Annotated in this window: 54 protein-coding genes and 1 pseudogene (1 of these 55 only partly in view); 22 read left to right on the top strand and 33 right to left on the bottom strand. The window is 67.6% G+C overall.

Annotation, left to right across the window (positions count from 1 at the left end; all coding sequences use genetic code 11):
* The 3 genes from VFY73_RS04695 to VFY73_RS04685 all read left to right on the top strand — a co-directional run.
* A protein-coding gene (locus VFY73_RS04695) for a CheR family methyltransferase (RefSeq protein WP_329716758.1) crosses the window boundary here: on the top strand, window positions 1-582 show its 3' portion. The gene continues 288 nt to the left of window position 1, outside the view; only the last 582 of its 870 coding nucleotides appear in the window; the start codon falls outside the window, past its left edge; the stop codon is at window positions 580-582.
* Window positions 583-645: 63 nt separating this feature from the next.
* Window positions 646-1350: a chemoreceptor glutamine deamidase CheD gene (cheD, locus tag VFY73_RS04690; RefSeq protein ID WP_329716757.1), complete on the top strand. Its 705-nt coding sequence runs from the start codon at window positions 646-648 to the stop codon at window positions 1348-1350.
* Window positions 1351-1380: 30 nt separating this feature from the next.
* Window positions 1381-2472 carry a chemotaxis response regulator protein-glutamate methylesterase gene (locus tag VFY73_RS04685; RefSeq protein ID WP_329716756.1) on the top strand — a complete coding sequence of 364 codons (1092 nt, stop codon included), beginning with the start codon at window positions 1381-1383 and terminating at the stop codon, window positions 2470-2472.
* Between the two features lie 111 nt (window positions 2473-2583).
* On the opposite strand, the gene VFY73_RS04680 is transcribed toward VFY73_RS04685, so the two are convergent.
* Window positions 2584-3510, bottom strand: coding sequence for a LysR family transcriptional regulator (locus VFY73_RS04680; RefSeq protein ID WP_329716755.1), 927 nt, complete (start codon window positions 3508-3510; stop codon window positions 2584-2586).
* Between the two features lie 95 nt (window positions 3511-3605).
* On the opposite strand from VFY73_RS04680, the gene metE reads away from it, so the two are divergent.
* Entirely contained in the window at window positions 3606-5957 is a 2352-nt protein-coding gene (metE, locus tag VFY73_RS04675; protein ID WP_329716754.1) for a 5-methyltetrahydropteroyltriglutamate--homocysteine S-methyltransferase, read from the top strand.
* A gap of 3 nt (window positions 5958-5960) precedes the next feature.
* Here the strand turns inward: metE and hemW are convergent, their stop codons facing one another.
* Genes hemW through VFY73_RS04650 form a run of 5 tightly spaced genes read right to left on the bottom strand, consistent with a single transcriptional unit; the run spans window position 5961 to window position 10482 of the window.
* A complete protein-coding gene (gene hemW, locus VFY73_RS04670) occupies window positions 5961-7175 on the bottom strand; it encodes a radical SAM family heme chaperone HemW (protein ID WP_329716753.1) in 1215 nt (404 codons plus the stop codon).
* Complete coding sequence (locus VFY73_RS04665) at window positions 7175-7804, bottom strand: non-canonical purine NTP pyrophosphatase (protein ID WP_329716752.1); 630 nt, start codon at window positions 7802-7804, stop codon at window positions 7175-7177. The genes hemW and VFY73_RS04665 overlap by 1 nt, the downstream gene beginning before the upstream one ends.
* Before the next feature lie 4 nt (window positions 7805-7808).
* Complete coding sequence (rph, locus tag VFY73_RS04660) at window positions 7809-8549, bottom strand: ribonuclease PH (RefSeq protein WP_329716751.1); 741 nt, start codon at window positions 8547-8549, stop codon at window positions 7809-7811.
* A gap of 59 nt (window positions 8550-8608) precedes the next feature.
* Window positions 8609-9520, bottom strand: coding sequence for a PP2C family serine/threonine-protein phosphatase (locus VFY73_RS04655; RefSeq protein ID WP_329716750.1), 912 nt, complete (start codon window positions 9518-9520; stop codon window positions 8609-8611).
* Complete coding sequence (locus VFY73_RS04650; RefSeq protein WP_329716749.1) at window positions 9517-10482, bottom strand: serine/threonine protein kinase; 966 nt, start codon at window positions 10480-10482, stop codon at window positions 9517-9519. The genes VFY73_RS04655 and VFY73_RS04650 overlap by 4 nt, the downstream gene beginning before the upstream one ends.
* A gap of 30 nt (window positions 10483-10512) precedes the next feature.
* Between VFY73_RS04650 and VFY73_RS04645 the strand changes: the two genes are divergently transcribed.
* From VFY73_RS04645 to VFY73_RS04630, 4 genes are all read left to right on the top strand, one after another.
* Window positions 10513-11424 carry a YicC/YloC family endoribonuclease gene (locus tag VFY73_RS04645; protein WP_329716748.1) on the top strand — a complete coding sequence of 304 codons (912 nt, stop codon included), beginning with the start codon at window positions 10513-10515 and terminating at the stop codon, window positions 11422-11424.
* 9 nt (window positions 11425-11433) lie between these two features.
* Complete coding sequence (gene gmk, locus VFY73_RS04640; RefSeq protein WP_329716747.1) at window positions 11434-12054, top strand: guanylate kinase; 621 nt, start codon at window positions 11434-11436, stop codon at window positions 12052-12054.
* A gap of 31 nt (window positions 12055-12085) precedes the next feature.
* A complete protein-coding gene (rpoZ, locus tag VFY73_RS04635) occupies window positions 12086-12289 on the top strand; it encodes a DNA-directed RNA polymerase subunit omega (RefSeq protein ID WP_329716746.1) in 204 nt (67 codons plus the stop codon).
* Window positions 12290-12412: 123 nt separating this feature from the next.
* Entirely contained in the window at window positions 12413-14689 is a 2277-nt protein-coding gene (locus tag VFY73_RS04630; RefSeq protein ID WP_329716745.1) for a bifunctional (p)ppGpp synthetase/guanosine-3',5'-bis(diphosphate) 3'-pyrophosphohydrolase, read from the top strand.
* Window positions 14690-14836: 147 nt separating this feature from the next.
* Here the strand turns inward: VFY73_RS04630 and greB are convergent, their stop codons facing one another.
* The 9 genes from greB to VFY73_RS04585 form a co-directional block, all read right to left on the bottom strand.
* Window positions 14837-15400 (bottom strand): transcription elongation factor GreB, encoded by a 564-nt coding sequence (gene greB / locus VFY73_RS04625; RefSeq protein WP_329716744.1) that lies wholly within the window; start codon window positions 15398-15400, stop codon window positions 14837-14839.
* A 61-nt stretch (window positions 15401-15461) separates the two neighbouring features.
* A complete protein-coding gene (locus VFY73_RS04620; protein WP_329716743.1) occupies window positions 15462-15920 on the bottom strand; it encodes a MarR family winged helix-turn-helix transcriptional regulator in 459 nt (152 codons plus the stop codon).
* A 44-nt stretch (window positions 15921-15964) separates the two neighbouring features.
* Window positions 15965-16693: an ABC transporter ATP-binding protein gene (locus VFY73_RS04615; protein WP_329716742.1), complete on the bottom strand. Its 729-nt coding sequence runs from the start codon at window positions 16691-16693 to the stop codon at window positions 15965-15967.
* Window positions 16694-16826: 133 nt separating this feature from the next.
* Window positions 16827-18593 (bottom strand): branched-chain amino acid ABC transporter ATP-binding protein/permease, encoded by a 1767-nt coding sequence (locus VFY73_RS04610; protein ID WP_329716741.1) that lies wholly within the window; start codon window positions 18591-18593, stop codon window positions 16827-16829.
* 2 nt (window positions 18594-18595) lie between these two features.
* The gene (locus VFY73_RS04605) at window positions 18596-19633 is read right to left on the bottom strand and encodes a branched-chain amino acid ABC transporter permease (RefSeq protein ID WP_329716740.1); all 1038 of its coding nucleotides are present in this window, start codon (window positions 19631-19633) and stop codon (window positions 18596-18598) included.
* A gap of 3 nt (window positions 19634-19636) precedes the next feature.
* On the bottom strand, window positions 19637-20791 hold the full coding sequence (locus tag VFY73_RS04600) for an ABC transporter substrate-binding protein (RefSeq protein ID WP_329716739.1): 1155 nt from the start codon (window positions 20789-20791) through the stop codon (window positions 19637-19639).
* A 91-nt stretch (window positions 20792-20882) separates the two neighbouring features.
* Window positions 20883-21647, bottom strand: a complete 765-nt coding sequence (locus tag VFY73_RS04595) for an SDR family NAD(P)-dependent oxidoreductase (protein WP_329716738.1) — start codon at window positions 21645-21647, stop codon at window positions 20883-20885.
* Window positions 21644-23521: a feruloyl-CoA synthase gene (locus VFY73_RS04590; RefSeq protein ID WP_329716737.1), complete on the bottom strand. Its 1878-nt coding sequence runs from the start codon at window positions 23519-23521 to the stop codon at window positions 21644-21646. Before VFY73_RS04590 ends, VFY73_RS04595 begins: the two co-directional genes overlap by 4 nt.
* Window positions 23518-24339: a crotonase/enoyl-CoA hydratase family protein gene (locus tag VFY73_RS04585; protein ID WP_329716736.1), complete on the bottom strand. Its 822-nt coding sequence runs from the start codon at window positions 24337-24339 to the stop codon at window positions 23518-23520. Before VFY73_RS04585 ends, VFY73_RS04590 begins: the two co-directional genes overlap by 4 nt.
* Before the next feature lie 161 nt (window positions 24340-24500).
* On the opposite strand from VFY73_RS04585, the gene VFY73_RS04580 reads away from it, so the two are divergent.
* The 5 genes from VFY73_RS04580 (at window position 24501) to VFY73_RS04560 (ending at window position 30440) form a co-directional block, all read left to right on the top strand.
* On the top strand, window positions 24501-25385 hold the full coding sequence (locus VFY73_RS04580) for an amidohydrolase family protein (RefSeq protein ID WP_329716735.1): 885 nt from the start codon (window positions 24501-24503) through the stop codon (window positions 25383-25385).
* 193 nt (window positions 25386-25578) lie between these two features.
* Window positions 25579-25797: a PAS domain-containing protein gene (locus tag VFY73_RS04575; RefSeq protein WP_329716734.1), complete on the top strand. Its 219-nt coding sequence runs from the start codon at window positions 25579-25581 to the stop codon at window positions 25795-25797.
* A 158-nt stretch (window positions 25798-25955) separates the two neighbouring features.
* Window positions 25956-27836 carry a TonB-dependent receptor plug domain-containing protein gene (locus tag VFY73_RS04570; protein ID WP_329716733.1) on the top strand — a complete coding sequence of 627 codons (1881 nt, stop codon included), beginning with the start codon at window positions 25956-25958 and terminating at the stop codon, window positions 27834-27836.
* Between the two features lie 13 nt (window positions 27837-27849).
* Window positions 27850-28434 (top strand): YfiR family protein, encoded by a 585-nt coding sequence (locus VFY73_RS04565; protein WP_329716732.1) that lies wholly within the window; start codon window positions 27850-27852, stop codon window positions 28432-28434.
* Entirely contained in the window at window positions 28431-30440 is a 2010-nt protein-coding gene (locus VFY73_RS04560; protein WP_329716731.1) for an ATP-binding protein, read from the top strand. The genes VFY73_RS04565 and VFY73_RS04560 overlap by 4 nt, the downstream gene beginning before the upstream one ends.
* Window positions 30441-30501: 61 nt before the next feature.
* On the opposite strand, the gene VFY73_RS04555 is transcribed toward VFY73_RS04560, so the two are convergent.
* Entirely contained in the window at window positions 30502-31497 is a 996-nt protein-coding gene (locus VFY73_RS04555) for a helix-turn-helix transcriptional regulator (RefSeq protein ID WP_329716730.1), read from the bottom strand.
* Window positions 31498-31664: 167 nt separating this feature from the next.
* Between VFY73_RS04555 and VFY73_RS04550 the strand changes: the two genes are divergently transcribed.
* The 4 genes from VFY73_RS04550 to VFY73_RS04535 all read left to right on the top strand — a co-directional run bounded on the left by VFY73_RS04550 (window position 31665) and on the right by VFY73_RS04535 (window position 34670).
* Window positions 31665-32846 carry a hypothetical protein gene (locus tag VFY73_RS04550; RefSeq protein WP_329716729.1) on the top strand — a complete coding sequence of 394 codons (1182 nt, stop codon included), beginning with the start codon at window positions 31665-31667 and terminating at the stop codon, window positions 32844-32846.
* 174 nt (window positions 32847-33020) lie between these two features.
* Window positions 33021-33854, top strand: a complete 834-nt coding sequence (locus VFY73_RS04545; RefSeq protein WP_329716728.1) for an FkbM family methyltransferase — start codon at window positions 33021-33023, stop codon at window positions 33852-33854.
* A gap of 56 nt (window positions 33855-33910) precedes the next feature.
* Entirely contained in the window at window positions 33911-34273 is a 363-nt protein-coding gene (locus VFY73_RS04540) for a hypothetical protein (RefSeq protein ID WP_329716727.1), read from the top strand.
* A gap of 10 nt (window positions 34274-34283) precedes the next feature.
* The gene (locus tag VFY73_RS04535; RefSeq protein ID WP_329716726.1) at window positions 34284-34670 is read left to right on the top strand and encodes a 2OG-Fe(II) oxygenase; all 387 of its coding nucleotides are present in this window, start codon (window positions 34284-34286) and stop codon (window positions 34668-34670) included.
* Window positions 34671-34777: 107 nt separating this feature from the next.
* Here VFY73_RS04535 and VFY73_RS04530 read toward each other — a convergent pair whose 3' ends face one another.
* From VFY73_RS04530 to VFY73_RS04515, 4 genes and pseudogenes are all read right to left on the bottom strand, one after another.
* Entirely contained in the window at window positions 34778-35446 is a 669-nt protein-coding gene (locus VFY73_RS04530) for a histidine phosphatase family protein (RefSeq protein ID WP_329716725.1), read from the bottom strand.
* Window positions 35447-35518: 72 nt separating this feature from the next.
* Complete coding sequence (locus tag VFY73_RS04525) at window positions 35519-36445, bottom strand: alpha/beta hydrolase family esterase (protein ID WP_329716724.1); 927 nt, start codon at window positions 36443-36445, stop codon at window positions 35519-35521.
* A 5-nt stretch (window positions 36446-36450) separates the two neighbouring features.
* Window positions 36451-36987, bottom strand: a complete 537-nt coding sequence (locus VFY73_RS04520; RefSeq protein WP_329716723.1) for a histidine phosphatase family protein — start codon at window positions 36985-36987, stop codon at window positions 36451-36453.
* Window positions 36988-37075: 88 nt separating this feature from the next.
* A pseudogene (locus tag VFY73_RS04515) lies at window positions 37076-37192 on the bottom strand (short-chain dehydrogenase/reductase); the annotation flags it as partial.
* A 324-nt stretch (window positions 37193-37516) separates the two neighbouring features.
* Here VFY73_RS04515 and VFY73_RS04510 point away from each other — a divergent pair.
* From VFY73_RS04510 to VFY73_RS04500, 3 genes are all read left to right on the top strand, one after another.
* Complete coding sequence (locus tag VFY73_RS04510; protein WP_329716722.1) at window positions 37517-38248, top strand: alpha/beta fold hydrolase; 732 nt, start codon at window positions 37517-37519, stop codon at window positions 38246-38248.
* 11 nt (window positions 38249-38259) lie between these two features.
* Window positions 38260-39162, top strand: coding sequence for a YihY/virulence factor BrkB family protein (locus VFY73_RS04505; protein WP_329716721.1), 903 nt, complete (start codon window positions 38260-38262; stop codon window positions 39160-39162).
* A 157-nt stretch (window positions 39163-39319) separates the two neighbouring features.
* Window positions 39320-39877 (top strand): hypothetical protein, encoded by a 558-nt coding sequence (locus VFY73_RS04500; protein WP_329716720.1) that lies wholly within the window; start codon window positions 39320-39322, stop codon window positions 39875-39877.
* Window positions 39878-39985: 108 nt separating this feature from the next.
* Here VFY73_RS04500 and VFY73_RS04495 read toward each other — a convergent pair whose 3' ends face one another.
* The 7 genes from VFY73_RS04495 to hpaH form a co-directional block, all read right to left on the bottom strand.
* A complete protein-coding gene (locus VFY73_RS04495; RefSeq protein WP_329716719.1) occupies window positions 39986-40189 on the bottom strand; it encodes a hypothetical protein in 204 nt (67 codons plus the stop codon).
* Window positions 40190-40268: 79 nt separating this feature from the next.
* A complete protein-coding gene (locus VFY73_RS04490; RefSeq protein WP_329716718.1) occupies window positions 40269-41255 on the bottom strand; it encodes a 2-dehydropantoate 2-reductase in 987 nt (328 codons plus the stop codon).
* Entirely contained in the window at window positions 41252-42199 is a 948-nt protein-coding gene (locus tag VFY73_RS04485; protein WP_329716717.1) for a fumarylacetoacetate hydrolase family protein, read from the bottom strand. The genes VFY73_RS04490 and VFY73_RS04485 overlap by 4 nt, the downstream gene beginning before the upstream one ends.
* Window positions 42200-42612: 413 nt before the next feature.
* The gene (locus VFY73_RS04480) at window positions 42613-43476 is read right to left on the bottom strand and encodes an extradiol ring-cleavage dioxygenase (protein WP_329716716.1); all 864 of its coding nucleotides are present in this window, start codon (window positions 43474-43476) and stop codon (window positions 42613-42615) included.
* A gap of 16 nt (window positions 43477-43492) precedes the next feature.
* Window positions 43493-44968 carry an aldehyde dehydrogenase family protein gene (locus VFY73_RS04475; protein WP_329716715.1) on the bottom strand — a complete coding sequence of 492 codons (1476 nt, stop codon included), beginning with the start codon at window positions 44966-44968 and terminating at the stop codon, window positions 43493-43495.
* Window positions 44965-46374, bottom strand: a complete 1410-nt coding sequence (locus VFY73_RS04470) for an FAD-binding oxidoreductase (RefSeq protein WP_329716714.1) — start codon at window positions 46372-46374, stop codon at window positions 44965-44967. Before VFY73_RS04470 ends, VFY73_RS04475 begins: the two co-directional genes overlap by 4 nt.
* On the bottom strand, window positions 46374-47177 hold the full coding sequence (hpaH, locus tag VFY73_RS04465) for a 2-oxo-hept-4-ene-1,7-dioate hydratase (protein WP_329716713.1): 804 nt from the start codon (window positions 47175-47177) through the stop codon (window positions 46374-46376). Before hpaH ends, VFY73_RS04470 begins: the two co-directional genes overlap by 1 nt.
* Before the next feature lie 85 nt (window positions 47178-47262).
* Here hpaH and VFY73_RS04460 point away from each other — a divergent pair, with 85 nt between their 5' ends.
* Window positions 47263-48225, top strand: coding sequence for a LysR family transcriptional regulator (locus tag VFY73_RS04460; RefSeq protein ID WP_329716712.1), 963 nt, complete (start codon window positions 47263-47265; stop codon window positions 48223-48225).
* On the opposite strand, the gene VFY73_RS04455 is transcribed toward VFY73_RS04460, so the two are convergent.
* Both VFY73_RS04455 and VFY73_RS04450 read right to left on the bottom strand, forming a co-directional pair.
* The gene (locus VFY73_RS04455; protein WP_329716711.1) at window positions 48206-49330 is read right to left on the bottom strand and encodes a hypothetical protein; all 1125 of its coding nucleotides are present in this window, start codon (window positions 49328-49330) and stop codon (window positions 48206-48208) included. The two genes, VFY73_RS04460 and VFY73_RS04455, sit on opposite strands and share 20 nt — an antisense overlap.
* Before the next feature lie 47 nt (window positions 49331-49377).
* A complete protein-coding gene (locus VFY73_RS04450) occupies window positions 49378-50016 on the bottom strand; it encodes an NAD(P)-dependent oxidoreductase (protein WP_329716710.1) in 639 nt (212 codons plus the stop codon).
* 115 nt (window positions 50017-50131) lie between these two features.
* On the opposite strand from VFY73_RS04450, the gene VFY73_RS04445 reads away from it, so the two are divergent.
* Window positions 50132-51034 (top strand): LysR family transcriptional regulator, encoded by a 903-nt coding sequence (locus VFY73_RS04445; protein ID WP_329716709.1) that lies wholly within the window; start codon window positions 50132-50134, stop codon window positions 51032-51034.
* Between the two features lie 189 nt (window positions 51035-51223).
* Here the strand turns inward: VFY73_RS04445 and VFY73_RS04440 are convergent, their stop codons facing one another.
* The 4 genes from VFY73_RS04440 to VFY73_RS04425 form a co-directional block, all read right to left on the bottom strand.
* The gene (locus VFY73_RS04440; protein WP_329716708.1) at window positions 51224-52378 is read right to left on the bottom strand and encodes a Gfo/Idh/MocA family oxidoreductase; all 1155 of its coding nucleotides are present in this window, start codon (window positions 52376-52378) and stop codon (window positions 51224-51226) included.
* Window positions 52378-53403, bottom strand: a complete 1026-nt coding sequence (locus VFY73_RS04435; RefSeq protein ID WP_329716707.1) for a sugar phosphate isomerase/epimerase — start codon at window positions 53401-53403, stop codon at window positions 52378-52380. The genes VFY73_RS04440 and VFY73_RS04435 overlap by 1 nt, the downstream gene beginning before the upstream one ends.
* Before the next feature lie 14 nt (window positions 53404-53417).
* Window positions 53418-54389: a substrate-binding domain-containing protein gene (locus VFY73_RS04430; protein ID WP_329716706.1), complete on the bottom strand. Its 972-nt coding sequence runs from the start codon at window positions 54387-54389 to the stop codon at window positions 53418-53420.
* A 70-nt stretch (window positions 54390-54459) separates the two neighbouring features.
* Window positions 54460-55458, bottom strand: a complete 999-nt coding sequence (locus VFY73_RS04425; protein WP_329716705.1) for an ABC transporter permease — start codon at window positions 55456-55458, stop codon at window positions 54460-54462.
* Window positions 55459-55740 lie beyond the last annotated feature (282 nt).

Below are 55740 nucleotides of genomic sequence, written 5' to 3'. Positions count from 1 at the left end.
CTGACTTCGTTCTTCCGCGAGGAACACCATTTCCACGCCTTTGCCGACGCGCTGCGCGGCCTGAATGCGACCGTGCGCAACCCGCGCATCTGGTGCAACGCCGCCTCGACCGGCGAAGAGCCCTATTCGATCGCGATGGTGCTCAATGAGGTGCTGGGCGCCGGCACCGGTGCGCGCCTGCTGGCCACCGACATCGACACCAAGGTGCTGGCCACCGGTCAGCGCGGCGTCTATTCGGCCGATTCGCGCGGCCTGTCGCCGGAGCGGCTGAAGAAGCATTTCATGCGCGGCACCGGCGCCAACGCCGGGTTCATCCGCGTCAAGCCCGAGCTGACCAAGCTGATCGACTTCAAGCCGTTCAACCTGATGAGCACGCACTGGTCGATGGGTGAGCCTTTCGACATGGTGTTCTGCCGCAACGTGATGATCTATTTCGACCATGGCACCCAGCGCAAGGTGCTGGAGCGCATCCATGGCGCCATGAAACCGGGCGGCCTGCTGTTCGTGGGTCATTCCGAGAACTTCACCGACTCGCGCGACCTGTTCCATCTGCAGGGCAAGACGATCTACAAGCGGGTGTAGTGCCACCGCAGGCCACGACCGCTTCTCCCGACTCCGAATATCCACGCGAACCAGGTTTCATCCATGGCCATCTTGCCCAATGCTTCTTCATCCGGCGCCGCCCGCGCCGCAGCACCGCCCGCTGTTGCAGCGGGCGGTAGCGGCATCGTCGGCCGCACGCCGCGGCTGGACAAGCTGAAGGCCCAGCCTCGCAAGCCGGGTGAGGCGTCCTTCTTCTTCTACGACGCGCACTTCAAGAACGAAGCGGTCAAGGTGCTGCCCGGCGAGTTCTACTGCGACTCGGAAGACCTGCTGGTGATGACCACGCTGGGCTCGTGCATCGCCGCCTGCCTGTGGGACCGCCAGGCCCGCATCGGCGGCATGAACCACTTCATGCTGCCCGACGGTGCCGGAGACTCGGGTCGCTACGGCTCGTACGCGATGGAACTGCTGATCAACGAGATGATGAAGCGCGGCGCCTCGCGCCTGACGATGGAGGCCAAGGTCTTCGGCGGCGGAGCGGTGATCAGCGGCATGAACTCGATCAACGTCGGCGAACGCAACACGCAATTCGTGCTCGACTTCCTGTCGACCGAGCGCATCCCCGTCGTCTCGAAGGACGTGCTGGACATCTACCCGCGCAAGGTCTGCTTCCTGCCGTTCAGCGGCAAGGCGATGGTCAAGCGCCTGGCGCCGACCAACGCCGAAGCGCTGGTGGCCCAGGACCGCGCAGCCGCCCAGAAGGCGGCACCGGCCAACACCGGCGGCGGCTCGATCGACCTCTTCTGACCATCCATCAAGGCAAACCAAGGAAGAACCATGGCGAAGACGCGTGTGGTGGTGGTGGACGATTCGGCGCTCGTGCGCAGCCTGCTCGCCGAGATCATCAACCGGCAGCCCGACATGGAGTGCATCGGCACCGCAGCGGACCCGTTCGCTGCGCGCGAAATGATCCGCACCCTTAACCCGGACGTGATCACGCTGGATGTCGAAATGCCGCGCATGGACGGCATCGACTTCCTGTCCAAGCTGATGCGCCTGCGGCCGATGCCGGTGCTGATGGTGTCGACGCTGACCGAGCGCGGCGCCGACGTGACGATGCGCGCGCTGGAGCTGGGTGCGCTGGACTTCGTCGCCAAGCCGAAGATCGGCGTGGCCGATGGCCTGAAGCAGTTGGCCGAAGAGATCACCGAGAAGATTCGCATCGCGTCAAAGGCACACGTCAAGCGTGCGCCGGCGGCCCCGCCAGCACCGGCCCCCGGCGCCGCGGCGGCGCCGGCCAAGGCCGCGCCCAGCCCGCTGGGCCGGCTGTCGACTGAAAAACTGATCTTCATCGGTGCCTCCACCGGCGGCACCGAGGCCACCAAGGAAGTGCTGATGAACCTGCCGGCCGATGCGCCCGCGGTCGTCATCACCCAGCACATGCCGCCAGGTTTCACCCGCTCGTACGCGGCGCGGCTGGACACGCTGTGCAAGATCCGGGTCAAGGAAGCGGTCGACGGCGAACGGATCCTGCCCGGCCACGCCTACATCGCACCGGGTGGCCTGCACCTGAGCGTCGAACGCTCGGGCGCCAACTACGTGGCTCGCGTGCGCGACGGCGAGCCGGTGAACCGCCACAAGCCATCGGTCGAGGTGCTGTTCGAGTCAGCGGCCCGCGTGGTCGGCCAGAACGCCTTCGGCATCATGTTGACCGGCATGGGTGCCGATGGTGCCAAGGCCATGAAGACGATGCGCGACGCTGGCAGCTACAACTACGCGCAGAACGAATCGACCTGCGTGGTCTTCGGCATGCCGCGCGAGGCGATCCAGCATGGCGCCGCGAACGAAGTGCTGCCGCTGCAGGACATTGCGACGCACTTGATGGAAAAACTGCGCTCGATGCACGGCGCGCTGCTGCATCGAGTCTGATTTCGGCGCTCCGCAGGAGCCGCCGTCCTCAAGTGGCGTGCGCGGATCCGGCTTTGCCGGTCCGCTGCGCGAGCCCCCTCGGGGGGCAGCCCCCGGAAGGGGGCGTGGGGGCTACAACAATTTCACACCCGGCAAGCCCAGCAGCGAGGTCTCGCGCATGATGCGCACGAACTCCGCCAGGTAGGGACGGTCGGCCAGGCGCTCGGGCGTCGCCGCATACAGCCGCCCCGTCAGCCCTTCGCGGCCGATGCGTTGGTGGGCGACATAGCCGCGGTCCAGGTAGTTCTTCACCGCCCACACCGGCAGCGCTGCCAACCCGCGGCCGCTGGCCACCAGTTGCAGCATCGCCACCGTCAGCTCGCTCGTTCGGCGCGGCGGCGTGATGCCGGCTGGGCGCAGCACGCGACGCACCAGGTCCAGCATGTCGTCGGGCACCGGATAGGTGATCAACGTGTGCTCGGCGAAGTCTTCCGCCTCGAGCCAGGGTTTGGCCAGCAGCACATGGCCCTGCGGCAGCAACGCGACGATCTCGAAGCTGAACAGCGGGCTGTAGACCACGCCGGTCTCGTCGTCCGACAGCTCGGAGACGATGGCCAGTTCGGCGCGGTCCTGGTGCAGCAGGCCGACCGGGTCGGCGTGAAAACCCGAGACGATGTCCAGCTCGACCTCGGGCCAGCGGGCGCGCAGCGCGTCCATCGCCGGCATCAGCCAGTCGAAGCAGGTGTGGCATTCGACCGCGATGCGCAGCGTGCCGGCGGCGCCATCGATCAGGCGCGCCACGTCGCGTTCGGCTTCGCTGACCTGCGGCAGCACCGCGTCAGCCAGACGCAGCAGGCGCTGGCCAGCGGCCGAAAACGCCACCGGGCTGGACTTGCGCTCGAACAGCACCGTGCCGTAGGCCTCTTCCAGCCCCTTCATCTGGTGCGACAGCGCGGACTGCGTCAGGTTCAGCAACTGCGCCGCACGCGACAGGTTGCCCGCCTCACGCAAAGCCAGCAACGTCTTCAGGTGGCGAAGCTCCAGCGGTGACTGAGTCATGAGCCCGATTCAAGTTAGTTCAAGAAAATTTTCGCTTGAATCATAGTGAGGTGATGTCGATCATGCCAAGTGATTCATTCAAATATCGCTCAATCATGATTCAAACTCATATCCTTGGCTTTCCTCGCATCGGTGCGCAGCGCGAACTGAAGTTCGCCCTCGAGCGGCATTGGCGCGGCGAGGTCAGCGCCGACGAGCTCGAAGCGACCGGCCGAACGCTGCGGCGCCGCCATTGGGAGTTGCAGCGGGACGCCGGCCTCGGCTTCCTGACCGTCGGCGACTTCGCGTACTACGACCAAGTCGCCAACCACATCCAGCTCTTTGGCTGTGAGCCGGCCCGCTTCGGATTCAGTGGCGACGAGCCGGCGCTGGCGCGCTACTTCACGATGGCGCGCGGTGTCGCGCACGTGCATGGCGACGGTTGCGGCTGCGGTGCCCAAGCAGCCAGCGGCACGCAGGCGCTGGAGATGACCAAATGGTTCGACACCAACTACCACTACCTCGTGCCCGAGTTCGCCAACGACACCGCCTTCGCGCTGGCGCCGCAGCGGCTGCTGGCAGAGTTGGCCGAAGCGCAGGCGCTGGGCCTGCCGGTCAAGCCGGTGCTGCTGGGCCCGCTGAGCTTCCTGTGGCTCGGCAAGGCCAAGGCAGAGGGTTTCGACCGCCTAGGCCTGCTCGACACCCTGCTGCCGTTGTATGTCGACCTGCTGACCCGCCTGGCCGCTGCTGGCGTGCAATGGGTGCAACTCGACGAGCCGATCCTCGGGCTTGACCTGCCGAGCGCGTGGACGCAGGCTTTCGAGCACGCCTACCAGCGTCTGGCAAAGATCGACGTGTCGGTGCTGCTGGCGACCTACTTCTCGCCGCTGCAAGCCAACCTGCCGCTGGCCTGCCGACTGCCCGTGGCCGGGCTGCATGTCGACGCGGTCCGCGCGCTGGACGAACTGCCCGAGGTGCTGGACGCGCTGCCGCTGGACCGCGAATTGTCGATCGGCATCCTCGACGGCCGCAACATCTGGCGCGCCGACCTGGACACGGCGTTGGTCCACCTGCGCCCAACCCTGGAACGCCGCGGTGGGCGGCTGTGGCTGGCGCCCTCATGCTCGCTGCTGCACGTGCCGCTGAGCTTGGCCGACGACGCGACGCTGGATGCCGAACTGCGCCGGTGGGTGGCCGGTGCGACCGAAAAGCTGGCCGAGCTGCAATTGCTCAAGCGCGCACTGCTGAAGGGGGACGACGCCGTGGCCGGCGACCTGGACGCTGCACGCGCCGTGATCGACGAAAGGCGCCACAGCCCGCGGGTGAAGAACCCGGCTGTCGCCCAGCGTCTGCAGCAACTGCCGGCCAACATCGACCGCCGGATCAGTGCTTTCACGCGCCGCCAGCGCCTGCAGCGCGAACGGCTAAACCTGCCGCCGTTGCCGACGACGACCATTGGCTCGTTCCCGCAGACACCCACCATCCGCGCGGTGCGGGCCGCCCACAAACGCGGCGAGCTGCCGGCCGAGGCCTACCGCGAAGCCATGCAGCACGAGATCGCGCAGGCGGTCGCCTCCCAAGAAGCACTGGGACTCGATGTGCTGGTGCACGGCGAGGCCGAGCGCAACGACATGGTCGAGTACTTCGCCGAGCTGCTGCAAGGCTACGCCTTCAGCGCCAACGGCTGGGTCCAGTCCTACGGCTCGCGCTGCGTGAAGCCGCCGCTGCTGTTCGGCGATGTGTCGCGCCCTGCGCCGATGACGGTCGAATGGGCCCGCCACGCACAGAGCCTGACCAGGCGGCCAATGAAAGGCATGCTGACCGGTCCGATCACGATGCTGCAGTGGTCGTTCGTGCGCGACGACCAGCCACGGGCCGACACGGCGATGCAACTGGCACTCGCGGTGCGCGACGAAGTGCAAGACCTGGAAGCCGCCGGCATCGCGATCATCCAGGTCGACGAACCGGCACTGCGTGAAGGGCTGCCGCTGCGCCGCGCACAGTGGCCAGGCTACCTGGCATGGGCAACGCGCGCGTTCCGCGTTGCGGCCAGCGGCGTGCGCGACGACACGCAGGTTCATACGCACATGTGCTACGCCGAGTTCAACGACATCCTGCCCGAGATCGCCGCGCTGGACGCCGACGTGATCACGATCGAGACCAGCCGCTCGGACATGGAACTGCTGCGGGGCTTCGGCGCCTTCCGCTACCCCAACGAGATCGGCCCCGGCGTCTACGACATCCACTCGCCCCGCGTGCCGACTGCGGCCGAGATGATCCGCCTGCTGCGCAAGGCCGCCGAGGTCGTGCCGGCCGACCGGTTGTGGGTCAACCCGGACTGCGGGTTGAAGACCCGCGGCTGGCCCGAGACGACCGCGGCGCTGCAGCAGATGGTGCTGGCGGCGCAGCAGTTGCGCGAGGAACTGGCGCGTGGCTCGAAAAAATCGGCCGAGACGGCGGAGGCCTGAGGTCTACAGGAAGATCGCCTGCAGGTCGCTCAGGAAATCGAAACCACGCGCGGTGGGCCGCACCACGCGGCCCGTAGGGCCGATGATGGTTTCGAGCAGGCCTTGCGCCTGTGCCATCTTCAGCCCGTCGGCGATCGCCGAGGGCGGCAAGCCGGTGCGATCGGTGAACAAGGCCTCTTCGAAGCCATCGCGCAGGCGCAGCGTGTTGAGCATGAACTCGAAAGGCAGCGACTTGCGCGCCACCTCGTCTTCGTTCGAGCTCGCCTTGCCAGCCAGCGCCTCGGCCATGTAGCGCGCCGGCTCGCGCCACTTCACGGTGCGCAGCACGCGATGCGGAAAGCTCAGTTTGCCGTGCGCGCCGGCGCCCAGGCCCAGGTAGTCACCGAACTGCCAGTAGTTCAGGTTGTGGGCGCAGCGGTGGCCCGGCCGTGCATAGGCCGAAACCTCGTAGCGATCCAGGCCAGCCTCGCCGGTCAGCTCGACCAGCCGGTCCATCATCTGCGCGCTGGTGTCATCGTCGGGCAGCACCGGGGGCTTCACTGCGAATGCGGTGTTCGGCTCCAGCGTCAGGTGGTACAGGCTCAGGTGCGGCGGGTTGAAGCCGAGCGCGGTGCGCACGTCGATTTCCAGCTCGGCCAGCGTCTGGCCGGGCAACGCGTACATCAGGTCGAGGTTGAAGGTATCGAAGGTCGACGCCGCTTCCTCGATCGCGGCGATGGCTTGCGCACGGTCGTGCACGCGGCCCAGCGCCTTCAGCTTGCTGTCGTCGAAGCTCTGCACGCCGATCGACAAGCGCGTGACGCCGGCCGCGTGGAAGGCACGGAAGCGCTCGCGCTCGAAGGTGCCGGGGTTGGCCTCCAGCGTGATCTCGCAACCCGGCGCCAGCGGCAACAGCAGGCGCAGGTCCGACAGCAGGCGCTCGATGCCGGCCGGCGAGAACAGGCTCGGCGTGCCACCGCCGATGAACACCGTCTGCACCGTGCGACCCCAGACCAGCGGCAGGCTGGCTTCGAGGTCGGCGCGCAGCGCGTCCAGGTACTGGGTTTCGGGGAGCTCACGGCCGTTGTTCTTGCTCGCGCCCAGTTCGTGGCTGTTGAAGTCACAGTACGGGCACTTCTTCAGGCACCAAGGCAGGTGCACGTAGACCGACAGCGGCGGCGGCGCGCCGAGCTGCAGAGTGCCCGGGCGCAGGAAGCGGTCGGCGGCGGTCGCATCCATCACAGGTGCCAAGCGTCGCGCATCAGCGTGATCATCTGCGCCGCCGCGATCGCCCGGTGGCTGTGGGCGTTCTTCAGCGCGGTGGGCAATGTGGCCACGGTCTGGCCCAGCGCGGGGATGAACATCAGCGGGTCGTAGCCAAACCCGCCCTCGCCTTGCGGCGCGGTCAGGATCTCGCCGCCCCAGCGGCCGAAGGCGATCAGCGGCTCGGGGTCGTTGGCGCTGCGCAGCGCGATCAGCGAGCAGACGAAGCTGGCGCGCCGGTCGGTAGCGCCATCCAGGCGGTCCAGCAGCAGATGATTGTTGGCAGCGTCTTGCGCGCGACGCTGAGCCTCGCGGTCCATGCCCGGCGCGGGCGAGAACGGCGCGAACACCGCCGACTGCACGCCAGGCTCGCCGCCCAGCGCGTCGACACACAGGCCCGAGTCGTCGGCAATCGCCGGCAACCCGGTCACCGCAGCGGCGTGGCGCGCTTTCGCCAGCCCGTTTTCGACGAAGGTGTGGTGCGGCTCCTCGGCTTCACTGACCCCCAGAGAGCCCTGGGTCACCAGCTCGATGCCCAGCGGCGCGAACAGCTGGCCCAGTTCGGCCAGCTTCTTTGCATTGTTCGAGGCCAGCACCAGTTTCACGCGCTCAGCCTTTGTTCAGCGGGCGGGCCAGTGCAGCGCGCTGCGCCTCGGCCAGCTCCTGGATGCCCTTGCTGGCCAGCGCCAGCAGTGCGTCCATCTCGGCGCGGCTGAAGGCCGCACCTTCTGCGGTGCCCTGCACTTCGACGAAGCCGCCGCTGGCCGTCATCACGACGTTCATGTCGGTGTCGCAGGCCGCGTCTTCGATGTACTCCAGGTCCAGCAGCGCCGTGCCTTCGATCAGGCCGACCGACACCGCGGCCACCGCGTCACGCACCGGCGAGACGGCGATCTTGCCGCTGGCCAGCAACACCGACACGGCGTCTTGTGCGGCGACGAAAGCCCCGGTGATCGCCGCGGTGCGGGTACCGCCATCGGCTTGCAGCACGTCACAGTCGAGCGTGATCGTGCGTTCGCCGAGCAGCTTCAGGTCGAACACCGCGCGCAGCGAGCGACCGATCAGGCGCTGGATCTCCTGCGTGCGGCCGCTTTGCTTGCCACGGGCGGCTTCGCGGTCGCTGCGGGTGTGCGTCGAGCGCGGCAGCATGCCGTATTCGGCGGTCAGCCAGCCTTCGCCGCTGCCCTTCTTGTGCGGCGGCACCCGCTCTTCGACCGAGGCGGTGCACAGCACGCGGGTCTCGCCGAACTCGATCAGCACCGAGCCTTCGGCGTGCTTGGTGAAGCCACGGGTGATGCGCAGCGGGCGCAACGAATCGGGCTTGCGGCCTTGGGAACGTTGGAAGCTCATGGGGTCTTTCTAAAGCGGAAACGGCGCCCTGAAGGCGCCGGTGCGGGGACGGGATGATTTCAGGGCCGCTTCTTGGACGAGCGCTGGATCGCCTCGTTGATCTCGCGGATCGAACGCTCGATCTCGGCTTCGTCCAGGTCGCCCGGCGCGGTGTCGGCCAGGCTGGCCTGGATGGTCGACGCGAACACGTCTTCGCCCAGGCTGCGGGTGGACACGCCGGCGATCGAATCGCTCTCCTCGACGGCCTCCCATTCGACCGCCAGCACGGTGACGTTGTCGCCGTGGGTGCCGCCATTGCGCAGCGCACGTTCGACCATCTCGGGCACGCCGTCGGACAGCGAGCGCGTCGACAGCAGTTCGACGATCTCTTCGTCGTTCAGCTGGCTCCACAGGCCGTCCGAGCAGACGATCAGCCGGTCGCCGGTTTGCAGCGTGACCGGGCCGACCGTGTCGACCACCGGCTTGCCGGGGCTGCCCAGGCAGGTAAACAGCACCGAACGGTTGAACTTGGCGTCGATCGGGACGACCTGCGACAGCGTGTTCTGCAGCTCGGTGTACGAGTGGTCGCGGGTGCGGGCGATCAGGTTGCCGCCGCGCACCAGATACAGGCGCGAATCGCCGCAGTGGGCCCAGAAGGCTGCACGGCCCTGCAGAACGCAGGCGACGACCGTCGTGCGGGGCGTGTCGACCAGGCCCTTTTCGGTGGCATAGCGCAGCAGCTGGTGATGGCCGGCGAGGATCGAGTCTTGCAGGAAGCGCAGCGGGCTCTTCAGGCTGGACTTGGCTTCACGCTGGAACGCGGCGGCCAGGGTTTGCAGTGCGAGCTGAGAAGCCACTTCACCCTCAGGGTGGCCACCCATGCCGTCGGCGAGCGCGAACAAACCCGAATCCCGCGTGTAGCAGTAGCCCATGCGGTCTTCGTTCTTTTCGCGGCCGCCTTTCCGGCTGACCTGGTAGACGGAAAATTTCATCGTGCCCCGGTCTTCAGGTTCTCGATCTGCAGTTTGAGGCGCTCAGTGAAACTGAGCGAGGTATAGCGCCGTTCGGTCTCGCGTGACAACTCTTTTTGCAATGCGAACACACTTTGGGGCCGCGACAGCGGGTCCAGCGACATGCACCACTCGGTGACCTCGATCAGGTTGTCCGAGTAGGTGTTACGCATGCGCGACATCGACAGGGTCAAGCGGTCTTTGTCGATGCGCTGCGGCGCGTCGGTCGGGGGGTAACCCTGCATGCAGGCGTAGATGCAGGCGCCGATCGCGTAGATGTCGGTCCACGGGCCCAGCGAGCCGTCGCGGCGGTACATCTCGGGCGCGGCAAAGCCGGGCGTGTACATCGGCCGGATGAAGTTGCCTTCCTTGCTCAGCACCTCACGGGCGGCGCCGAAATCGAGCAGCACGGCCTTGTTGTCATTGGTGATGAAGATGTTGGCCGGCTTGATGTCCAGGTGCAGCATCTTGTGCTGGTGGACGATGCGCAGGCCTTTCAGGATCTCGTCGAAGAGCGACCGGATGGTCGACTCGCGAAAGACCTTTTCCTGCTTCAGGTCGCGCGCCGTGACGATGAAATCCTGCAGCGTGTCGCCCTGCAGGTAGTTCATCACCATGTAGACGGTCTCGTTCTCGCGGAAGAAGTTCAGCACCGAGACGACACTGGGGTGCGAGATCTGTGCGAGCGAGCGACCTTCTTCGAAGAAGCTCTTGAGGCCCAGCCGGTACAGCGGCTGCTTCTCGGGTTTGACGCGGGGCACCAGCTCACCGACGGAGCGCTCTGCCAGCGAGGCCGGCAGGTATTCTTTCAGGGCAACCAGGTGGCGTTCTTCGTCTTCAGCGAGGTACACCACGCCAAAGCCGCCGGCCGCCAGTTTCTTGATGATCTGGTAGCCACCGACCACGGTGCCCGCGGGCAACGGGGCGGGTTTGGGCTTTGACATAATTGGGTTTTTGCTTGGTGCAAAAGCTTCATGCCAGTTTACAGCATGACCGGGTTCGCGAGCGCCAGCGCCGCCCCGGTGGCCGAGGGTGAAGCCCACCCTGCCGGTGTGACCGTGGAAATGCGCACGGTCAACAGTCGCTTCCTCGATATCGCGTTCCGCTTGCCTGACGAGCTGCGTCAGGTCGAGCCCGCGTTGCGGGAGCTTTTGACCGCCGGCCTGCGCCGGGGCAAGGTCGAGGTGCGTGCTCTGTTGGGCCGCAGCGCCGACGAAGGGCTGCCACAACCCAGCACCGAACAGCTGAACCGCATGGCGCGGATCGAGAGCACGGTGCAGGGCTGGTTGCCCAGCGCGGTCGGGCTGTCGGTGCACGAGGCGTTGCAGTGGTGCCGCGGTGGCGGCAGCAGCAATGCCAACGCCGGGCTCGACGAGTTGGCGGTGCAGGCCGCACGCAACGCGATCGAGGCGCTGAGGGAAGCCCGGGCCCGTGAGGGCGAACGCCTGAAGCAGATCCTGACCGAGCGCCTGACCACCTTGCGTCAGTTGGCCGAACAGGCCGCGCCGCTGGTGCCGGCCGTCGTGCAGAAGCAGCAGCAACGCTTCATGGAGCGCTGGACCGAAGCGCTGGCCTCGGCCGGCGCAGCCGGCGCGGTGTCGGCTGAAGCCGCGCGCGACCGGGCGTTGAACGAAGCGGCGGCCTACGCGATCCGCATCGACGTGGCCGAAGAGCTGTCCCGCCTGCAGTCGCACCTGGACGAGATCGAGCGCCTGCTGGCCAAGGGTGGCGAGGTCGGCAAACGGCTGGACTTCCTGATCCAGGAACTGCACCGAGAGGCCAACACGCTGGGCTCGAAGTCGTCGGCGCTGGAGCTGACCGGCATTTCGGTCGACATGAAGGTCGCGATCGAGCAGATGCGCGAACAGGTTCAAAACATCGAATAACGCGTTGGCATGGAAACTCCCGGCAACCTCTTCGTCGTCGCAGCCCCCAGCGGGGCCGGCAAGTCCAGCCTGGTCAAGGCCTTGCTGGAACTGGATTCGCACCTGTCGGTGTCGATTTCACACACCACCCGTCCGCCGCGCGGACAAGAGCAGCACGGCCGCGAGTACTGGTTCATCTCGCCGGACGAATTTGCCGGCATGGTCGAGCGCGGCGAGTTCTTCGAATGGGCGGAGGTGCACGGCAACCGCTACGGTACCTCGCGCCTGGGCATCGAGGCGCGGCTGATGGCCGGCGAAGACGTGGTGCTCGAAATCGACTGGCAAGGCGCGCTGCAGATCAAGCAGCTGTTTCCCTTCGCGGTGCTGATCTTCATCCTGCCGCCCAGCTGGAGCGAACTGGAGCAGCGGCTGCGCCGCCGCGGCGAGGACCAACCCGAGGTCATCACCACCCGGCTGGCGAACGCACGGGTCGAGGTGGCACAGGCTCGCCATTTCGACTACGTTATAATCAATAGCTTGTTCGAGACGGCGCTTTTCGATATGAAAACCGTCGTTCACTCGCAGCGGTTGAAATATGCGGCCCAGCGCCGCGCCAAATCAACCGTCTTCGCGGCACTCAACCTCGATTGACCTCCGCGCCTGCTTCCAACGAGAACCCATCATGGCCCGTATCACCGTCGAAGACTGCCTCGCCCGCATCCCCAACCGCTTCCAGCTGGTGCTGGCCGCGACGTACCGCGCCCGCATGCTGAGCCAGGGCCACGCGCCCAAAGTCGAATCGAAGAACAAGCCGGGCGTGACCGCGCTGCGCGAGATCGCTGCCGGCGAAGTCGGCATCGAGATGCTGCGCAAGGTTCCGACCTGATCCGCTGCTCGCTTCTTCTGCCAACAACGGGCGCCTTCATGGCGCCCGTTGTGCTTTTCTTGGTGCGTTATCCGCGAAAGCCCCGATCCGGGGCAGCCGGGTGACATAGGCTAAATTCCAAGGATGGGTATTCGCTCGTTTGCCGCCGAACTGCTGCCGACTGCGCTGCAGGGGCGGCCGCGTGCACCGGCCAACGTGTCGCCGCCCAGCGCCGAGGTCAGCACCTTCGCCGGCCTGTCGTCCAAGCTGGGCCATCTGCCCAAAGGCGAGCTGAAGTCGATCCGAGACGCCTACAAGTTCGCCGACGAAGCGCACCTGGGCCAGTACCGCGCCAGCGGCGAGCCCTACATCACCCACCCCATCGCAGTGGCCGGCCTGGTGGCCGACTGGAAGCTGGACGCGCAGGCCATCATGGCCGCGCTGATGCACGACGCGATGGAGGACTGCGGCATCACCAAGACCGAGCTGATCGAGCGCTTCGGCGCGACGACGGCCGAGCTGGTCGATGGCCTGACCAAGCTGGACAAGCTGAACTTCTCGACCCGGGAAGAAGGCCAGGCGGAATCGTTCCGCAAGATGCTGCTGGCGATGTCACGCGACGTGCGCGTGATCCTCGTCAAGCTGGCCGACCGGCTGCACAACATGCGCACGATGAGCGCGATGAAGCCGGACAAGCGCCAGCGCATCGCCCGCGAAACGCTGGACATCTATGCGCCGATCGCGCACCGGCTGGGCCTGAACCAGGTCTACCGCGAGCTGCAGGAGCTGTCGTTCACCTACCTCTTCCCCTGGCGCCATGGCGCATTGGAAAAGGCGGTGCAGCGCGCCCGCGGCTACCGGCGTGACATCGTCTCGCGGGTGCAGAAAGACGTCACCAAGGCTTTTGCCGAGGCGCGCCTGAAGGTCGAGGTCAACGGGCGCGAGAAGACCGTCTACTCGATCTACCGCAAGATGCGCGAGAAGCACGCCGGCTTCGCATCGGTCAACGACATCTTCGGCTTTCGCATCGTCGTCGCCACCTTGCCCGACTGTTACCTGGCGCTTGGCGTGCTGCACCAGCTGTACAAGCCGGTGCCCGGCCGTTTCAAGGACTACATCGCGATTCCCAAGGCCAACGGCTACCAGTCGTTGCACACCACGCTGGTCAGCCCGCTGGGCACCGCGGTGGAATTCCAGATCCGCACCGAAGCAATGCACGCCGTGGCCGAGGCCGGCATCGCGGCGCACTGGCTCTACAAGGTCGGCACCAAGGGCGGCAGCCCGTCCGATGTCGCGCAGCGCCTGGGCGCGCTGTGGTTGAAGTCGCTGATCGACATCCAGGACGAGACGCGCGACGCCGGCGAGTTCCTCGAGCACGTGAAGATCGACCTCGTCCCCGACGCGGTCTACGTCTTCACGCCGATGAGCAAGATCCTGGCACTGCCGCGCGGCGCGACACCGGTCGACTTCGCCTACGCGATCCACTCCGATGTCGGCGACCATTGCGTGGCGGTCAAGATCAACAGCGAGCCGGCCACGCTGCGCTCAGAGCTGCGCTCGGGCGATGTGGTCGAGGTGATCACCGCACCGAACGCCCGGCCCAACCCGGCCTGGCTGAACTTCGTGCGCACCGGGCGCGCGCGCTCGAAGATCCGCCACTACCTGAAGAACCTGGAACAGGAAGAATCCCAGGCGCTGGGCGAGAAGATGCTGTCGCAGGCACTGCGGCTCGAAGGCCTGACGCTGCCGCCGCTCGACCCGGCTGGCCCGGATACGCTTTGGCCCGGCGTGCTGCGCTGGAGCGGCAATCGCAGCCCGGCCGAGCTGATGACCGATATCGGCCTGGGCAAGAAGATCGCGACCATCGTCGCCAAGCGCATTGCGCAGGACCTGCACGAGCAGGGCCACAAGCCGGACGCGGTGACGCTGAGCCTGAACCGCTACAGCCACACCGACGGCGAAACCATGCAGGGCCTGGTCGTCATCGACGGTGCCGAAGGCGCCAGCGTGACGATGGCCCCCTGCTGCCGGCCGATCCCGGGTGACCAGATCGTCGGCTACCTGGGCCGCGGCGAAGGCCTGACCGTGCACACCTCCGACTGCCAGGTCGGCCAGCGCCTGTACGAACGTGACCGCGAACGCTGGATGCAGGTCGAATGGGCCGAGGAGCCGACACGGGCCTTCGAGACCCAGTTGCAGGTGCTGCTGCACAACGGCAAGGGCGCGCTGGCACAAGTGGCGCAGGCCGTGAGCCGCGCCGAGGCCGACATCACCCACATCGACATGGGCGACGAGCGCCCCGGCGAAACCGCCGACATGAAGCTGCTGGTGAGCGTGCGCGACCGGCTGCACCTGGCCGAGGTGCTGCGCACGTTGAAGCGCACGCCGGCGGTGCTGCGAGTGAACCGGGTCCGGCCTTAGCGAGCCGGGCCTTTCGACAGGCTCGAGGCGAGCGGACCATCAAGGCCCTTCGACAAGCTCAGGGCGAACGGTGAGGAGAGTTGCTGTTCCTCCCTCACGGCGCCCGCACCACCCGTTCGGGCTGAGCTTGTCGAAGCCCAGGCCACATCACTCCTCCACTTTCGGGTACTTCACCTCGATCACCTCCAGCGTCTCGACGCCGCCGGGCGTCATCAGCGAGACTTCATCGCCTTCGCGCGCCTTCAACAGCGCGCGGGCGATGGGCGAGACCCAGCTCACTTCACCGTGCAGGTGGTCGACCTCGTCGATGCCTTTGATCGTGATCGTGCGCTCTTCGCCCTTGGCGTTGGCGTAGGTCACGGTGGCGCCGAAGAAGATCTGGTCGCTGCCGTGGTGCAGCGACGGGTCGGCGACCTCGGCAATGTCCAAGCGTTTGGTCAGGAAGCGGATGCGGCGGTCGATCTCGCGCAGGCGCTTCTTGCCGTAGAGGTAGTCGCCGTTCTCCGACCGGTCGCCGTTCGACGCGGCCCAGTGCACCACCTCGACCACCTTGGGCCGCTCTTCGTCGATCAACTGCAGGAATTCGGCGCGCAGGCGCGCGTAGCCGGCCGGCGTGATGTAGTTCTTGCCGCCGGCGGGCAACGGCGGCAGGCTCGGGCCATCGTCGTCATCGTCGGCTGCGTCGGGTTCTTTGGTGAAGGCCTTGTTCATGGTGGGCGTGTGCAGGGCCTGAATTTTGGCAGGCTGACACACCCGACTCGGGCGCGCGGATTCAGCCGTGCCGGGGGCGCTGCTGCGCCACCCGCTGCAGCAACTCGATCAACAACGCCTTCTCGGCGGGCGACAGCACCTTCAGCGCATCGTTCTCCATGGTTTGCGCGATCTTGCGTGCGCGCGTCACCAGCGCCTGACCGGCGGGGGTCAGACGGATCAGTTGGGCCCGGCGGTCGCGCTCGCTGCGTTCGCGCCGGATCCAGCCCTGTTCGACCATGCGGTCCAGCGTCACTGCCAGGTTCGGCGGCGAAACGTCCAGCGCCAGGCCCAACTGCTTCTGGTTGACCTCGGCGTTGGTGTCGACCAGCACCAGCACCGAAAACTCCACCGCCTTCAGTTTCAACGGGCCCAGGTGGCGGCTGAAGCTCTTCTTCAGCTCGATCGACGCTCGCGATGCGGCGTAGCCCACCAGGTGCAGGAGCCCGCTCTGGTCGAGCACGTCGTCGCGACTGGCCACTGCGGCTGCTTCAGTTGATTTCGGCAACACTGGTTTCGCCACCGTCACGCCTTCTTCGCCCCGAGGTAGGTCTCGATCACGCGTGGGTCGACGGCCAGCGCCTGGGCTGGCCCTTCGAGCGCGATCGAGCCGGTTTCCAGCACGTAGCCGTGATCGGCCACTTCCAGCGCCGCGCGAGCGTTCTGCTCGATCAGCAGGATACTGACGCCGGTGGCCCGCAGCGCAGTGATGGTGCGGAAGATCTCCTTCACCACCAGCGGCGCAAGGCCCAGGCTGGGCTCGTCGAGCATCAACACCTTGGGCCGGCTCATCAGCGCCCGCCCGACTGCGAGCATCTGCCGCTCGCCGCCGGACAAGGTGCCGGCCAGCTGCAGCCGCCGTTCCTTCAGGCGTGGGAACAGCGTGTAGACCTCGTCCAGCGTCGAGCGCCAGTTGGCCACGCGCTGCTTCATCGGGCGGAAGCCGCCGAGCACCAGGTTGTCTTCGACCGGCATCGTGCCGAACAGCTCGCGCTTTTCAGGCACCAGCGCAATGCCCGCCATCACGCGCTCTTCGAGCGTGGCATGCGACACGTCGACACCGTCGAACACGATGCGCCCGCGCGCCGGCAGCACGCCCATCAACGCGTTCAGCGTGGTCGACTTGCCGGCACCATTGGGGCCGATCACCGTGACCACCGCACCGCGCGGCAACGTCAGGTTCAGGCCCGACAAGACCTCGGCCTTGCCGTAGCCAGCGTGCAGGTCCGTCACTTGAAGAATGGGTTGCGTCATTTCACTGACCATCCAGCGCAAACCGGCGCACGGGACTGACAGAGCCAAGCGGCTGCCGCGGAACCGGCTTTGCCGGGCCGCTGGCGGCGCCCCCTCGAGGGGGAGGCGCCGAAGGCGCTTCGGGGGTGGGCCATCAATGCTCCGTGCCAAGGTAAGCGGCGCGCACGACCGGGCTGGCCTGCACCTCGGCCGGTGTGCCGGCGATCAGCTTGGTGCCGAACTCCATCACGACGATGTGGTCGACCAGGCCCATCACGAAGTCCATGTCGTGCTCGACCAGCAGGATCGACAGTCCTTCGGCCTTCAGCTGGCGCAGCACGTCGGCCAACGCCTGTTTCTCTTTCAAGCGCAGGCCGGCGGCCGGCTCGTCCAGCAGCAGCAGCGACGGGTCGGTGCAGAGCGCGCGGGCAATCTCCATCAGGCGCTGTGGGCCAAGCGCCAGGTTGCCGGCCAACTCGTGCATCTGGCCCGCCATGCCGATGCGCGCCAGCTGCGCCTCGGCCTCGGCAAACAGGCGACGCTCTTCGTCGCGGTCCAGACGCAGCATTGCTTTGGTGACGCCCGCCGAGGTGCGCAGGTAGCCGCCGAGCGCGACGTTCTCCAGCACCGTCATCTCCGGAATCATCTTCACGTGCTGGAACGTGCGGCTCATGCCCAGCCGCGCGATCGCGCGCGACGGCAAGCCGGCCACATCGCGGCCGCGGAACACCACCCCGCCGGCCGTCAACGACAACACGCCCGACACCAGGTTGAAGGTGGTCGACTTGCCGGCGCCATTGGGCCCGATCAGGCCCATGATGTCGCCCGCGTGGATCGTGAAACTCACATCGTTGACGGCGACCAGCCCGCCGAACTGCTTGCGCACGGCTTTCACGTCCAGCAGCAGTTCGCCAGGCTTGGGCTTGTCGCGTGTCGGCAATGGGGCCGCGCCCTGCCAGTCCTTCACCCGCTGCGGTGCGGGCAACCAGCGCTGCACGAAGGTCCACAGCCCATCGGGCGCGTACTTCAGCACCAGGATCAGCACGAGGCCGAAAACGATGATCTCGAAGTTGCCGCTGGTGCCGATCAGTCTGGGCAGCAGCACCTGCAGCTCGTCTTCCACCAGCTTGACGACCGCGGCCCCGGTGAACGCGCCCCAGACATGGCCGACACCGCCCAGCACCGCCATGAACAGGAACTCGATGCCCTTGTTCAGCCCGAAAGGCGACGGATTCACCGTGCGCTGGAAGTGCGCGAACAGCCAGCCCGACACCGAGGCCAGCATCGCCGCCAGCACGAACGCGGTCAGCTTGTAGCGAAAGGTCGAGATGCCCATCGCCTCGGCCATCGTCGACCCGCTCTTCAGGGCGCGGATCGCGCGGCCGCTGCGTGAATCGAGCAGATGCGTCACGCCCAGCGCCGAGGCGAGCGCAATGACCCAGATCAGCCCGTAGATCGCCCGCCCGCTGGCGAGACTCTGGCCGAACAGCGTCAGCGCCGGCACGCCGAGGATGCCGTCGTACTTGCCGAGGAACTCCATGTTCGACATCGTGTAATACAGCGCCAGTCCCCAGCAGATGGTCGCCAGCGGCAGGTAGTGGCCCGACATGCGCAGCGTCAACGCCCCCAGCACCAGCGCAACGATCACCGCCAGCGCCAAGCCGACGAACAGCGTGATCCACGGCGACACGCCCAGGCTCACCGACAGGTAGGCCGAGGTGTAGGCCCCAACGCCGACGAACGCGGCCTGGCCGAACGACGTGAGCCCGGCGACACCGGTCAGCAGCACCAGCCCCAGCGAGACGATCGCGTACAGCCCGATGTAGTTGAGCTGGGTGATCCAGAACTCGGGCACCGGCAACAGCGGCACCACGAGCATCGCCACCGCGAAAAGTGGCAACCAGAACTTGCGAGGCAGCATGTTCAATGCTCCTCCGCATGCGGGTCGCGCAAGGACCGCCACAGCAACACCGGCAAGATGGCCGAGAAGACGATCACCTCCTTGAACGAGCTGGCCCAGAAAGAGCCGAAGCTTTCGAGCAGGCCGACACCCAAGGCACCGACAAGTGCCAGCGGGTAGCTCGCGAGACCAGCGAACACCGCGGCGACGAAGCCCTTCAGCCCTATCAGGAAGCCCGAGTCGTAGAACACCGTCGTCGTCGGCCCGATCAACAGACCAGACAGCGCGCCGATGAAGGCGGCCATCGTGAAGGACAGCCGACCTGCGCTGGTCGACGAGATGCCCATCAGCCGCGCACCAAGCCGGTTCACCGCGGTGGCGCGCAGCGCCTTGCCCCATAGCGTGCGTTCGAAGAACAGCCACAGCATCGTGATCAGCGCAATCGACACGGCAAAGACGATCAGCGTCTGGCCACTCAGGGTCAAGGGGCCAAGGCTGAAGCGTTCATCCCAGAAGCTCGGGTTGCGATACCCCTCGGCGCCGAAGAAGTACAGCCCCAGCCCGGTGAGCGCAAAGTGCACGCCGACCGAAACGATCAGCAGCACCAACACGCTCGCATCGGCCAGCGACTGGTAGGCCAACCGGTAGATCAAGCCGCCAAAAGGCGTGACCAGCGCCAGCGTCAATGCGGCTTGCACCAGCAGCGGAAACTGCCGCGGCGCCGCCCACATCGTCAACAACGCGATCGCCACCGGATAGGCCAAGGTGGCCAGCACCGCTTTGCCAAGCTGCGGGGCCGCACGCTTGGCGCGCAGCCCCTCACCCACCTCGGTCACCGCCGCCAGCCCCGCCAGCACCAGCAGGAACCAGACCGTGCCCGGCACCTGGCCCAGCTGCAGCGTGGCCAGCGTCAGCGCGCCGAAGGCGACGAACTCACCTTGCGGAATGAAGATGACGCGCGTGACGGCAAACAGCAGCACCGTGGCCAGGGCCAGCAAGGCGTAGACGGCGCCGTTGGTGACGCCATCCAACGCCAGGATGCTTGCAATCGTGAAGTCCATCGACTACTGCTCGATTTTCCAGTCGCCATTGACGACCTTCATGACCAGCCCGGTCTCGGTCGTGAAGCCCCAGTGGTTGGTCTTGGTGTAGTTCAGCACGCCATGCGAGACGACCGTGCGCCCCATCGTCTCTGCGGCGGTGCGGATCGCAGCGCGGAACTCCGGTGTGCCGGGCTTGCCGGCCTTCAGTGCCACCGGGATCACCTTCTCCAACACGATGACCGCGTCATAACCGTGGCCTGCGAACTGGTTGCGGTTGCCCGCACCGTAGGCCTTTTCGTACTTGTTGACGAAGTCCTGCGCCAGCGCCTTGGACGGGTGGTCCGCCGCGAGTTGCTCGGGAATCACCGCCGGCCCCGAGACGACGAAGGCACCCTCGACGTCCTTGCCGCCGATGCGCATCAGGTCGCGCGTGGCTGCGGCATGGGTCTGGTAGATCTTGCCCTTGTAGCCGCGCTCGACGATGGCCTTGTGCGGCATCGCCGCGCCGCTGCCCGAGGCCACGATCAGCATCGCATCCGGGTTGGCCGAGACCAGCTTCAGCGCCTGCGCGGTGACGCTCGTGTCGGCTCGCGCAAAACGTTCGGTCGCGACGACCTTCGGGCCGTTGAGCAACGACGCCTGGTCCTGGAAGTCCTTCAGCCAGCTCTCGCCGTACGCGTCGGTGTAGCCGAGGAAGCCGACCGTCTTCACGCCCTGCTTCTTCATGTGCTCGATCATCGCGTAGGCCATCACCGCGTTGCCCTGGGGCAGGCGGAACATCCAGCCATCGGTGCCGGCGGACACCACCGCGGGCGAGAACGTGAACTGCACCGTCTTCGCTTCGGCGATCACCGGCGCCATCGCGATCGCCACCGGCGTCGCCGCCGAGCCCATCACGATGTCGGCCCTGTCTTCGGTGACGAAACGGCGCGCATTGTTGACGCCCTTGGTCGGATCGGTCGCATCGTCGAGCACGATCACGTTGAGCTTTTCGCCGGCGATGCTGGTCGGCCAGAGCTTGATGTAGTTGGCCACCGGAATGCCCAGCCCCGACGCGGGGCCGGTCAACGGCAGGCTGATGCCGATGGTGACGTCGGCCCAGGCGGATGTGCCGGCCAACGCCGCCAACGTCGTTGCGAGCGCCATTTTCAAGAAGCCGTGCGTGCGTGCTTGCATGTTGTCTCCTGCAGTCGTCAGGGTGGTGAAACCATAGCAGCGCCCTTGGGTGGCTCACGCTGGCGTGAACCCGCAGGGGCTTCGAATATCTTCAGCGCGGCGCCATGCGCAAGGCTCCGTCGAGCCTGATCACTTCGCCGTTCAAATGCCCGTTGGTCACGATGTGCGCCGCGAGCGCCGCGAACTCCTCCGGCTGTCCGAGCCGCTTCGGGAACGGGATGCTGGCGGCCAACGAGGCCTGCACCTCTTCGGGCAGTTGCTGCATCAAGGGCGTGGCGAACAGCCCCGGCGCGATCGTGCAAACCCGTACGCCCCACTGCGCCAGGTCGCGCGCCAGCGGCAGGGTCATGCCGACGATGCCGCCCTTCGAGGCCGAGTACGCCTCTTGCCCGACCTGGCCGTCGAAAGCCGCGACCGACGCGGTGTTGACGATCACGCCGCGCTCGCCATCCGGCTGCGCATCAAGCTTGGCGATGCGCGCCGCTGCCAGGCGGATCACGTTGTAGGTGCCGATCAGGTTGATGCGCACGACGCGCTCGAAGTCTTCCAAAGGCGCCGGCGAGCCGTCTTTCTGCACCACCCGCCTGGCGGTGCCGATGCCGGCGATGTTCATCACGATGCGCGCCGGGCCGTGCGCGCTTTCGGCAGCGTCCAGCGCGGCGACGACCGACGCGGTGTCGGTGATGTCGCAGCGGCAAGCCAGGCCGCCCACTTCGGTGGCGACCCGCACGGCACCTTCGCCGTTCACGTCGAGCACCGCCACCTTCGCGCCCAGCCGCGCCAATTCACGCGCCACCGCTTCGCCCAGGCCCGACCCGCCACCCGTCACCAGCGCCGCCTGCCCCTCGATCTTCATGTCGCCGCCTCCTTGTTCGGAACGATCACCGGCAAGCCGGCGCTTTCGTACAGTGCCTCGACCAGTGCGGCGCGGTGCGCCAGCACCGCACGCTGGTTGATCGAGCCTTTGTCGGTCACCTCGCCGTGGTCGATCGCCGGCGGCTCGCTCAGCACATGCAGGCGCGCCGGGCGGCTGGCACTGCCGGTGCCTTCACGCCACAACCGGTCGGCCAGGGCCTGGAAGAACGCGACCACCGCCGGGTGCTGCAACGCATCGCGCAGCGGCGCGCTCTCTGGCAGGCCGGCCAGCTTGCGGCATTCATCCGCGCGAGGGAACAGCAGCAGGCCCAGCTCGTCGCGGTTCAGGCCGGTGGCCACGGCATCCTGCACGCAGGGGTGGCCAGCCGCGATGACCTTGGCGCGCAGCGGGCCAACGCTGACGAAAGTGCCTGTCGAGAGCTTGAAGTCTTCGGCGGTGCGGCCGTCGAACAACAGGCCGCGGTTCGGCCGCGCGGGGTCGATGAACTTGACGGCGTCGCCGGTGCGGTAGAAGCCTTCTTCGTCGAACGCCTCTTCGGTCTGCGCCGGAGCGCGCCAGTAGCCCGGCATCACGTTCGGTCCGCGGAAGCGGATCTCGGTCTTGTCCGTCGCCACGGGCACCAGCTTGACTTCGACCCCCGGCACCGGCAGCCCGATGTGGCCGGATCGCACATCCGTGCCAACCGCGAAAGTGCACGACGGCGCGGTCTCGGTCATGCCGAGGCCGGTGATGATGCGCACGCGCTCGCCGACGGCGGCTTCTGCATGGGCATCGAGCTTGTCCCACACCGCCTGGCTCAGGCCCGCCCCGGCGAACATGAAGGCCTTGCAGCGCGCGAACAACCGATCGCGCAGCGCTGGATCGTCGTCCATCGCACCGGCGATCTCTTCGAAGCCCTTGGGCACGTTGAAGTAGACGGTCGGCGAGATCTCGCGCAGGTTGCGCAGTGTCTCGGCAATGCCCTTGGCCGTGGGCTTGCCTTCGTCGATGTACAGGGTGCCACCGTTGTAGAGCACGATGCCGACGTTGTGGTTGCCGCCGAAGGTGTGGTTCCACGGCAGCCAGTCGACCAGCACCGGCGGCTCTTCCGCCAGGAAGGCCATGCACTGACGGATCATCTGCAGGTTGGCGCAGATCATCCGATGTGTGTTGACCACGCCCTTGGGTTGCTTGGTCGAGCCCGAGGTGAACAGGAACTTGGCGATCGTGTCGGGCTCGACCTTCGCATGCGCGGCCCGCACACCCTCGCCCGGCGGCGTCGCGAGCAAGGTGTCGAACCTGATGACCTCACGACCCTCGATCGTGCCTTCGCCCAGCACCAGCGCGGCATCGGCCGGCGCGGCCGCCTGGATGGCCTTTGCATAGGCCGGCGACGCGGCGAACACGAGCCCCGGCGTGGTGGTGGCCAGGATGTGGCGCAGCTTGCCGAAATCCTGCGAGACCAGCGAGTAGGCGGGGGAGACCGGCACGTAGGGCACGCCGGCCCACATCGCGCCGAGCGCCAGCGTCAGGTGCTCGATGTCGTTGTCCGACAGGATGGCCACCGGCCGCTCGGCCGACAGACCCAGGTCGACGAGCGCCTGGCCCACCGCCTGCACCCGATGCAGCATCTGCGCGTAGCTGATGCGGCGCCAATCGCCGCCGCGGTCGCGGTCGCGCTTGGCCACCAGCGTGCGATCGGGCGCTTCCGCGACCCATTGCTCCAGGCGATCCGTCAAGCGCTCTGGGTAGGCCCGCAGCGTCTCGGTCGAGCGCAGGATCTGCGTGCCGTCGTCCCGCTGTTCGAGCGTGGCCTCGACGCAGCCGCCGACGCTGGCCGCACGGTACTTCGGGCGCTCGACCGGCAGGCTCATGACTTGACGACCTTGCTGGCCCGGCCTTCGAGGAAAGCCCGCAGGCGCTCCTTCGCGTCGGGCGTGCTCTCGGCCACCGCGGCCATCAGGGCCTCGGTGAACAGGCCCTGCTCCTGCGATTGGTCGGCGATGCGCGGCAACGCGTGCATCACCGCAAAGTTGGACATCGGTGCGTTGCCGGCGATGCGGCGCGCCAGCGCCATCGCCTTGGCGAAGCCTTCGCCGTCGGCCACGGCGTACTGCGCCAGGCCTGCCTGCACCCCCTCGTCGCGGTCGTAGACACGGCCGGTGAGCATCAGGTCGGTCATGCGGGCCACGCCCATCAAACGCGGGATGCGCGCCGAACCGCCCCCGCCGACGAACAAGCCGCGCTGCCCTTCAGGCAGACCGAAGTAGGCCGAGGCCTCGGCCACGCGGACATGGCAAGCCGAAGCCAGCTCCAGGCCGCCGCCGACCACCGCGCCGTGCAGCACGACGATCACCGGCACGCGGCCGAACTGGATCTGGTCGAACGCCGCATGCCACATGCGCGAGTGCAGCACGCCCTCGCCGACGTCGCGCTCCATCAACTCGGCCAGGTCGAGCCCGGCGCAGAAGTGCTCACCCTCGCCGGTGACCACCACCGCGCGGGTCGTTTCGGGCAGGTTGACGAACGCGGTGTGCAACTGGCCGATCAGCGCGTCGCTCAACGCATTGCGCTTGGCGGGCCGGCTCAGCCGCACGTGGGTGACCGGGCCGGCATGTTCGATCCGAAGCAGGTCGAGCTGGGCCAGCAGGCCGCTGGACGGCTCGAATTCGGGGGGCCGAACATCGCTCATGGTCACTCCAAAATATTTATGCTATTTAACTAAATTGACGAACGAATCACCACTCGGTAATAACCCTTCCTTGCATTGCAGCATGACGAGCGGTGCCGACGCTGCTTGCGCCTTGGTCATTTATTTATGAAAATTAAATACATTCAGGCAGGAGGCACGCTTTGAACACCGCCGAGCTGATCGCGATCGACACCCACACCCACCTCGAGGTGTCGTGCCGCAACCCCTTCGACAACTACGGCGAGGAGTACGACCGCGCGGCCGACAAGTACTTCCGATCCAGCCGCCGGCCGACGATGCAGGAAACGATCGACTTCTATCGCGAGAAGAAGATCGGCTTCGTCAACTTCACGGTCGACGCCGAAACGCAACTCGGCCGCCGCCGCATCCCGAACGAAGAGATCGCCGAGGCCGCGCTGGCCAACCCCGACGTGATGATCGCGTTCGGCAGCATCGACCCGCACAAGGGCAAGATGGGTGCGCGCGAGGCCCGAAAGCTGGTCGAGCAATACGGCGTCAAGGGCTTCAAGTTCCACCCGACCGTGCAGGGCTTCGAGCCGGCCGACGAGATGGCCTGGCCGATCTACGAAGTGATCAACGAGCACAAGCTGCCGGCGGTCTTCCACTCGGGGCATTCGGGCATCGGCAGCGGCATGCGCTGCGGTGGGGGCCTGCGGCTGCAGAACTCGCGTCCGATGCTGCTCGAAGACGTGGCGATGGCGTTCCCGGACATGCAGATCGTGATCGCCCACCCGTCGTGGCCATGGCAGGACGAAGCCCTGTCGCTGGCGATGCACAAGCCCAACGTGTGGATCGACCTCTCCGGCTGGAGCCCGAAGTACTTTCCGCCCCAGCTGGTGCAGTACGCCAACACGCTGCTGAAGGACCGCATCCTGTTCGGCAGCGATTTCCCGCTGATCACGCCCGACCGCTGGCTGGCCGACTTCGAAGAAGCCGGCTTCAAGGACGCGGTGAAGCCGCTGATCCTCAAAGAGAACGCGATGCGGCTGCTGGGCCTGGGCGAAGCCGGCGGCGCCGGCCCATGAATCGCGCGGCGACGGGCGGTCACTGCCCGATGCCGGTGTCGCTGTTCGCGCTGGTCACCATCAAGCTGGCCAGCGTGCTGGCGCGGCTGCTGAGGCGCCGCGAAACCGAGTTGGCCACGTTGGTTGCTGTCCCAGTCCAAGCAGGGACGGGACCGCTTCGCGCGGCTGTTCCGTGGCACACCGGCGTGCCACGATGATCATGGCGGCGTCCGACCGACGAGTGATCGACGTCACCGAAGCCTTTTGCCGGCGCTACGGCGTCACGCGCGAGCAGGTGGTCGGCAAACCGCCGGGCGAAACGGGCATCGGGCCGACCGAGGAGTACCGGTGGCCCTTCTGGCAGCAGCTGATGCATCGGCGTCCCCTGAGCGGGGCCGGGCGTTCGCTTCGGCAGCCGCGGGGATGCGGCTAAGACACTTTCACACACAGGGTTGCAGGGCCCGCGTACGATCAATTCGGCACGACGCCATGGAGGGCAGGCTGCCCGACCCGTTGGGGCACCCTTGCAGCGTAACGACGTACTAACTTAGGGAACGGGGCATGCAACAACCGCGCCGAAGGTGCGCCTGGATGGCATTCGCGCTGTGCGGCGCAGTCGACGCCACGGCGCAGTCGGATCCGCGATTGGGTGAACTCAGCCTCGAGGATCTCGGCAATCTGCAGATCACCTCGGTATCGAAGCGGGCCGAGCGACTGGCTGACGCGCCAACATCGGTCTACGTCATCACCACCAACGACATCCGCCGCTCGGGCGCCACCAGCCTGCCCGAAGCGCTGCGGCTGGCGCCGAACCTGCAGGTGGCTCGTTCCAGCGCCAGCGAATACGTCGTCAGCGCCCGCGGCTTTGCCGGCAACTCGGCCAACAAGATGCTGGTGCTGGTCGATGGCCGATCGGTCTACACACCGCTGTATTCGGGCGTGTTCTGGGATGTGCAGGACCTGATGCTGGAAGACGTCGACCGCATCGAGGTCATCAGCGGCCCCGGCAGCACACTGTGGGGCACCAATGCCGTCAACGGCGTGATCAACATCATCACGCGCGACGCGTCGTCGACCCAAGGCAGCCTCGCCACGGCCAGCGCAGGCACCGATGGGTTCCGCGCCAACCTGCGCCACGGTGCCAGCACCGCTGGCGGCATGGCATGGCGGGTGTACGCGACGCATGCCGACCTGCGGAACACCGAAACCGCCGAGGGCACCCGCGTCGACGACTCCGGGCACCAGACCCAGATCGGCTTTCGGCTCGACGACCAGCGTGGTGCCGATCGCTTCATGCTGCGCGGCGCTGCCTACCAGGGCAGCCGCGAGCAGCCGGTCACCAGCGGGCGAATCGATCTGGGCTTGGTCCGTGTATCCGGGGCCCATGTGCTGGGTCGGTGGGAGCACCGGCTCGACGACGGCACCTCCTTCCAGCTCCAGGCCTATGTCGACCACACAGAACGCACGGCCGTGCCGACTTTCGGCGACATCCTGGACACGCTGGACCTGCAGTTCCAGCATTCGCCGGTGCCGCTCGGCAACCACCGCCTGGTGTGGGGCGTTCAATACCGCACCGCCTGGGACCAGGTCGACAACAGCAGCTACCTCGCCTTCCTGCCTGCCCGCAAGCGGCAGACCTGGGCCAGCCTGTTCGCGCAAGACGACATCACGCTCACCGACGAGCTGCGCCTGACACTGGGTGCGCGCGCTGAACGCAACGACTACACCGGCACCGAGTTCCTGCCCACCGCGCGGCTGGCATGGAAATGGGCTCCCCAACAACTGGTTTGGTCCGCGGTGTCGCGCACGGTGCGCGCACCGTCGCGCCTGGACCGCGATTTCTACGTGCCCGGTGTGCCGCCCTACCAGCTGCAAGGTGGCTCGCACTTCGACTCAGAGGTCGCCACCGTCGCCGAACTGGGCTACCGCGGTCGACCGACACCGACCACGTCGTTCTCGGCCACCATCTACCAGGCCGACTACGACCGTCTGCGCACGCTGCAATTCGATCCCGACGGCGCTGTCTTCACGCTGGCCAACGGGATGGAAGGCCGCACCCGCGGGGTGGAGTTGTGGGGCAGCTTCCGGGCCCTGTCCCGCTGGCGGCTGCACGCCGGCTACAGCCGCCTGTGGCAGGACCTGCGGCTGAAGCCTGGCAGCAACGACGTGAGCACGGTCGCCGCCACGGAAGGCGCCAGCCCGTCGCATTGGTGGACGTTGCGCTCCTCGCACGACCTGGGCGACCAGGTCGACCTGGACCTGGTGCTGCGCCATGTGGCGGCGCTGGCCGTGCCTGCCGTGCCGCGCTACACCGCCCTTGACCTGCGCGTGGCCTGGCGGCCGAGCGGAGCTGTCGAGCTGGCGCTCGCCGGCCGGAACCTGATCGGCAACGGCCACGGCGAATTCGGCAACGTCCTGGTCCGAACGCAGCTGCAGCGTGAGCTGTCGGCTCAGTTGAACTGGCGCTTCTAGTGGAAGGCCCGCGATGATCCGCCTCGTGACCGCCCCCGCACCCTGGCATGCGCCGCGCTGGGCCATGCTCATCACGCTGCTGCTGGTGGTGGGCATCGCCTGGCAACCCGCCGGGGCGAACGAGGCCCTAACAGCCGAGTACCGGATCAAGGCTGCGTTCCTGTGCAAGTTCGGCAACTACGTCGAATGGCCATCGACGACCAATCCGGAAACGCCCTTCGGCATTGGCGTGCTCGCCTCGTCGGCGGTGGTCGATGAGCTGGCCACGATCGCCCGCGGCCAGAAAGTGAACGGCCGCCCGATCGTCGTGCGAAAGATCGAGCGGGGTGACGCGATGGAAGGCATCGACATGCTGTTCATCACCCGCACGCAAATGGTGCGCCTGGCCGACACCTTGGCCGCGGTGAAGGACAGGCCGGTGCTGACCGTCACCGAATCCGACCAGGGCGTCGCCGCTGGCAGCATGGTGAACTTCGTCGTCGTCGACGACAAGGTGAAGTTCGACATCTCGCTGCCCACCGTCGAGCGCAGCAAGCTGCGGATCAGCGCCCGCCTGCTCGGCGTGGCGCGCACTGTCGTGGCGGGGGGGCCGTCATGAGGCTCAACTTCGGCAACTCGCTCCGACGCAAGCTGCTGGGCGCCATCCTGCTGACCACGCTGGTCGCAGTGGTGGTGGCTCTCGGCGCCATGATTGCTTACGACCTGCGGGCCTACCACAAGAGCTGGCTCGAAAGCGTCGACGCGCAGGCCGCGCTGATCGGCCGCACGACCGCACCGGCCCTGTCGTTCGACGATCCACGGGTCGCCCAAGAAAACCTCGCCGTGCTGCGCTTCCAGCCCAAGGTGCGGGCGGCTGCCGTCTATTCGACCCGCGGGGTGCTGTTCGCGCGCTACACCGCCGAAGGCGCCCGCGTCGAGTTTCCCGCGCTGCCGGGCGCCGATGGCGTGGCGGTCTCCGGCGGCAGCGTGATTGCTTTCCGGCGCATCGTCGAGCATGGGCAGATCCTCGGTACGGTGTACCTGCAGGCCGACTACGAGCTGATCGACCGCCTGCTGAGCTACGCCGGCATCGCGCTCGCGGTGGCCGTCATCGCCATGCTGGTCGCGACGCTGATGTCGGCCTGGATGCGACGGATCGTGCTGCGGCCGATCCTGGCGGTGGGCGAGGCGGCGCGCGAGGTCGTCGAGCGGCAGGACTACTCGCGCCGAGTCGAACAGCGCAGCGACGACGAGCTGGGTGCGCTGGTCGCCGCGTTCAACAACATGATGACCGAGATCGAGCGCCGCACCGTCGCGCTCGAAGCCTCGAACCTCGACAAGGCCAGCGAAGTTGAAGAAAGGCGCAACGCCCAGCAAGAGGTGATGCGCCTGAACGAGGAGCTCGAGCGGCGAGTGCACGAACGCACGGCCGCGCTGGAGCGCACCAATGCCGACCTGGCACTGGCCACCGATGCGGCCCAGTCGGCCAACCGCGCGAAGTCGGAGTTCCTGTCCAACATGAGCCACGAATTGCGCACCCCGCTGAACGCAATCATCGGCTTCGGCCAGATGCTGTCGATGTCGGACCCGACCACCCTGCCGCCCGAGCGCTACAAAGCCTTCCTGGACCACATCGTCAAGGCCGGCCACCACCTGCTGAGCCTGATCAACGACATCCTGAACCTCGCGCAGATCGAGGCCGGCAAGCTGACGCTGTCGGTCGAGCCGATCCGGCTGGCCGAGGTGCTGGCCGAGTGCCAGTCAATGACCGAAACCCTGGCCGAGCAGCGCAAGATCCGGCTGCTGTTCCCGGCCAACGTCGATGCCCTGGTGAAGGCCGACCGCACACGGCTGAAGCAGGTGCTGCTGAATCTGCTGTCCAACGCGATCAAGTACAACCGCGAATCGGGCTCGGTGGTGGTCGACTGCATCCGTCTGGGCCCCGAGCGGATGCGCCTGTCGGTGCAGGACACCGGCATCGGCATGAAGCCCGAGCAGCTCGCCGCGCTGTTCCAGCCGTTCAACCGGCTAGGCCAGGAAACCGGCACCCAGGAAGGCACCGGCATCGGCCTGGTCGTCACCAAGCGGCTGGTCGAGTTGATGGGGGGCGAGCTCGGCGTGTCCAGCCGTCCCGGCGCGGGCAGCCAGTTCTGGATCGACCTGCCGACCGAGCCGGCCTCGGACATCGCGACCGAGCCCATGCCGCTGCTGCCTGCCAGCAACGAGGCCACCCAGGCGACCGTGCTGTGCGTCGAGGACAACCCCGCCAGCCTCGAGCTGATCTCGGCCGCGCTGGCGGCACGCCCGGGCGTGCGTTTGCTGACGGCCTCCAACGGCAAGCGAGGCATCGAGATGGCACGCGCGCACCAGCCTGATGTGATCCTGATGGACAACAACATGCCGGTGCTCAGCGGCGGCGAAGCCCAGGTGATGCTGAAGAACGACCCGCGCACGGCACACATCCCCGTCATCGCGATCACCGCGAACGCCATGCCGGACGCGATCGGCAAGGGGCTGGCTGCCGGCTACTTCCGCTACCTGACCAAGCCGGTCGACCTGAGCGCACTGGCCGAGGCGCTGGACGGTGCGCTGGCCTTGTCAGCCAGCCACAAGCAGCGGCGCTGACCGGGATGCTTGCGGCCAGAGCGCCAGAGCGGCTGCAGCCGGGAATCGCCGGCAACTGGTGTCAATCGGTGGCGTAAAGCGCCGCCGCGGTGCGGTGCCGCTCGTTGACCATCCGCACCAGCGTGGCGGGCGCCAGCACCTTCACCTGCGGACCATGGCGCAGGATGTCCATCGCCAGTTCGGTCGCGTCGGCATAGGGCAGCTCCATGCGCAACCCGCCATCGGGCTGCAGGCTCAGGCGCTGCTCGGGGTGCCACTCCTCCTGCGCCACCCACTGGGCAGCATCGGCGTCAAAAGCCAGTGTGGCCCACTGCTCGGCCTTGCCGCTGAAGATGCCGTAGCCGCCGTCCAGCTCGGCTTCGACCGTCTTCATCGCCACGTCTTTCGCCCGCGGATGATCGAGCGCCTTGGCGGCACGGACGGCATCGAGTGCAAAGCGGCGCAAGCCATCGCTGGCGTGGCACCAAGCGTCGAGGTACCAGGTGTTGCGGTAGTGGATCAGCCGCTGCGGTGATACCTCGCGCCGGCTCTCGGTCTGCCGTTTGCGGGTGAAGTACAGCAGGTCGATGCGCTGGCGCTTCAGCAGTGCGCTGCCGACCACCTCGAACCAGCGCGGCGGCACCGGCCGGCGCGCAGGAGCGGCGATCTTGACCCGCCGCATCAGCTCGCGCGACTCGCCTTCGCTGGCGCCGAGCATGCCGTGCAGCTTGTCCAGCAGCGGCTGCAGGTGGCGGCCGAGCACGCCGCCGCCGTCGAGGCCCTTGATCAGCTGGTGCATCGTCAGCAGCGCGTGGATCTCGGCCTCGCTGAACCAGACACCGGGCAGTTCGTGCGACGCGCTCTTGGACACCGCCCCGGGCGCGACGCCTTCGAATCGATAGACGTTGTCGAAACGGTCGTAGACGATCGGCGCATCCATGCGGTCGCGCAGGTACTGCAGGTCACGCTTGAGCGTGGCGCGCGAGACCTCGAGTTCGCCGAGCAGCTCTTCGAAGCTGACGCCGCCGCGCGACTTGATCAACAGCTCGATGCGATAGAAACGTTCGGTGCGGTTCATGGGTGGACGGTATCACAGGCTCATGGCGTGAGCCTGCTGGGTCGAGTGCAACTATTTGTTGAGATCCATTGAACCCGATCTCTGGCTCATTCCATGAGCCTGTGTGGCCAGACACTGCCTTCACACGCTGTCGATCACACCACCTCTTGTTCTTCACGGAGCATCCCATGGCCGCCCAAACCACCCTCGCCTTCGACGACCTGCCGCAACCGCGGACGACCATGGCGCTGGCGCGCACCGGCCGTGCCGCCCGTGCCAGCCAGGTGCCGGCCGCGCACGCCGATGCCGATGACCTGTTCGGCCCCGGCGAAACCCGCGACCCGGCGTTCGAGTTGGGTTGGGACTTTGCCCACCACGGCCTGGTGCCGCCAGCCGAGCACCTGCTGCCCGGCCACCCGCTGCGGCACGGCTGGGAGGCCGGCCGCGCGGCGTTCGGCAGCCGCACGCTGCGCGCCGGCCGAGGTGTGCGCCAGTGGCTGCAGCTGCGCCTGGCCGCCTGGCACCAGGGTCAGGCTTTCGAAGCCGTGCAGGTCACGCCGAACTTCCTGGCCCAGATCGACAGCACGCGCTGCCCGATCACCCGTGTCGCGCTGAATGACGAGGCCGGCCACGAAGCAGTGGTCGAGCGCGTCAACCACCGGGCCGGTTATGCCGCTGGCAACCTGGCCACGCTGAGCCACCGTGCCCAGCAGGCCAAGGGCAGCAAGCGCTGGGACGAAGCCCGCCTGATGGCCGTACTGGCCGAAGCACGCCAGGCCGAAGGTGCTGGCGGTGCCGAGGGCCTGAGCAGCGCCGAGTGGGCGCGGCTGGCGACGCTGATGTCCTTTGTGACGCCGCTGCCGCACGAACTGGCCGCCGCACTGCCGCTGCGGGTGTTGCCGCCCAACCGCCTGCGCCTGCTGAACCCGATCCAGGGCCTGCAAGCACTGATCACGCTGCAACTCACCCACAGCGGCTTTGCCGTGCGCATCGCCCAGCTGACCAAGCTGCTGCCCGGCGTCGACCTGCGGCGCGACTTCCACCTCTTCTTCCACACGCTGCTGCCGCGCGCCTGGCAAGGTGGCCGGCCGGGCAGCGACGAAGAGATGCGCGAGCGCCTGGAAGATGCCTGGCAGAACCCCGATGTACTGCGGCGCTGGCAACGCTTTGCCAGCCAGCTGAGCGCCGAGCAGGCCGACGACCTGGTACAGCGCCTGGTCGCCAAGGGCCTGGCGAGCGGCGTGCCGGGTGCCCAACGCGCCCGGGCGGCGCAATGGCACCCGGACCACCGCGCCACCGAAGGCTGGGCGATGGACCGCGCCGGTCAAGCCGGGCACCGGGCGAACCCCAGGATGGCGGCCGTGGCCTGAGCCTGCGAGACAACCCGAACCCTCGAGGCCAGCCCGGCCCCCCAGAAAGGCAACTCACACACCGTTTTGCGCCAGATTCGTGCCCACCACCCGGTCGGGCGGGCCCGCCGCCCGGTATGCTGCGCGCCTGCGAGGGCCCGACGGCCCGCCATAGAACACGACTCACGGATCACCATGCTGGAGCAAAGCGCAAAACAATGGGTGCTGGGCAGCGCCCTCGGGCGGATGCTGATGTCGGGGCGCGACCAGCTCGAACTGGTCCGTGCCGCCCTGCGCTCGCCGGAAAGCGTCGGCACGATCGCCAACGATCAACTGGCCACGTTGCTGGTCACCCAGCTGTGCCAGCCGGGCAAGACCTTCATCGACGTCGGCGCCCACATCGGCTCGATCATCACCGCGGTGGCCCAGCGCGACCCGTCGATCCAGATCGTCGCGATCGAGGCGATCCCCGAGAAGGTCGAACGCCTGCGCCGCAAGTTCCCGAAGGTGCCGGTGCACGCCTGCGCGGTAGGCGACCAGGAGGGCGAGGTGTCGTTCTTCATCAACACCCGCCAGTCCGGCTACAGCTCACTCGGCCAGCCGACCGGCGGCAAGGATGACGGCATCCGGGAAGTGCGGGTGCCGATCCGCCGCCTGGACAACCTGGTGAAGGCCGAAGGCATCGACGTGATCAAGATCGACGTCGAAGGCGCCGAGTTGGGTGTGCTGCGCGGCAGCCCGCAGCTGCTGGCCGCCAGCCGGCCGGTCGTCATGTTCGAAAGCGGCCCCGGCGACGCCGAAGGCCTGGGTTACACCAAGCCGGCGATGTGGCAGTTCTTCGCCGACCAGCGCTACACGCTGCACGTGCCGAACCGCGTGGCGCACAACGACGAAGGCCTGAGCCTGGAAGGCTTCGTCGACAGCCACACCTACCCCCGCCGCACCACCAACTACATCGCGATCCCGGTCGAGCGTCGCGTCGAGATCCGCGATCGGGCGCGCAAGCTGCTGGGCATCGTCGCCGACTGAGACCAGAATGCGCCACCCGCATCGGGCGGCGCGTTGTTGATGCGCAAGGAGGCTCCATGTCCAAGCCCGCTTTCACGCTGAAGGCCTTTGGCATCTACCTGATGGTGCTGGGCGTCAGCCTCGCAGTCGCACCAAACCTGATGCTGTCGCTGTTCGGCATGCCACCGACCACGGAGGTCTGGCTGCGGGTGCTCGGCGTCGTGGTGTTCAACATCGGCGTCTACTACATCTATGCCGCCAAGTGCGAGGCCCGGGCCTTCTTCCAGGCCTCGGTCTACACGCGCTGCCTGGTGATGGCGGCCTTCATCGCCTTCGCGGCGCTGGGCCTGGCGCCGCCGATGCTGGTGCTGTTCGGCGCGGCCGATCTGCTGGGCGCGGTATGGACGCAGCTGGCACTGCGCGCCGAGCGGCCCGCATGAGGTGGGCCTCGTGAGCCTGCTTGATGCGGCACGCCAGTACGCCGCAAAGGCGTTTCGCTGGCAGAAAGGCCGTCAGGGCACCGGCTACGACAAGATGCTGCTGCTGACGGCACGCTGGCCGCTGCCCTTCGACAGCTACCTGATCCGCTACCCCGAAGGTTCGGAGATCCCGCCCCATACCGACCCGGTGCAGGCCGGCCGGCACTACCGCCTGAACATCGTGCTGAAGTCGCCACGCTCGGGGGGCGAGTTCATCTGCGCGACGCCGCTGTTCGCCACCAGGCGCATCAAGCTCTTTCGCCCCGATGCCTGCGAACACAGTGTGACCCGCGTCGTCGGTGGCAGCCGCTATGTGTTCTCGCTCGGCTGGGTGCGGCGCGGGCAAGGTTCACGCTGATCGGATGCCGGCCGGCTTCCACGGCTTGGCGATCTTGTTTCATCGTCAAGGGGCTTGAGTCGGGCGCATGAGCTGGGCCGCCCGGCCCTGCCCGTCGTCGCCACGCCTCAGGCATAGGTCACCCAGTCCGCCAGTTCGGGTTTGTGCAGGTGGGGCAGGCTGTTGAAGCTCAACAGGCTGTGCCGCTTCGGGTTGGCAATGAACTCGGTCACCGCGCTGTTGCGGATGCGCAGGTTCAAGTCCACCACCGCCTCGGGCGCCAGGCCCAGCACCAGGCCGACCGCCGTGGAGATCGGGCCGCCGCTGGAGACGATCAACACGTCTTCATCGGCCCGCTCGCGCGCTCGCGCCAGTGCGGCCCCCACCCCTGCAGCGAAGTCATGGAAGGTCGGCATGCCGGCCGGCTCGCTGCGGGTCTGCATCCAGGCCACCAGGCCATCGCGCAGCAAACGAAAGTGCTGCCGCACCGCCTCGGGTGAATCGGGCTTGGGCAGCTCCCCGCTGTAGACGGCGCGCACCACCGCCTCGGGGTCGTATTCGTCCAGGCCCCGCCAGATCTCCGGCTCGAGTCGTTGGCCCAGGCCTTGCGCGATGCCCTCGTAGGTTTCGCGGTGCCGGCGCAGGCTGCCGGTCAGCACCGCGCCGAAGCGCAGGTTCATGCTGCGGAAGTGCTCGCCCAGTGCGCGGCACTGGCGGTGGCCCAGCTCGCTCAAGCGGTCGTAGTCGTGGCTGCCGAAAGAGGCCTGGCCGTGGCGAACGAGGTAGAGCGTGCCCATGGACCGGATTGTCCGGCGCGGTGTGCTGCGTGCCTGTCACTGCGGAGACGCCAGAGCCCTCGCGGGCAGCTTTCACCTGCTGTGGCGCTTGAAAAATGCCCAGATCTCGTCGGTGGCGTTCAGGGCCGTGCTGGGCTTGGCCCCCAGCCGGCTGCCGGGCACCCCGCCGGGCCAGGCGTGCGGGTGATCGGCCACCACCACCAGCTCGACATCGAGCCCGGCCGGGCAACGGTAGCGGGTGCGTTGCACCGCCGCCTGTGTCGTCACGGCAGGTGCGCCGGTGCAGCCGTTCGCCCCGGCCCAGAAGGCGGCTTGCGCCGTGGCAGGCAACGGGTGCGCCCCATCCCACGCGTTGGCAAAGCGCCCGCCGGGTGCGCCGCCGGCCAAAGGCACCGAGGTATCGAGCGCGCCGTTGATCATCAATGCCGACACGCCTTGCGCCGGTTTCTTCTCGTCGCCGAACAACGCGGCCACCACCGGCGCAATGGCCGCGAGCTTGTCCGGCAGCTCGATGCCCAGCCGGTGGGTCATCATGCCGCCGTTGGAGATGCCGGTGGCATAGAAGCGCTTCGCATCGACCGGATAGGTCGCCACCAGCGCGTCGATCAACCTGCGGATGAAGCCGACATCGTCGACCTGGCGCTGCAGCGCTTGGCCACAGCAGTGGCCGGCATTCCAGGTCAGCAGGTGATTGCCCAGGCGACCGGTGCCTTCGGGGTAGACGACGACGAAGCCTTCGCGCTGGCCAACAGTCGTGAAGCTTGTTGTCCTCTCGGTGATGGCCGCGTCACCACCCCCGCCGTGCAGCACCAGCACCACCGGCCAGCGCTGGCCGGCGGGCGGGGCATTCGCCGGCAGGCGCACGACATAACTTCGTGCGAGGCCTTGATGGGTCAGGCCCTGGCGCCCTTGCGGCCACGCCGTATCGGCCACGGCCGAACCGGCGACGGCCCAGCACAAGGCGGCGACGGCCAGACGTTTGATCAAGAGCCGGGCCATGGTTCTCAGCTGCAGTCGTCAGCCGGCGGTGCGTCCGGCTCGCCATAACGCAAGCGCAGCACGGTGCTGTCTTTGGCCTTCGGCGCCACGACGACGAAGGCCTGGCCGAAGCTGGTTTCGCACAACTCCAGCAGCCGCGGCCCGCCCAGCGCCTGCACGAGCGCCGGCACGGTGTTGCTGTGGCCAACCACCAGCACCTGGCCGCTTTGCTTGCGTACCAGCGCCGCCACCTCGGCCACATGGACCTCGGGGGATTCGCCCGAGCGTGGCGCCACCACCTGCAGCTGGATGCCCAGGCGCTGCGCCAGCGGCATTGCCGTCTCGCGCGTGCGGCGGTAAGGCGTGGTGATGATGCTGTTGATGTTGGCCGATTCCAACGCCACCGCCAGCGCTGCGGCGCGTTGCTGGCCGGCGGGCGACAAAGCCGGATCGTTGGCTGGCTCGGTGGCCTTGTTGGCATGGCGGACCACCACCACCAGGCTGGGTTCGGCCGCCGCCGGTGCCGCGGCGAGCAAGACGCCGGCCGCGGCGAGGGCCGCCATGGAAACGAATACACCTGTTCTGTTCATCGGGCTTGTCTCTGCCACGCGGTCAAACACCGATCGTACGCCGCACTGTCGGCCGTCTTTGTCAAACAAAGTCGATGGAGGCGGTCAGCGTGCGCCATGCTGCCGTCTCCTGCTGAACGAACGCCAGCTTGGCTTCGAGCGCCGCCAGCGTGTCGGTCCCCAACGGCAGGCGCAGCGGCGAGTGCTGCCGCGTCGCGACCTGTGGCCACGACGGCGTCACCGTTCGCCAGCGCCACCCGCATGATGCTGGCGCCCAGGCCGCAAGCAGCCGGGCGGCGCTGTCGGCTCACGTGCGCGCCTTCATCGACCTGGTGGTCGCGCGCGTGGCCGACCCCCGCAGTTCTTCTCGCGGCCGCCATCCTGGCGCGACTTTTGCCCCTTCGCCATCGCAGCGATGGCCATGCGGTAGGACCTGTCCCACACGCGAAAGGCGCTTTCGCAGGACGTGCCGGGCGGGATGCGACACGCATGATGCTGCAACGCAAAAAACGAAGGGCAGAAGATGAACTCGAACACCTCCGCCAAGGCCGACGTGGCCGAAGGCGGCGCACCCTCCTGGCTGCTGTTGGGGGCCGAACCGCTGCGCGCCGTTTGCGAACTGGCGAGCGCCCAGTTCATGAACAAGTCGGCGCTTCCACCCGGTGATGGCCACCCAGTGGTGCTGTTCCCTGGACTGGCTTCGGATGCCCGCGCGCTGGCGCCTTTGAAGGGCCTGTGCGAAGGGCTGGGCTACACCGCCCACGACTGGGGCCGCGGCTTCAACACCGGGCCCGAAGGCGACATCGACGACTGGCTCGACGCTCTGGTGCAAGACGTGGTGAGCCAGGTCGGCCATGCCGACGAGCGCATCAGCCTGATCGGCTGGAGCCTGGGCGGCATCTACGCGCGCGAAGTGGGCAAGAAACTCGGGACGCGGCGCGCACGCCGCGTGATCACGATCGGCACGCCCTTCGCCGGCACAGTGCAGCAAACCCACGCCGGCCTGGTCTACCGGCTGCTCAATGGCAGCAAGGCCCAGCTGGAACCCAACACGATGCGGCGACTGGCCACACCACCGGAAGTGCCGACCACGTCGATCTACAGCCGCAGCGATGGCGTGGTGTCGTGGCAGGCCTGCATCCAACCCGGCCGGTATCGCCATGTCGAGAACATCGAGGTCAGCGGCAGCCACTGCGGCCTGGGCTGGAACACCGAGGTGTTCGCCATCGTGGCCAGTCGGCTGGCGCGGCGCTGACGGGACCTGCGATGGTCTGGCCGGCCTTGCATCCTCGCGAGCTGCTGGGCTTGATCCGGCAGGCGGCCAAGGGCTGGTCCGACGACGACGCGCCCAGCATGGGCGCGGCGCTGGCCTATTACACGCTGTTCTCCATCACGCCGCTGCTGCTGATCGTGATCGCCGTGGCCGGCCTGGTGTTCGGCGAGCAGGCCGCGCGCGGTGAAATCATGGGTCAGCTGTCGGATCTGCTGGGCGCCGAAGGGGCGCAGGCGGTCGAAGGCATGCTGACGGCCGTCAACTACCAACGCAGCAACCCATGGGCCACTGGGGCGAGCATCGCCGCGCTGGTGATCGGTGCCACCACGGTGTTCGCCGAGTTGCAGGACGCGCTGAACCGCATCTGGCGCGGCACGCCTGTCGAACAAGCCAAGCGTGGCCTGTGGACGATGGTCCGCACCCGCTTGCTGTCGCTGGGCATCATCTTGTGCCTGGGCTTCCTGTCGATGGTGTCGCTGGTGTTCAACGCCGCCATGTCGGCACTGAGCGACTGGTGGGCGCCCTACTGGGGCCAGGCGGTGTTGCTCGGCAAGGTGGCCGACTTCTCGATCAGCTTCGGCCTTGTCACCGTGATGTTCGCGGTGCTCTACAAGTGGGTCCCAGCGGCCAAGGTGCGCTGGCAGGACGTGTGGATAGGCGCCATCGTCACCGCCTTGCTGTTCAGCCTCGGCAAATCCGCCATCGGCTACTACATCGGCAAGAGCGGCGTCACCACGGCCTTCGGCGCCGCGGCTTCGGTGGTGGTGCTGATGGTCTGGGTGTACTACTCGGCGCAGATCTTCCTGATGGGTGCCGAACTGACCTGGGCCTATGCGCGCCGCTTCGGCTCGATGAAGGACATCGCCGACACGGGCGCAGCACCGGCCGCCCTGTAGGCCCGGGCCTACAGCAAGCCGCGGTCACTTCTGCTGTCGCCGAGCATCGGCATTGAGCACGATGCAAAGCACCCGCCAGCGCAACAGCGCCCCACAGGCGGCACGTCAACCACCTTTGCCATCCGGCGATCAAACCGACTCGATAAGGAGATTTTCTATGACGCGCACCCAGCATGCCACCCATGCACTGCTCGCCCTGACCGCCGCCCTGGTGTGCGGCATGGCCCAGGCCAGCAACTATTCGAAGCCCGTGCTCGACGCTGCCCGCGACGACGTGAAGGCGCAGTACAAGGCCAGCAAGGAAGCCTGCGACAAGATGTCCGGCAACGCGAAGGACATCTGCGTGGCCGACGTCAAGGGCAAGGAAAAGATCGCCTTGGCCTGGCTGGACTACAACTACTCCGGCGACGCCAAGGAGCAGTTGAAGCTCAACGAGGCCGTCTACGACGCCCGCTATGACGTGGCCAACGAGAAGTGCGATGACCTCGCCGGCGAGCCGAAGGACCTGTGCCAACGCGAGGCCAAGACCGCACGCGACAAGGCCAAGGCCGATGCGAAGCTGAACAAGAAGGTCGCGTCCGCGGTAGACGACGCCGAGGTCGCGCACATGAAGGCCGACTACAAGCTGGCGATCGAGCGCTGCGACACGCTGTCGGGCGACAAGAAGGACGTCTGCGTGGCGTCTGCCAAGGCGCGCTACCACGAGCGTTGGTAGGCACCGGACGAGGGGCCTCGCGGCCTCTTCTGACGCAACGACGAAGCGCGCGGCCTGTGGGTCGCGCGCTTTGCTTTCGGGCCGCCGCGGCGTTGCCGAGCGTGCTTCTTACGTCGCTTCGACGCGCAGCACCGGCATCGTCGTCACGCCAGCGACGCCATCGAGCTTGGCGAGGGTGTCTCGGTGCTCGTTGAACCGGGCCATCGATTCGACCGCCAGCTCGCCCACCAGGTCGACCTCACCGTCCGGCAGATGTTGACTTCCAGGGCCGCCACCAATGGGTTTGATCGGGGCTTCGGCCGTTCGCCCCATCGTCGTTCTTGGGCGAGCTGCAGCCGGGCAGCACCGAGGCCTGGCCACCGGACTGCACCGTCAAGCCGGCCCACTGAACTCAGTCGGCCTCGGGGTAGAGGTCATGGACACGGGCGAACAGGCGCGCCAGGCCGAGCAGCGCGTCGATGTTCGGGGTCACCAGGCCCACCCGCTGCGCGATCTCGCGCACCGCGCCGACGATGCCGTCCAGCTCGATCGGTCGGCCCGCCTCCACATCTTGCAGCATCGAGGTCTTGAACGCACCGAGCTTGGTGGTGATGGCGTGTCGGTCTTCGGGTGACTGATCGACCGGGCAGCCGATGCGCGCGCCCACCTCAGCCGCCTCGGTCATCGCCGCGGTACAGAAGGCCCGCACCAACGGATCACCGAGCACGCGATCGACGGTAGCACCGGTGATCGCCGAGACCGGGTTCATCGTCAGGTTGCCCCAGAGCTTGAACCAGATGTCGCGCCGGATGTTGTCCGAGTGCGTGACCTCGAAGCCGGCACCGGTGAACAGATCGGCCACCGCGTGGACCTCGGCGCTGCGGCCGCCGGCGGCCTCGCCAATGATCAACCCCTGGCCGAAGCCGTGCTGCACCAAGCCGGGCTGCGGGCTCGACGCAGCGATGTGGACCACGCAACCGATGACCCGCCCGCGCGCGATCGCGGCGCTGATCTCGCCGCCGGGATCGACGGTTTGCAGCGGTGCGTCGTCGAAGCCGGGCTGGCCCTGGCAGAACCACCAGGGTACGCCATTCATCGCCGGCAGCACACGCGTCTTCGGCCCCAGCAGCGGCGCCATGCCACGCGCCGCTGCCGTCAATGCCGGCCCCTTGACGGCGATCACCACCAGGTCTTGCGGGCCCAACGCCGCCGCATCGTCGCTGGCCACGGCTGGTGCCTGCAGCAACTGCCCGTTCTGCCGCAGCTGCCAGCCGCGCTCGCGCAGCGAATGCAGTGTCGAGTTGCGGGCCAGCGCACTGACCTGGGCCTGTTTCGCCAGCGCGAGCTTCGCGCCGATGAGACCGCCGATCGAGCCGGCGCCGATGATGCAAACCTTCATGTCTTGGAGGGCACGGCTTGCGCGGCCGCGCGGTAGTTGTTCTTCAGATGATCGGGCACCCGTTCGTCGAAACCCAGCGCCACGCGCCGGACCTCGGGGCTGTCGGTCGGCGGCGCGCCCACACCCAGCACCGATGCGCGCGGCGCGGGCACGGCTGTGACCGTGCCTGCCAGGCGGCCGATGCCGGTGATCTCGCATTCCACCACGTCGCCGGGGTCGACCGAGCGCGAGTGACATGGCGTGCCCATCAGAATCACGTCACCCGGCAGCAGCGTGATGTGGCGCCCGATGTCGGCAATCACATAGTGCGGGCCCCAGATCGTCTCGTCGCCGATGTGGGCCTCTTGCACGACACGGCCGTTGCGATAGGTGCGCAACGTCTGCTCGAACAGGTTCACGCCGCGCACGATGCCCGGCCCGATGGGCAGCAGCGTGTCGGCGCCCTTCACCCGCAGCATCGAGCCCTGGTCGGTGTCGCGAAAGTCTTGCAAGCCCATGTCGAGTGCGCAGCAGAAGCCTTCGATGCAATCCCAGGCGTCGTCGGGCGTCACGTTGCGCGCGGTGCGGCCGATGACCACGGCGTACTCGCCTTCGTAGTTGAGGTACTGGCAATCGTCGGGCTTGAGGATCTGGCCGCCATGGCCGTTGAGTGCGGTCGTTGGCTTGGTGAAGTAGGTCGGCGTTTCGGTCGGCTTCGGCTGGTTGCGCGTCTCGATGCTGCGCGAGCGGTACGAGATGTGCACCGCGATGATCTTGCTCGGGTTGACTGGCGGCAGGTGCGTGAGCACGTTGGGGTCAACGCAGCGGCCATCGTCCAGCCGCAATTGGCCGTCGTCTTGCATCGTGCCCCAGAAGGGGCTGCCGCCGATCATCACGCGGCGGCGTTCGATGCGGGGGCCACGCATCACGGCGGGCAGGTCTTGGAGGGGGAATTCGAAGTTCATAGGGAGATCAATTGGGATGACTGCGGAGGTCGTGGCGGCAGGGTGACGGCGGCGCCCCCGTCCTCCGGCCGGCTCGCGGGCGGCTGTCGAGGCACGCCACGTACATCCGCATCAACACCGTGTGTGCACCAGACACGTTGGGGCGACCGCGAATGAGGCCTGCGCCCGGGGACACCACCGCCACCCTGCAGGCACCGTCTTGGGCATGGCACGGCGTTGCATGCCATGGGTGTGCCTGGGGTCGGTGGATCGGGACAGGTTCGGCGGTCTTCATTCGCGGTCGCCCCAACCGCCGCACGAGAGCACGTGGCCGACCGAGAGCCCGCCGCATGCGCAACCCGGCTCCCCGCGAGCGGACCGCCGAAGATGGCCCGGCCCGCCGGCCCCCGCCGCCACCTCGGCATGCATTGCATTCATTCGGCATCGAACCACATATGAACGTTGCCTGTCCCCCGTGCGTTCTCATACGCCGACAACGCCACGCCACGCGCCCGACAGTTGCGTCCACCCATCGCCCCCACCATCTGAAGGTAGTGCGCACCAAACGCCTCCCACGGCAGCTTGCGGTAGTCGCTGTCCCATCCATCGAGCACCAGGTCATGACGACCTTCGGTGAACAACTCGATCGCGCGCTTGTCGCTGGCAACGTTCTCCGACCGCGCCACATTGCTCTCGTGAAAGATGCGCGGGTGCTTCGGTGTCCAGTCGATGTTGTTGAACTTGTGGCTCAGAGCGCCCGAGGCCAGCAGCAGCACGCGCAGGTCGCTGCGGCGGATTGCCTCGCCGATCACCTCGCCCGATTGCACGAAGTGATGCGGCTCGCAGTTCTGGCATGAGCTGACCGAGACGATCGGCGTGCCTTCGAGTCGCAATTGCTTGACGACGTTGATCGTCGCGTAGTGACGGCCCAAGTCCGGGTGCTCGATCGCACGGCTTTGCACCTTGCGCTCGCGCGCGACCGCCTCGATGCTGCGCGCGAACTCCGGGTGACCGCGGTAGTCGTACGGCACGCCATGCAGGTACCACGGCATCTCGTCGGAAACGTACATGCCCTGGTAGCGCGCCCCGGCATCGATCAGGTGGTAGCCGGTGGTGAACCAGTGCGAGTCGAAGACGACCACCACATCCGGCTTCGCCGCGCCGATCCTGTCGCGCATCCTCGCGTAGCCGGCGATCAGATCCGAATCCTCGCCCGCGCCCATCAGGCGGCGAAACTCTTCGCATTGCATCAGGCCCGGGTGGTGCGAGACCAGCGCGGCGCCAACAATCCGTCCCATCGTCCGTGATCCCCGATCAGCGCTGGCTGAAGCTGGCGCGGAAGGGCTTGGCCGGCACGACCACGTCCTTCACGTCGCAGAAGAAATCAAAACTCCAGTCGCCGCCTTCGCGGCCAATGCCGGAGCGCTTGACGCCGCCGAACGGCGCGGCCAGGTCGCGGATGCCGAAGCTGTTGACCCAGATGAAGCCCGTACGCACCTGTTCGGCCACCGCGGTGGCATGCGCGGTCTCGCCATAACAGACGCCCCCCAGGCCGTAGTCGGTGCCGTTGGCGAGCGCGATCGCCTCGTCGTCGTTGGCAAAGGTCTGCAGCGTCAGCACCGGGCCGAAGACCTCTGTCTGCACGATCTCGTCGTTCTGCCTCAGGTTCGTCAGCATCGTCGGCTGGACGTACTGCGCGCCGAAGGGGTGTGGCTTGCCGCCCCACAGCAGCTGCGCGCCACCGATCAGCGCGCGGTTGATGAAGTCCATCACCCGTTCGACCTGGCGTGGGTGGACGATGGGCCCGACCTCGGTCGCCTCGTCGCGCGGGTCACCCACCTTCAGCCGGGCCACGTAGTCGCGCAGCGCCTCGATGTAGCGGTCGGCGATCTTTTCATGCACCAGCAGGCGTGTGCCTGCCAGGCAGACCTGACCCGCGTTGCGGTACATCAGCGCACCGGTCGCCGCGGCGTTGTCGATGTCGGCATCTTCCAGCACGATGAACGGGCTCTTGCCGCCGAGCTCCAGGCTGCAGGGCACGAGGTTGGCGCCAGCGGCCTGCGCAATCCACTTCGCGGTCGGCACCGAGCCGGTGAACGAGATGCGCGCCAGCCGTGGGTCGCTGACCAGCGCCGCGCCCGTGTTCGCCCCCGTGCCTTGCAGCAGGTTGAACACGCCCGGCGGCAGGCCGGCCGCCGCGGCGCAATCGGCGAGCAGCGACGAGGTCAACGGTGCCCACTCCGGCGCTTTCAGGATCACGGTGTTGCCGGCGGCGAGCGCCGGGCCGATCTTCCAGGTCGCCAGCATCAGCGGCGCGTTCCATGGCGTGATGACCGCGACCACACCGGCCGGATCGTGGCGAATGTGGTGCGTCGCCTGTTCGGTCGCGATCGTGCGGTCCTGCAGGGTCAACGCATGCTCGGCGAACCAGCGGATGTTCAGCATCGCGCGTGGCACCACGCCATGGCGCATGCGCGAGAGCAGCACGCCGGCGTCGTTGCTCTCGACAGTGCAGAAGTCGTCGGCGCGTTTGCCGATCTCCTCGGCAAACCGGTCGAGCAGCGGCAGGCGTTCGGCGGCGCTCAGCCTGGCCCACTTGGGAAAGGCGGCCGCAGCCGCACGGATGGCCACGTCGACATCGCCGGCCGAGGCTTCGCCCACGTGGCCGAGCAGGCGCTGGTCGATCGGCGATTGCAGCGCAAAACTGGCGGCCGACACGACACGGCGACCATCGATGTAGTGGTCGGGCGACACGGCCACGCCAGCCACGTCGAGCAGTGGGGAAGTCAAGGCAGGACCTTTCCGGGGTTCATCAGGTTCAATGGGTCGAGCGCGGCCTTGATGGCGCGCATCAGCTGGAGTTCGATCGGTGACTTGTAGCGCGCCGCTTCATCACGGCGCAGCACACCCAGCCCATGCTCGGCCGAGATCGAGCCACCGGCCGCCGACACCGCATCGTGCACCAGGCGGTTCAGCGGCCCTTCGAGGGCGACGAACTCGGCTTCGGGCTGACCGATGGCAGGCGAGAAGTTGTAGTGCAGGTTGCCGTCGCCCAGGTGGCCGAAGCAAATGGATCGCAGGCCAGGGAACGAGCGTGTCACCGCGGCGGTGATGGCTTCGACGAAGCCGGCGATGCGCGAGATCGGCAGCGCGATGTCGTGCTTGATCGTCTTGCCTTCCGCACCTTGCGACTCGGAGATGTCCTCCCTCAGCGCCCACAGCGCGCGGAACTGCGCCAGGCTCGTGGACACCGCGGCGTCGGTCGCGCAGCCTTGCTCGATCGCCACTTCCAGCAGGCCTTCGAGCGCGCCATTGGCGTGGGCCTCGTCCTGCGTGTCGCTCAGCTCGATCAACACGTACCAGGGCGAACGATCGGCCAGCGGCAGCCGCGCGGCCGGCACGTGTTTTTCGACCAGCGCGATGCAGGCATCGCCCATCAGCTCGAACGCGGTCAGGCCGGCACCCAGCCGGGCTTGCGCCAGCTGCAGCAACTCGGTGGCCGCCTGCGGCGACGGCACCGCGACGAAGGCCGCCAGTTGCGCTGCGGGCAGCGGAAACAGCTTCAACACCGCCGCGGTGATCACGCCCAGCGTGCCTTCGCTGCCGATGTAAAGGTCGCGCAGGTCGTAGCCGGTGTTGTCCTTGCGCAGGCTGCGCAACCCGTTCCAGACCTGGCCATCGGGCGTCACCACCTCCAGCCCGAGGCACAACTCCCGGGCGTTGCCATAACGCAGCACCTGCACACCACCGGCGTTCGTCGCCAAGTTGCCGCCGATCGTGCAACTGCCCTGCGCCGCCAGGCTCAAGGGGAACAGGCGCCCGGCCTCGCGTGCCGCGTCCTGCAATTGCTGCAGCGTCACGCCGGCCTCGGCCTCGATCGTCTGGTTGACCGGGTCGACCGAGCGGATGCGTTTCAGGCGGGTCAGCGACAACACCAGCGCCTGGCCCGATGCATCCGGCGTCGCACCGCCGGACAAACCCGTGTTGCCGCCTTGCGGCACCACCGGCACGCGGTTCGCATGACACCAACGCAGTACCGCCGCGACAGCCTCGGTCGTGTCGGGCTGCGCCACCGCGAGCGCCTGGCCGGTCCACTTGCGGCGCCAATCGGTCAGGAACGGCGCCATCTCGGCCGGGTCGGTGTGCAGCCGGCCGGCGAACGCGGCGCGCAGGGTCGTCAGGTCCGTCGGGTCCATCACGCGAACCGGACGTGGATGACGCCGAGCCGGCCGTAGTCGGCCTCGAACACGTCGCCGGCCGCGCAAGCCACCGGGCGCGTGAACGAGCCGCCGAGCACGATCTCGCCGGCAGCCAGCCCTTCGCCGTGCAGCGCCAGCTTGTTGGCCAGCCACGCCACGCCGTTGCCGGGATGGTTCAGCACCGCCGCGGCCAGGCCCGATTCCTCGACCACGCCGTTCCTGATCAGCAATCCGCCGCACCAGCGCAAATCCACCGCGTCGGGCTTGACCGCGCGACCACCCAGCACGATGCCGGCGCCGGCCGCGTTGTCGGCGATCGTGTCGGTGACCTTGCGCGGCACCTTGGTCTCACGGCAGAGCTGTTCGATGCGGGCGTCGATCAGCTCCAGTGCCGGCATCACATGGTCGGTCGCGCCCAGCACGTCGGCCAGCGTCACGTTCGGGCCTTTCAGCGGCCGCGCCAGCACGAAGGCCAGCTCGACCTCCAGCCGCGGCACCAGGAAGCGCGCGGCTTCGAGCTCAACGCCGCTGTGGAACACCATGTCGTCGAGCAGCGCGCCATAGTCGGGCTCGGTGATCTGCGAGGCGATCTGCATCGCCCGCGAGGTCAGGCCGATCTTGTGGCCGACGACGCGCCGGCCTTCGGCCCGCTTCAACGCCATCCACTCGCGCTGGATGGCGTAGCTGTCGGTGATCTCCAGCCCTGCGAAGCGGCGGCTGAACTGCGGGAGGGCCGCGCGTGTGCGCTCGGCTTCATGCAGCTCGCGCGCCAGTTGGCGGTGGATGTCGGGGCTCAGCATGCGGCGCAGTGTCGGCGGGCTGGTTCGCAACGACAAGCGATGAATACTGACCTATATTCAAGCTGAGCTAATCAATCGAATCACCATGCCCCTGCCACGCTTCAGCCCTCGCCAGCTCGAAGCCTTCGTCACGGTGGCCGAGCTGCGCAGCTTCAGCGCTGCCGGCCAGCGGCTGGCACTGACGCCTTCGGCCGTCAGCCAGCTGGTCGCCGAGTTGGAGACCGCGGTCGGCTTCCGGCTGTTCGATCGCAGCACGCGCAAGGTCGCCGTCTCGTCGGCCGGGCGCGACTTTCTCGGCCCGGCGCACACCGCGCTGGATCACCTGCGCCGCGCCGACACCGCCGCGGCCGACGTGCGCAACCGCGCCGCGGGCGTCGTGCGTGTGGCGACCACCCAGGCCCTGGCCTGCGTGGTGCTGCCGGCGGCCATGAAGGCCTACCGCGCCGAGCGGCCCAAGGTCGTCGTGCGCATCCGCGATGCGGCGGTCGAGCAGTTGGTCGACGCAGTGGCAACCGGCGACGCTGACCTCGGCCTGGGCCCCGATCGCACGACCGGCGCCGACGTGACGCGCACCGCCTTGCTCGACAGCCCTTGGGTGCTGTGGTGCCCCGCCGACCACCCGCTTGCCGCGAAACCCAGCCTGCGCTGGCGCGACTTGCGTGACCAGCCGCTGGTGGCCGCCGGCCGCGACCACGAGCGCAGCGTGGCGCAGATGCGCGCCGAGCAGCCCGAGGGCACGCGCATCGTGCCTGTCGAGGTGGTCGACAACATCACGACCGCGCTCGGCCTGGCCGCACAGGGCTTGGCGCTGACGCTCTCGCCCGCGTATGTGGCCGCGTTGGCAGAGCCATTGGGGCTGGTGATGCGGCGCGTGCAGGCGCCCGAAGTGATGCGCCAGGTCTGCCTGTACCGGCCTGCGCAGCGCACGATCCCACCGGCGGCCGAAGGCTTTGCCGAATTCCTGGCGGATTGGCTGCGCGCGTGGCAGGCGGCGCGCGAGGCGCCGATCGCGTCGAACCCGCCGAAGATCAGGCCGCGTCGGCGTTGACGGCCCGTGTCGTCAGCGTGACTGCCGGCGCTGGCATGGGGCCGAGCAGGCCGGCCGAGCGCGCGACGATGGTGCGCCAGTGCTCGCGCCACCCGGGCAGCGCGGCTTCGTCGCGCTCGAACTGGTGACGCAGGAAGGCGGCGGCCAGTGACTTGGTCGCACCCTTGACCTGCTGGTTCAGCTCGTAGCCGCCGGTCACCGTGCGGTCGGTGAAGATGTTGTGCGGTCCCTGGCTGAAGACGACCAGCGCCTTGCGCGCATCGGGCATTGCGTCGTACACCGCCAGCCGGTCCTCCAGGCCCGAGCGGTAGCCCGGGATCAGGATCAGGTCGTCGTTCGACGTGATGTGCAAGGTGGGCAACTTCACCGGCGCCAGGATGCCAGCCAGATCACGCTCGCCATAGAACGGCGGCGTCGACATCAGGATCGCAGCGCCGAAACGCGGGTCGTGGAAGTCGTAGACCTGCTGGCCACGCGCCACGCGCGCACCGACGGCCAGCAAGGTGGTGTTGGCGCCATACGAGTGCCCGGCCGCGACGATGCGCCGTGGGTCCACCGCTTCGGCCGGACGGCCGGCCAGCGGATGCTGCAAGGCCGGATCGAGCAGGCGGTCCAGCGCGAAGCGCAAGTCGCGCACGCGGTGGATGGCCTCGGATTCCTGTGCCGCTGCGTGCAACCTGCCGATCAGGCTGAACGGGTTGCCGAACCACAGGGTGCGGTCGCTGCCCACATGCTGCACATGCAGGCTGGCCCAGCCCAGGCTGGCGAGGTGGCGGCCGAAATAGCTGTAGCCGAGGCGCGAGCCGCCGATGCCATGTGAAAAGACCACCAGCGGCACCGTTGCGGCGCCCGCGTTGGCCACGCGTTGCGGCCAGTACAGCCGCACCGGCACCTTGCGCTGGCGCTCGGTGTCGACCCAGTCCCAATCGATCGGGACGAGGCGTGACGCCGCGTCGCCGTCGAGCGGTGCATCTGCCGAATCCGGCGGTTCGCTGGCGGCTCGGCCCAGGCCGGGCCAGGCGAGCAGGGAGCCGGTGACCAGCGCTGAGGCAAGAAGCGCACGTCGTTGAGGGTCGACGAGTTGGGTGTTGATGGGCGGCGGCATGGCAGCTGGCAAGTATCGCCGCACTGCCACGGCACCGCTGCGGTGGGTCAATAGCCGACCGTGAAACGTTGCCGGCGGTGGGCGCCGCGCTCGGCCTCGTCCAGCATCGCGACCGCGTAGTCGGCCACGGAGATCTCGCTCTTGCCATCGGCGCTGAAAAGCAGCTGGTTGCCGCCGAGGCGGAACTGCCCCGTGCGCGGGCCGGGCAGGATCATCATCGACGGACTCAGCATCGTCCAGTCCAGCGTCGGCTCGTCGCGCAGCCAGTGCAGCGCATCCCGTGCGCCCTCTGCCGAGCCCTTGTACTCGGCCGGGAACTCGGGGCTGTCGACCAGTTGCTTGCCCGGTGCCACCTCCAGGCTGCCGGCGCCGCCGACGACCAGCAGGCGCGGCACCGCGGCCTGCTTGGCCGCCGCGATGATCGAGCGCATGCCGCGGCCATAGGCTTCGCGCACGTCCCTTTGCGCATGTCCGCTGAAGGCGCTGATGACCACGTCATGGCCCGCCAGCGCGGTGGCCAGCGCCGCGCTGTCATTGACGTCGACAGCCTTCACGTTCAGGTTCGGCGCGGTGGCCAGCTTGGCCGGGTTGGACACCAGCGCCGTGACCTGGTGGCCACGCGACAAGGCTTCTTCACGCAGGCCCGAGCCGATGAACCCGCTCGCGCCGATCAGTGCAATCTTCATGGTGTGTCTTTCTCGAATGCCGGTGGTGATGGCCAGGGATGATGGGCCGATTCGTCGTTTCGATAAACGGCCACAGTCACGACACACTGTCCTTTCCTGATTGACAATCGGCGCCATGACCCGCGACCACCCGAACGACCTGAACCGGCTTGGTGCCTTCGTCGCGGTGGCGCAGTGCGGCGGTTTCACCGCAGCTGCCGACCGCCTGGGCGTCAGCAAGGCCCGAGTGAGCCTGGACGTGCAGCGGCTGGAGCGCGCCCTCGGCACGGCGCTGTTCACACGCACCACCCGCCAGGTGCGGCTGACCGACGCAGGCCAGCAATTGCTCGACGACGCCGCGCCGCTGCTGGCTGGCCTGGGCGACGCGGTGGCGCGCGCGGCGCACAGCAGTGCCGAGGTCAGCGGTACGCTGCGCATCACCACGGCAGTCGATCATGCGGCGCAGCACATGGGCGCCGCCGTGGCCGAGTTCGCCGCACTGCACCCGGCGCTGCGCATCACGCTGCACGCCAGCGACCGGGTCAGTGACATGCTGGCCGAAGGCATCGACCTGGCATTCCGCATGGGCTGGCTGCGCGATTCATCGCTGCGCGCGGTTAGGCTGGCCGACTTCGAGCAGTACGCGGTCGCCGCGCCCGGCTACCTGCAGCGCGCCGGCGTGCCCAAGCACCCGGACGAGCTGGCCCAGCACGCCTGGGTCGCGCTCACACTGCTTCCGACACCGCTGACCTGGGCCTTCACCGCCCGCAACGGCCACACCCGCAGCGTGCGCATGAATGCGCGGCTGCAGACCGACTCGGCCACCGCCTTGCGCGCGCTGCTGCTCAACGGCGCCGGCGTCAGCGTGATGGACCGGCTGAGCGTGCAGGCCGACATTGACGAGGGCCGGCTGCAGCGTCTACTGCCTGATTGGCGCCTGCCGTCGGGTGGCGTATTCGCGGTCTTCCCGCCGGGTCGCCACATCAGTGCGGCGGCACGTGCGTTCGTCGACTTCTACCGTGACCGCTGGCCGCGTTGAATGGGGCCCCCACGGCCCCTTCCGGGGCCTGCCCCCCAAAAGGGGGCTCGCGCAGCGGACCGGCGAAGCCGGATCCGCGCACGCCACTTGGAGCGAGCGGCGCTGCGCGCGCTCGGGGCCCGGTGGGAGGCCTCTCAGCCCTCTCCGGCCATCACCTATACCGTTTGGGCTGAGCCCGTCGAAGCCCCGCTACGCAAACGCCGTCCATTTCTGCGTGCTGCGCGCCGAAGCGACCGTTGCCTCGATGAAGCGCACGCCGCGTGCGCCATCTTCCACCGTGGCATAGCGGCCCGGAGCCGTTGGCAGCTGGCCTGCCTCGCGCGCCCGCACATCGGCCGCGACGCCGCGGTAGACATTGGCAAAGGCCTCGATAAAGGCCTCGGGGTGGCCCGCCGGCAGCCGTGTGGCCTGGCGGGCCGAGGGGCCAAGCCACGGCGAGCCGCGCGTCAGCAGCTGGCGCGGGCCGTTCAGCGGCGCATGCACCAGCGTGTTCGGCTCTTCCTGCCGCCAGTCGAGCGTGCCTTCGCTGCCGAACACGCGCAGTCGCAGGTCGTTCTCGCAACCGGCCGCCACCTGCGAGGCCAGCAGCACCCCGCGCGCGCCACCGCGAAAGCGCAGCAGCAAGCTCGCATCGTCGTCGAGCAGCCGGCCGTGCACGAAGGCTGTCAGGTCGGCACACAAGCTTTCGAGCTCCAGCCCGGTGACCGTCGTGATCAGGTTCTCGGCGTGCGAGCCGATGTCGCCCATCGCGCCGGCGATGCCATTCTGCGCCGGGTCCATGCGCCAATCGGCCTGCTTGTTGACGCCCGCTTCGAGCCCTTTCGCCAGCCAGCCCTGGTGGTACTCGACCACCACCTTGCGCAGCGTGCCGATCGCGCCAGCGCGCAGCATCTCGCGCGCTTGCTGCACCATCGGGTAGCCGATGTAGTTGTAGGTCACGCCGAAGACGATGCCGCGTTCGCGGGTGATGCGCACCAGCTCATCCGCCTGCGGACCGGTGTGCACCAGCGGTTTGTCGCAAACCACATGGATGCCGGCTTCGGCAAAGGCCTTGGCCACCGCGTGGTGCACATGGTTCGGTGTGACGATGCTGACGAAGTCGATGCGTTGGTCGCGCGGCAGGCTCAGCTCGTGCTGCAGCAGGGCGCGCCAATCGGCATGGATGCGCTCGGGGGCCAGGCCGAGGTCGCGGCCCGAGGCCAACGCCTTGTCCGGATGCGACGACAAGGCGCCGGCGACCAACCGGATCTCGCCGTCCAGCGCCATCGCCTGCCGGTGCACCGCGCCGATGAAGGCGTCGCGGCCACCGCCGACCATCGCGCAGCGGAGCGTGCGGCCGGGCATCAACCCGCCATGCCGCCCTGCGGCGACTTGTTCTCGAACGCCGCATCGAAGGCACCGGCCGCCGGCGGGAAGTCGAGCCTGCGGCAGAAGGCCGCACTCTCGGTCGCGCCGTGCACGCGGTCCATGCGGCTGTCTTCCCATTCCACGCTCAACGGGCCGGCGTAGCCCATGTCGTTCAGCGCGACGATGATGGCTTCGAAATCGATCATGCCGCGGCCGACGCTGCGGAAGTCCCAGTGGCGACGCGCGTCGCCAAATGCCGTGTGGCCGCCGAACACGCCGACCGTGCCGTCGCCCTTGTTCCACCACACGTCTTTCATGTGGGCGTTGAAGATGCGCGCGCCGAAACGACGCACGAAGCCGACATAGTCCACCGCTTGGTAGGCCAGGTGGCTGGGGTCGAAATTGAAGCCGAAACGGGCATGACCGTTGACCGCGTCGATTGCGCGCTCGGCGGATGCGATGTCGAACGCGATCTCGGTCGGGTGCACCTCGAGCGCGAAGTTGACGCAGCGCTCGTCGAAGACATCGAGGATCGGCGTCCAGCGGACACCGAAGTCTTCGAAGCCTTTGTCGATGTAACTCTGCGGCGTCGGTGGAAAGGCGTACACCGCATGCCAGATCGACGATCCGGTGAAGCCGGTCACCGTCTTGGCGCCGAAGCGCGCCGCGGCGCGCGCGGTGTCTTTCATCTCCTGCGCGGCGCGCCGCCGCACACCTTCGGGGTCACCATCGCCCCACACGTGCGCGGGCAAGATGGCCCGGTGGCGTTCGTCGATGCGGTCGCACACCGCCTGACCAGTCAGGTGGTTGCCGATCGCATAACACTCCATGCCGTACTCGCGCAACAGCCCGCGCTTGTCGGCCACATAGCGCGGTGAGGCCAGCGCCTCCTGCACATTGAAATGGTCGCCCCAGCAGGCCAGTTCCAGGCCGTCGTAACCCATGCGCTTGGCCAGCGGCACGAGTTGGGTCAAGGGCAGGTCGGCCCATTGGCCGGTGAACAGGGTGATGGGGCGAGCCATGGGTGCGGTCCCGGTCAGAACGGCGAATCAGGGAAGTAGTACTGCTTGGCGTTCTCTTTGGTGATCAACACCGACGGGATGATGGTGCTGGGCGGCAACTTCTCGCCCTTCAAGCGCGCCTCCGTGGTGAGCTTGATCGCGTCGTAGATGAACTTCGGCGAGTACGACACGTTGGCCTGGATCAGCGGGTTGGCACCGTCCATCAGCGTCTTGACCATGCTCTTCATGCCCGCGCCGCCGAAGACGATCTTGATGTCCTGCCGCTTGGCTTGTTCGATGGCCTTCAGCACGCCGACCGCCATGTCGTCGTCAGCCGCCCAGACCGCGTCGATCTGCTTGAAGCGGGTCAGGAAGTCCTGCATCACCTTGAACGCATCGTCGCGGTTCCAGTTGCCGTGCTTGGCATCGAGCAGCTTGATGTCGGGGTGCTTCTTCAGCACCGCGTTGAACGCATCCATGCGCTCGTTGTCGATCGTCGTCGGGATGCCGCGCAGGGCCACGATGTTGCCCTTGCCGTTGAGTGCCTTGACCAGGTACTCGCCCGGGATGCGGCCGAACGCGGTGTTGTCGCCCGACACGTAAGCATCTTGTGCGCTGGTGTCGGTCAGGCCACGATCGACCACCGTCACGTAGATGCCCTTGGCCTTGACCTGCGCCACCGGCTTGGTCAACGCGGCCGATTCGAACGGGAAGATCACCAGCGTGTTGATCTTGGTCGCGGTCACCAGGTCCTGCAGTTGGTTGGCCTGCTCGGGCGCGCCACTTGCCGTTTTCACCGTCACCTTCAGGCCCGGGTGCGCGGCCTCGAGGTCCTTCTTCGCCTGGTTGGCCCAGAAGACGATGCCGGCCGTGAACGCATGGGTCGCCGCCGGGATGGCGACGCCGACGTTGACGTCCTTCGCATCGGCCGCGCGTGCCCCGACGCAGAAGCTCAGGGCGGCGGCAGCGGCAAAGGCCACGGCGAGTCGACGGTGGGTCAGGCTCATGGGTGTCTCCAAAGGGTCAGTACCAGTGAAAAGGCAGTGCATCGCTGCCGGCGAGGAATGCGGATGGTGCTCATGGCCGCCGGCGCTGCGTGAAGGCCACCGCGATGATCACGAAGCCTTGCACCGCGGCGTTCAGGTAGACGCTGATGATGTTGGTGAGGTTCAGGATGTTGCTGATCACCGAGAGCAGCACCGCGCCGACCACCGTGCCGGCGATGCTGCCGGCACCTCCACGCAATGCAGTGCCGCCGACGATCACCGCGGCAATCGCCTCCAGCTCCCACAGCAGCCCGGTGGTTGGCGAGGCCGAACCGAGGCGGGGCACATACAGCAGCGTGGCCACGCCGACGCACACGCCGAGCAGTGCATACGTCAACACCTTCACCCGGTCGACGTTGACCGCGGCGTAGCGCGCCACCTGTTCGTTCGAGCCGATCGCCTGCACATAGCGGCCATACGCGGTGCGGTTCAGGATCAAGCCGCCGGCGCCGGCTACCAACGCAAAAATCCACACCGGCACCGGCACGCCCAACAGGCTGGCGTAGTAGACAGGGCTGTAGGCATCGGCCAGCGCGTTGTCCAGCGTCAATGCGCCGCCGTCGGCGAAGTAGGTCAGGCAGGCGCGGAAGATGCCAAGCGTGCCCAACGTGACGATGAAGGGCTCGATGCGGCCGCGGGTGATCAACAGGCCGTGTGCGAGACCGAACACCGCGCCCAGCAGCACTGCGAAGCCCATGCCGGTCACGACGATGGCCAGCGGTGGCCAACCGCGCGGCGCCAGTGCGTTCATCAGCATGATCACGCTGCCGGCGATCAGCGCGGCCATCGATCCGACCGACAAATCGATGCCGCCCGAGACGATGACGAAGCACATGCCCACTGCGATGATGCCGATGAAGGCAGTGCGGGTCAGCACGTTCAGCGCGTTATCGAGCGTCGCGAACTCGGGGTTCAGCAGCGTGCCGGCGATGCAGAGCAGCACCAGGCCGAGCACGGGACCGTACCCATGAAGGCGATCCCACGGCCGCAACCGGTCGATGGCACGAGTGGCTGTGTTCGTGGCAGGCATCACAGCCAATTCAGTTGCTCCAATTCATTCCACCTGCCCAGTGCGGAGCGTGGCGGGTAGCCCGGGGGTGCGTTCTCCGGCCCACGCTCGCGGGGCACCGTGGGAAGCGCGCGGCTGTCTCTCGGTTGGCACCGCATGCGCCTGCCAAGGTTGTGGCGGCCGCGAATGGGGCCTGCGCCCGCACCCCCGAGTCACCCACCATGGCACCCGGGTGGCATGCGTAGGCGTGGCACACCACCGGCGGTGCTTGCAGGGTGGCGGTGGTGCCTCCGGGCGCAGGCC

This window comes from Ideonella sp. (genome assembly GCF_036277275.1).
Taxonomy (GTDB): Bacteria; Pseudomonadota; Gammaproteobacteria; order Burkholderiales; family Burkholderiaceae_C; genus Ideonella.
Note: the sequence above shows the minus strand (reverse complement) of the source record. Positions and strands in the feature narration are given on the sequence as shown.

Coding starts and splice junctions, on each gene's coding strand:
- VFY73_RS04655 (WP_329716750.1), bottom strand. CDS start 9,520: ATGAAATTTTCCGTCTACCAGGTCAGCCGGAAAGGCGGCCGCGAAAAG.
- VFY73_RS04650 (WP_329716749.1), bottom strand. CDS start 10,482: ATGTCAAAGCCCAAACCCGCCCCGTTGCCCGCGGGCACCGTGGTCGGT.
- VFY73_RS04460 (WP_329716712.1), top strand. CDS start 47,263: ATGCCCCTGCCACGCTTCAGCCCTCGCCAGCTCGAAGCCTTCGTCACG.
- VFY73_RS04645 (WP_329716748.1), top strand. CDS start 10,513: ATGCCAGTTTACAGCATGACCGGGTTCGCGAGCGCCAGCGCCGCCCCG.
- VFY73_RS04480 (WP_329716716.1), bottom strand. CDS start 43,476: ATGGGACGGATTGTTGGCGCCGCGCTGGTCTCGCACCACCCGGGCCTG.
- rph (WP_329716751.1), bottom strand. CDS start 8,549: ATGAGCTTCCAACGTTCCCAAGGCCGCAAGCCCGATTCGTTGCGCCCG.
- VFY73_RS04555 (WP_329716730.1), bottom strand. CDS start 31,497: ATGAACCGCACCGAACGTTTCTATCGCATCGAGCTGTTGATCAAGTCG.
- VFY73_RS04430 (WP_329716706.1), bottom strand. CDS start 54,389: ATGAGCCTGACCCACCGTCGACTCGCCGTGGCCTTTGCCGCTGCCGCC.
- VFY73_RS04615 (WP_329716742.1), bottom strand. CDS start 16,693: ATGACGCAACCCATTCTTCAAGTGACGGACCTGCACGCTGGCTACGGC.
- VFY73_RS04520 (WP_329716723.1), bottom strand. CDS start 36,987: ATGGCGGCCCTCGCCGCGGCCGGCGTCTTGCTCGCCGCGGCACCGGCG.
- hpaH (WP_329716713.1), bottom strand. CDS start 47,177: ATGCTGAGCCCCGACATCCACCGCCAACTGGCGCGCGAGCTGCATGAA.
- VFY73_RS04505 (WP_329716721.1), top strand. CDS start 38,260: ATGGTCTGGCCGGCCTTGCATCCTCGCGAGCTGCTGGGCTTGATCCGG.
- VFY73_RS04440 (WP_329716708.1), bottom strand. CDS start 52,378: ATGCCCGGCCGCACGCTCCGCTGCGCGATGGTCGGCGGTGGCCGCGAC.
- VFY73_RS04560 (WP_329716731.1), top strand. CDS start 28,431: ATGAGGCTCAACTTCGGCAACTCGCTCCGACGCAAGCTGCTGGGCGCC.
- VFY73_RS04630 (WP_329716745.1), top strand. CDS start 12,413: ATGGGTATTCGCTCGTTTGCCGCCGAACTGCTGCCGACTGCGCTGCAG.
- VFY73_RS04530 (WP_329716725.1), bottom strand. CDS start 35,446: ATGGGCACGCTCTACCTCGTTCGCCACGGCCAGGCCTCTTTCGGCAGC.
- metE (WP_329716754.1), top strand. CDS start 3,606: ATGATTCAAACTCATATCCTTGGCTTTCCTCGCATCGGTGCGCAGCGC.
- VFY73_RS04485 (WP_329716717.1), bottom strand. CDS start 42,199: ATGAACTTCGAATTCCCCCTCCAAGACCTGCCCGCCGTGATGCGTGGC.
- greB (WP_329716744.1), bottom strand. CDS start 15,400: ATGAACAAGGCCTTCACCAAAGAACCCGACGCAGCCGACGATGACGAC.
- VFY73_RS04455 (WP_329716711.1), bottom strand. CDS start 49,330: ATGCCGCCGCCCATCAACACCCAACTCGTCGACCCTCAACGACGTGCG.
- VFY73_RS04585 (WP_329716736.1), bottom strand. CDS start 24,339: ATGAGCGATGTTCGGCCCCCCGAATTCGAGCCGTCCAGCGGCCTGCTG.
- VFY73_RS04575 (WP_329716734.1), top strand. CDS start 25,579: ATGATCATGGCGGCGTCCGACCGACGAGTGATCGACGTCACCGAAGCC.
- VFY73_RS04605 (WP_329716740.1), bottom strand. CDS start 19,633: ATGGACTTCACGATTGCAAGCATCCTGGCGTTGGATGGCGTCACCAAC.
- VFY73_RS04550 (WP_329716729.1), top strand. CDS start 31,665: ATGGCCGCCCAAACCACCCTCGCCTTCGACGACCTGCCGCAACCGCGG.
- VFY73_RS04570 (WP_329716733.1), top strand. CDS start 25,956: ATGGCATTCGCGCTGTGCGGCGCAGTCGACGCCACGGCGCAGTCGGAT.
- rpoZ (WP_329716746.1), top strand. CDS start 12,086: ATGGCCCGTATCACCGTCGAAGACTGCCTCGCCCGCATCCCCAACCGC.
- cheD (WP_329716757.1), top strand. CDS start 646: ATGGCCATCTTGCCCAATGCTTCTTCATCCGGCGCCGCCCGCGCCGCA.
- VFY73_RS04685 (WP_329716756.1), top strand. CDS start 1,381: ATGGCGAAGACGCGTGTGGTGGTGGTGGACGATTCGGCGCTCGTGCGC.
- VFY73_RS04500 (WP_329716720.1), top strand. CDS start 39,320: ATGACGCGCACCCAGCATGCCACCCATGCACTGCTCGCCCTGACCGCC.
- VFY73_RS04600 (WP_329716739.1), bottom strand. CDS start 20,791: ATGCAAGCACGCACGCACGGCTTCTTGAAAATGGCGCTCGCAACGACG.
- VFY73_RS04595 (WP_329716738.1), bottom strand. CDS start 21,647: ATGAAGATCGAGGGGCAGGCGGCGCTGGTGACGGGTGGCGGGTCGGGC.
- VFY73_RS04590 (WP_329716737.1), bottom strand. CDS start 23,521: ATGAGCCTGCCGGTCGAGCGCCCGAAGTACCGTGCGGCCAGCGTCGGC.
- VFY73_RS04470 (WP_329716714.1), bottom strand. CDS start 46,374: ATGGACCCGACGGACCTGACGACCCTGCGCGCCGCGTTCGCCGGCCGG.
- hemW (WP_329716753.1), bottom strand. CDS start 7,175: ATGGATGCGACCGCCGCCGACCGCTTCCTGCGCCCGGGCACTCTGCAG.
- VFY73_RS04680 (WP_329716755.1), bottom strand. CDS start 3,510: ATGACTCAGTCACCGCTGGAGCTTCGCCACCTGAAGACGTTGCTGGCT.
- VFY73_RS04435 (WP_329716707.1), bottom strand. CDS start 53,403: ATGGCTCGCCCCATCACCCTGTTCACCGGCCAATGGGCCGACCTGCCC.
- VFY73_RS04445 (WP_329716709.1), top strand. CDS start 50,132: ATGACCCGCGACCACCCGAACGACCTGAACCGGCTTGGTGCCTTCGTC.
- VFY73_RS04545 (WP_329716728.1), top strand. CDS start 33,021: ATGCTGGAGCAAAGCGCAAAACAATGGGTGCTGGGCAGCGCCCTCGGG.
- VFY73_RS04610 (WP_329716741.1), bottom strand. CDS start 18,593: ATGCTGCCTCGCAAGTTCTGGTTGCCACTTTTCGCGGTGGCGATGCTC.
- VFY73_RS04450 (WP_329716710.1), bottom strand. CDS start 50,016: ATGAAGATTGCACTGATCGGCGCGAGCGGGTTCATCGGCTCGGGCCTG.
- VFY73_RS04425 (WP_329716705.1), bottom strand. CDS start 55,458: ATGCCTGCCACGAACACAGCCACTCGTGCCATCGACCGGTTGCGGCCG.
- VFY73_RS04525 (WP_329716724.1), bottom strand. CDS start 36,445: ATGGCCCGGCTCTTGATCAAACGTCTGGCCGTCGCCGCCTTGTGCTGG.
- VFY73_RS04490 (WP_329716718.1), bottom strand. CDS start 41,255: ATGAAGGTTTGCATCATCGGCGCCGGCTCGATCGGCGGTCTCATCGGC.
- VFY73_RS04540 (WP_329716727.1), top strand. CDS start 33,911: ATGTCCAAGCCCGCTTTCACGCTGAAGGCCTTTGGCATCTACCTGATG.
- VFY73_RS04565 (WP_329716732.1), top strand. CDS start 27,850: ATGATCCGCCTCGTGACCGCCCCCGCACCCTGGCATGCGCCGCGCTGG.
- VFY73_RS04510 (WP_329716722.1), top strand. CDS start 37,517: ATGAACTCGAACACCTCCGCCAAGGCCGACGTGGCCGAAGGCGGCGCA.
- VFY73_RS04495 (WP_329716719.1), bottom strand. CDS start 40,189: ATGGGGCGAACGGCCGAAGCCCCGATCAAACCCATTGGTGGCGGCCCT.
- gmk (WP_329716747.1), top strand. CDS start 11,434: ATGGAAACTCCCGGCAACCTCTTCGTCGTCGCAGCCCCCAGCGGGGCC.